Source organism: Paenibacillus sp. 32O-W (assembly GCF_007679495.1).
Lineage (GTDB): Bacteria > Bacillota > Bacilli > Paenibacillales > NBRC-103111 > Paenibacillus_L > Paenibacillus_L residui.
Window position 1 is genome coordinate 1 of the sequence record NZ_VEGP01000037.1, and the last position, 52,329, is coordinate 52,329.

Annotated in this window: 57 protein-coding genes; 55 read left to right on the forward strand and 2 right to left on the reverse strand. The window is 50.4% G+C overall.

Features of this window, described 5'->3' with window-relative positions:
- The 5 genes from FS806_RS15205 to FS806_RS15220 all read left to right on the forward strand — a co-directional run.
- Positions 1-910, forward strand: a 910-nt coding sequence (locus FS806_RS15205) for an IS3 family transposase (RefSeq protein ID WP_144938187.1), incomplete at its 5' end; no start/stop codon positions are given.
- 178 nt (positions 911-1,088) lie between these two features.
- A complete protein-coding gene (locus FS806_RS26215) occupies positions 1,089-1,289 on the forward strand; it encodes a hypothetical protein (protein ID WP_062494053.1) in 201 nt (66 codons plus the stop codon).
- Between the two features lie 124 nt (positions 1,290-1,413).
- Positions 1,414-1,851 carry a hypothetical protein gene (locus FS806_RS15210; protein WP_222126675.1) on the forward strand — a complete coding sequence of 146 codons (438 nt, stop codon included), beginning with the start codon at positions 1,414-1,416 and terminating at the stop codon, positions 1,849-1,851.
- 212 nt (positions 1,852-2,063) lie between these two features.
- The gene (locus tag FS806_RS15215; protein WP_062494049.1) at positions 2,064-2,450 is read left to right on the forward strand and encodes an ArsR/SmtB family transcription factor; all 387 of its coding nucleotides are present in this window, start codon (positions 2,064-2,066) and stop codon (positions 2,448-2,450) included.
- The gene (locus tag FS806_RS15220) at positions 2,431-4,563 is read left to right on the forward strand and encodes a heavy metal translocating P-type ATPase (protein WP_062494047.1); all 2,133 of its coding nucleotides are present in this window, start codon (positions 2,431-2,433) and stop codon (positions 4,561-4,563) included. The genes FS806_RS15215 and FS806_RS15220 overlap by 20 nt, the downstream gene beginning before the upstream one ends.
- A 197-nt stretch (positions 4,564-4,760) precedes the next feature.
- On the opposite strand, the gene FS806_RS15225 is transcribed toward FS806_RS15220, so the two are convergent.
- Positions 4,761-5,090 carry a hypothetical protein gene (locus FS806_RS15225; protein WP_062494045.1) on the reverse strand — a complete coding sequence of 110 codons (330 nt, stop codon included), beginning with the start codon at positions 5,088-5,090 and terminating at the stop codon, positions 4,761-4,763.
- A 190-nt stretch (positions 5,091-5,280) separates the two neighbouring features.
- On the opposite strand from FS806_RS15225, the gene FS806_RS15230 reads away from it, so the two are divergent.
- From FS806_RS15230 to FS806_RS15405, 36 genes are all read left to right on the forward strand, one after another.
- Positions 5,281-5,676 (forward strand): MerR family transcriptional regulator, encoded by a 396-nt coding sequence (locus FS806_RS15230; protein ID WP_062494043.1) that lies wholly within the window; start codon positions 5,281-5,283, stop codon positions 5,674-5,676.
- 3 nt (positions 5,677-5,679) lie between these two features.
- Entirely contained in the window at positions 5,680-6,009 is a 330-nt protein-coding gene (locus tag FS806_RS15235) for a YnfA family protein (RefSeq protein WP_062494041.1), read from the forward strand.
- Positions 6,010-6,245: 236 nt separating this feature from the next.
- Positions 6,246-8,585 carry a type IV secretory system conjugative DNA transfer family protein gene (locus tag FS806_RS15240; RefSeq protein WP_260982106.1) on the forward strand — a complete coding sequence of 780 codons (2,340 nt, stop codon included), beginning with the start codon at positions 6,246-6,248 and terminating at the stop codon, positions 8,583-8,585.
- 183 nt (positions 8,586-8,768) lie between these two features.
- Positions 8,769-9,650 (forward strand): replication-relaxation family protein, encoded by an 882-nt coding sequence (locus FS806_RS15245; RefSeq protein ID WP_144938190.1) that lies wholly within the window; start codon positions 8,769-8,771, stop codon positions 9,648-9,650.
- Positions 9,651-9,655: 5 nt separating this feature from the next.
- Complete coding sequence (locus FS806_RS15250) at positions 9,656-10,474, forward strand: conjugal transfer protein (RefSeq protein WP_144938193.1); 819 nt, start codon at positions 9,656-9,658, stop codon at positions 10,472-10,474.
- Positions 10,475-10,509: 35 nt separating this feature from the next.
- Entirely contained in the window at positions 10,510-10,767 is a 258-nt protein-coding gene (locus FS806_RS15255; protein ID WP_144938195.1) for a hypothetical protein, read from the forward strand.
- A 6-nt stretch (positions 10,768-10,773) separates the two neighbouring features.
- Entirely contained in the window at positions 10,774-11,481 is a 708-nt protein-coding gene (locus FS806_RS15260) for a TcpE family conjugal transfer membrane protein (protein ID WP_144938197.1), read from the forward strand.
- Between the two features lie 58 nt (positions 11,482-11,539).
- The gene (locus tag FS806_RS15265; RefSeq protein ID WP_144938200.1) at positions 11,540-14,032 is read left to right on the forward strand and encodes an ATP-binding protein; all 2,493 of its coding nucleotides are present in this window, start codon (positions 11,540-11,542) and stop codon (positions 14,030-14,032) included.
- Entirely contained in the window at positions 14,029-15,567 is a 1,539-nt protein-coding gene (locus FS806_RS15270) for a hypothetical protein (RefSeq protein ID WP_144938203.1), read from the forward strand. The genes FS806_RS15265 and FS806_RS15270 overlap by 4 nt, the downstream gene beginning before the upstream one ends.
- A gap of 18 nt (positions 15,568-15,585) precedes the next feature.
- Entirely contained in the window at positions 15,586-15,825 is a 240-nt protein-coding gene (locus FS806_RS15275; RefSeq protein ID WP_144938206.1) for a hypothetical protein, read from the forward strand.
- 12 nt (positions 15,826-15,837) lie between these two features.
- Positions 15,838-16,020, forward strand: a complete 183-nt coding sequence (locus FS806_RS15280) for a hypothetical protein (RefSeq protein WP_144938211.1) — start codon at positions 15,838-15,840, stop codon at positions 16,018-16,020.
- Between the two features lie 184 nt (positions 16,021-16,204).
- Positions 16,205-17,149 carry a M23 family metallopeptidase gene (locus tag FS806_RS15285; protein ID WP_144938214.1) on the forward strand — a complete coding sequence of 315 codons (945 nt, stop codon included), beginning with the start codon at positions 16,205-16,207 and terminating at the stop codon, positions 17,147-17,149.
- A gap of 21 nt (positions 17,150-17,170) precedes the next feature.
- On the forward strand, positions 17,171-17,389 hold the full coding sequence (locus FS806_RS15290) for a hypothetical protein (protein WP_019007327.1): 219 nt from the start codon (positions 17,171-17,173) through the stop codon (positions 17,387-17,389).
- Positions 17,390-17,478: 89 nt separating this feature from the next.
- Entirely contained in the window at positions 17,479-17,754 is a 276-nt protein-coding gene (locus FS806_RS15295) for a hypothetical protein (RefSeq protein WP_144938217.1), read from the forward strand.
- Positions 17,755-17,838: 84 nt separating this feature from the next.
- Positions 17,839-19,158 carry a DNA cytosine methyltransferase gene (locus FS806_RS15300; RefSeq protein WP_019007329.1) on the forward strand — a complete coding sequence of 440 codons (1,320 nt, stop codon included), beginning with the start codon at positions 17,839-17,841 and terminating at the stop codon, positions 19,156-19,158.
- Positions 19,151-19,471, forward strand: a complete 321-nt coding sequence (locus tag FS806_RS15305) for a hypothetical protein (protein ID WP_222126676.1) — start codon at positions 19,151-19,153, stop codon at positions 19,469-19,471. The genes FS806_RS15300 and FS806_RS15305 overlap by 8 nt, the downstream gene beginning before the upstream one ends.
- The gene (locus FS806_RS15310; protein ID WP_062494019.1) at positions 19,465-20,292 is read left to right on the forward strand and encodes a DNA adenine methylase; all 828 of its coding nucleotides are present in this window, start codon (positions 19,465-19,467) and stop codon (positions 20,290-20,292) included. Before FS806_RS15305 ends, FS806_RS15310 begins: the two co-directional genes overlap by 7 nt.
- The gene (locus tag FS806_RS15315; RefSeq protein WP_062494017.1) at positions 20,289-20,480 is read left to right on the forward strand and encodes a hypothetical protein; all 192 of its coding nucleotides are present in this window, start codon (positions 20,289-20,291) and stop codon (positions 20,478-20,480) included. Before FS806_RS15310 ends, FS806_RS15315 begins: the two co-directional genes overlap by 4 nt.
- Positions 20,481-20,482: 2 nt before the next feature.
- Positions 20,483-20,677, forward strand: coding sequence for a DUF5049 domain-containing protein (locus FS806_RS15320; protein WP_062494015.1), 195 nt, complete (start codon positions 20,483-20,485; stop codon positions 20,675-20,677).
- A gap of 52 nt (positions 20,678-20,729) precedes the next feature.
- Positions 20,730-22,310 (forward strand): CpaE/TadZ family protein, encoded by a 1,581-nt coding sequence (locus FS806_RS15325; RefSeq protein ID WP_225312655.1) that lies wholly within the window; start codon positions 20,730-20,732, stop codon positions 22,308-22,310.
- A complete protein-coding gene (locus FS806_RS15330; protein ID WP_260982107.1) occupies positions 22,307-22,558 on the forward strand; it encodes a hypothetical protein in 252 nt (83 codons plus the stop codon). Before FS806_RS15325 ends, FS806_RS15330 begins: the two co-directional genes overlap by 4 nt.
- Positions 22,559-22,596: 38 nt before the next feature.
- Complete coding sequence (locus FS806_RS15335; RefSeq protein WP_062494009.1) at positions 22,597-23,715, forward strand: SAF domain-containing protein; 1,119 nt, start codon at positions 22,597-22,599, stop codon at positions 23,713-23,715.
- 15 nt (positions 23,716-23,730) lie between these two features.
- Positions 23,731-24,456 carry a hypothetical protein gene (locus FS806_RS15340; RefSeq protein WP_062494007.1) on the forward strand — a complete coding sequence of 242 codons (726 nt, stop codon included), beginning with the start codon at positions 23,731-23,733 and terminating at the stop codon, positions 24,454-24,456.
- Positions 24,446-25,282 carry a CpaE/TadZ family protein gene (locus FS806_RS15345; protein WP_062494005.1) on the forward strand — a complete coding sequence of 279 codons (837 nt, stop codon included), beginning with the start codon at positions 24,446-24,448 and terminating at the stop codon, positions 25,280-25,282. The genes FS806_RS15340 and FS806_RS15345 overlap by 11 nt, the downstream gene beginning before the upstream one ends.
- A gap of 3 nt (positions 25,283-25,285) precedes the next feature.
- Positions 25,286-27,157 (forward strand): ATPase, T2SS/T4P/T4SS family, encoded by a 1,872-nt coding sequence (locus FS806_RS15350; protein WP_144938219.1) that lies wholly within the window; start codon positions 25,286-25,288, stop codon positions 27,155-27,157.
- Positions 27,147-29,219 (forward strand): hypothetical protein, encoded by a 2,073-nt coding sequence (locus tag FS806_RS15355; protein WP_144938221.1) that lies wholly within the window; start codon positions 27,147-27,149, stop codon positions 29,217-29,219. The genes FS806_RS15350 and FS806_RS15355 overlap by 11 nt, the downstream gene beginning before the upstream one ends.
- Positions 29,220-29,239: 20 nt before the next feature.
- The gene (locus tag FS806_RS15360; RefSeq protein ID WP_019007341.1) at positions 29,240-29,719 is read left to right on the forward strand and encodes a hypothetical protein; all 480 of its coding nucleotides are present in this window, start codon (positions 29,240-29,242) and stop codon (positions 29,717-29,719) included.
- A gap of 72 nt (positions 29,720-29,791) precedes the next feature.
- The gene (locus tag FS806_RS15365) at positions 29,792-30,175 is read left to right on the forward strand and encodes a hypothetical protein (protein WP_144938223.1); all 384 of its coding nucleotides are present in this window, start codon (positions 29,792-29,794) and stop codon (positions 30,173-30,175) included.
- A 12-nt stretch (positions 30,176-30,187) separates the two neighbouring features.
- Positions 30,188-30,736, forward strand: coding sequence for a hypothetical protein (locus FS806_RS15370; RefSeq protein ID WP_019007343.1), 549 nt, complete (start codon positions 30,188-30,190; stop codon positions 30,734-30,736).
- A complete protein-coding gene (locus FS806_RS15375; protein ID WP_144938225.1) occupies positions 30,723-31,697 on the forward strand; it encodes a hypothetical protein in 975 nt (324 codons plus the stop codon). The genes FS806_RS15370 and FS806_RS15375 overlap by 14 nt, the downstream gene beginning before the upstream one ends.
- A gap of 131 nt (positions 31,698-31,828) precedes the next feature.
- A complete protein-coding gene (locus FS806_RS15380; protein ID WP_144938226.1) occupies positions 31,829-32,977 on the forward strand; it encodes a copper amine oxidase N-terminal domain-containing protein in 1,149 nt (382 codons plus the stop codon).
- A 2-nt stretch (positions 32,978-32,979) separates the two neighbouring features.
- A complete protein-coding gene (locus FS806_RS15385) occupies positions 32,980-36,792 on the forward strand; it encodes a DUF5704 domain-containing protein (RefSeq protein WP_225312650.1) in 3,813 nt (1,270 codons plus the stop codon).
- An 85-nt stretch (positions 36,793-36,877) separates the two neighbouring features.
- The gene (locus FS806_RS15390; protein WP_144938228.1) at positions 36,878-37,150 is read left to right on the forward strand and encodes a hypothetical protein; all 273 of its coding nucleotides are present in this window, start codon (positions 36,878-36,880) and stop codon (positions 37,148-37,150) included.
- Between the two features lie 24 nt (positions 37,151-37,174).
- Positions 37,175-37,366, forward strand: coding sequence for a hypothetical protein (locus FS806_RS15395; RefSeq protein WP_144938230.1), 192 nt, complete (start codon positions 37,175-37,177; stop codon positions 37,364-37,366).
- 171 nt (positions 37,367-37,537) lie between these two features.
- Positions 37,538-37,765, forward strand: coding sequence for a hypothetical protein (locus tag FS806_RS15400; RefSeq protein ID WP_144938233.1), 228 nt, complete (start codon positions 37,538-37,540; stop codon positions 37,763-37,765).
- A 66-nt stretch (positions 37,766-37,831) separates the two neighbouring features.
- A complete protein-coding gene (locus FS806_RS15405) occupies positions 37,832-38,038 on the forward strand; it encodes a hypothetical protein (RefSeq protein ID WP_019007435.1) in 207 nt (68 codons plus the stop codon).
- Positions 38,039-38,230: 192 nt separating this feature from the next.
- On the opposite strand, the gene FS806_RS15410 is transcribed toward FS806_RS15405, so the two are convergent.
- Positions 38,231-39,466, reverse strand: coding sequence for an IS110 family RNA-guided transposase (locus FS806_RS15410; RefSeq protein WP_144938236.1), 1,236 nt, complete (start codon positions 39,464-39,466; stop codon positions 38,231-38,233).
- Between the two features lie 761 nt (positions 39,467-40,227).
- Here FS806_RS15410 and FS806_RS25785 point away from each other — a divergent pair.
- The 14 genes from FS806_RS25785 (at position 40,228) to FS806_RS15475 (ending at position 51,884) form a co-directional block, all read left to right on the forward strand.
- Positions 40,228-40,383 carry a hypothetical protein gene (locus FS806_RS25785; protein ID WP_186328380.1) on the forward strand — a complete coding sequence of 52 codons (156 nt, stop codon included), beginning with the start codon at positions 40,228-40,230 and terminating at the stop codon, positions 40,381-40,383.
- Positions 40,384-40,438: 55 nt separating this feature from the next.
- Positions 40,439-40,741 carry a DUF7678 domain-containing protein gene (locus FS806_RS15415; protein ID WP_062493983.1) on the forward strand — a complete coding sequence of 101 codons (303 nt, stop codon included), beginning with the start codon at positions 40,439-40,441 and terminating at the stop codon, positions 40,739-40,741.
- A gap of 89 nt (positions 40,742-40,830) precedes the next feature.
- Positions 40,831-41,157: a DUF6809 family protein gene (locus FS806_RS15420; protein WP_144938238.1), complete on the forward strand. Its 327-nt coding sequence runs from the start codon at positions 40,831-40,833 to the stop codon at positions 41,155-41,157.
- Between the two features lie 49 nt (positions 41,158-41,206).
- Entirely contained in the window at positions 41,207-41,410 is a 204-nt protein-coding gene (locus FS806_RS15425; RefSeq protein WP_186328381.1) for a hypothetical protein, read from the forward strand.
- A gap of 214 nt (positions 41,411-41,624) precedes the next feature.
- Positions 41,625-42,143 (forward strand): DUF6036 family nucleotidyltransferase, encoded by a 519-nt coding sequence (locus FS806_RS15430; RefSeq protein ID WP_225312648.1) that lies wholly within the window; start codon positions 41,625-41,627, stop codon positions 42,141-42,143.
- A gap of 15 nt (positions 42,144-42,158) precedes the next feature.
- On the forward strand, positions 42,159-42,533 hold the full coding sequence (locus FS806_RS15435; RefSeq protein WP_019007441.1) for a hypothetical protein: 375 nt from the start codon (positions 42,159-42,161) through the stop codon (positions 42,531-42,533).
- Between the two features lie 439 nt (positions 42,534-42,972).
- A complete protein-coding gene (locus FS806_RS15440; RefSeq protein WP_144938243.1) occupies positions 42,973-43,185 on the forward strand; it encodes a hypothetical protein in 213 nt (70 codons plus the stop codon).
- Between the two features lie 326 nt (positions 43,186-43,511).
- Positions 43,512-44,531 (forward strand): tyrosine-type recombinase/integrase, encoded by a 1,020-nt coding sequence (locus FS806_RS15445; RefSeq protein WP_144938246.1) that lies wholly within the window; start codon positions 43,512-43,514, stop codon positions 44,529-44,531.
- Between the two features lie 197 nt (positions 44,532-44,728).
- On the forward strand, positions 44,729-45,820 hold the full coding sequence (locus tag FS806_RS15450) for an ABC-three component system protein (protein ID WP_144938249.1): 1,092 nt from the start codon (positions 44,729-44,731) through the stop codon (positions 45,818-45,820).
- Positions 45,805-46,320, forward strand: coding sequence for an ABC-three component system middle component 2 (locus tag FS806_RS15455; RefSeq protein WP_144938252.1), 516 nt, complete (start codon positions 45,805-45,807; stop codon positions 46,318-46,320). Before FS806_RS15450 ends, FS806_RS15455 begins: the two co-directional genes overlap by 16 nt.
- On the forward strand, positions 46,320-48,206 hold the full coding sequence (locus FS806_RS15460) for an AAA family ATPase (protein ID WP_144938255.1): 1,887 nt from the start codon (positions 46,320-46,322) through the stop codon (positions 48,204-48,206). The genes FS806_RS15455 and FS806_RS15460 overlap by 1 nt, the downstream gene beginning before the upstream one ends.
- A gap of 104 nt (positions 48,207-48,310) precedes the next feature.
- Positions 48,311-49,036 (forward strand): TIGR02391 family protein, encoded by a 726-nt coding sequence (locus tag FS806_RS15465; RefSeq protein ID WP_144938257.1) that lies wholly within the window; start codon positions 48,311-48,313, stop codon positions 49,034-49,036.
- Positions 49,037-49,178: 142 nt separating this feature from the next.
- The gene (locus FS806_RS15470) at positions 49,179-51,167 is read left to right on the forward strand and encodes an FRG domain-containing protein (protein WP_186328382.1); all 1,989 of its coding nucleotides are present in this window, start codon (positions 49,179-49,181) and stop codon (positions 51,165-51,167) included.
- Between the two features lie 108 nt (positions 51,168-51,275).
- A complete protein-coding gene (locus FS806_RS15475; protein ID WP_144938263.1) occupies positions 51,276-51,884 on the forward strand; it encodes a transposase in 609 nt (202 codons plus the stop codon).
- The last annotated feature ends 445 nt before the right edge of the window (positions 51,885-52,329 follow it).

The window sequence follows — 52,329 nt, forward strand, 5'->3', positions numbered from 1 at the left end:
AGATTCTAAAAAAAGCGATGCACATCTTCGCAAAAGACCGGAACTGATCTTTTCGTTTATTCACAAGCACCGCTCCATGTATCCGGTGTCGGAGATGTGCAGGATTTTGAATGTATCCCGGAGCGGTTATTATCAATGGACCCGGCGCAAGGAAAGTGAACGGAAAAAACGCCGCGCACAGTTGAAACAGCAAATTAGCCGCATCTTCCTGGAATCGCGCCGTCTGTATGGCAGTCCGAAGATCGCTCAAGTCTTGCGCCAGCAAGGCGAGCGAGTTTCCGAGAAAACCGTCGCCCGCATCATGCAGGAGTTGGGGCTTAAGTCGCGCACCGTCCGAAAATACAAGGCGACGACGAACTCGAGGCACAACCTGCCGGTGCATGACAATGTGCTGAACCAGCAGTTCACAGCGCAAGCTCCCAACCAAGTCTGGATGGCGGACATCACGTACGTTCCGACAGACGAAGGATGGCTCTATGTCGCGAGCATCATGGACTTGTACACACGCAAAATCGTAGGCTGGTACGCTGATGAGCGGATGACCAAGGAACTGGTCTTGCAAGCTCTGGACCAGGCTTACAGCCGTCAGCGGCCCAAAGGTAAGGTTCTTCATCATTCCGATCGGGGCAGCCAATACGCTTCCCATGAGTACCAACAACGGCTGCTAAAATACGGGATGAAGGGCAGCATGAGCCGCAAGGGCAACTGCTACGACAACGCCTGCATCGAATCGTTCCACAGCGTACTCAAAAAAGAACTCGTTTATCTGGAAAAGTTCAAGACCCGCAAGGAAGCGCAAAGTAAGATTTTTGAATATATCGAGTTTTTCTACAATCGCAAACGAGTCCATTCGGCGATCGGGTATCTCACACCCACTCAATGCGAACAAATGTACGATTGTGTTGCGTAATTTTCTCGATTCCATGTGTCCAATCTATTGACAGAGGTCCAAAACAACCAGAGTCTTTAATGGTTACAGGGGGGGATGAGATCCCTCCTTTTGTATCTGGATTCATGTCACAATGAACGAATTCTCGATTCCGTTTTGGATGGGGCGATAGCCAGAAGGAATCGTTTGATGAAAAAACATGGCATCAACGATTTACTCCATGAGGGTTAAGAGAATCTGGTCGAAAGTAAATAATGAAAAAGCGCTCGACTTTCCTGTTATGGAGAGTTGGGCCTTTTTTATTGGATTTAAAAAAGTTCTATATGAAATAGAACCTTCGCGGAAAAAGGTTCTACTAAAAGTTCCAACTTATCCCACCATGGCGCCGGAAGTACAATGAAATTGCAAAGGCACTCACCGGTGAGCCTGTTGTCAAAATGAAAATAAAGGATGGATGACAGGTGAAAGATTGCCAAAACGGAAAAATGGATGATAGGAAGAAAAAGCGGACGCCATACGGAAAAGTGGAAAGATGGTTGACGAAATATCCGTCCTGGAAAACGCGAATCGAAACGTTGAAGGCTCAGCTGGAGCATATACCGGGATTGGCGCAGCGATTGGACCTTGTGCCGATTTACGGAAAAGGACAGCCCAATGAAAGCATACCGAACGAGATCATACGCCGGTTTCAGATCAGGGAAAAGGAGCTTCCGCGATTGGAGTTGCGGGTTAAGCTTATCGATATTGCCTATTCCGGGTTGCGTGCCGAGGAGAAGGAGTTCGTCAGGCTCAAATATTTTGAGGAAGTTTTGAACCCTTCGATCATGGCGGAACTCAGCTGGTCGCCCCGGACGTTTTATCGCAGGCGAATTGAAGTGCTCAATAAAATATATGATTCGTTGGGACGTGAAGATGCTCACTACTGGTTTGAGGGAGTGGAGGATGAGTCCGCGGCGGATTAATGTTAGATGACAAAGCTTAAACAGAAAAATAAGAACGAGGCTAAGTGGCCTTTATAAGTTCATTAGTGGAGATATCGGCATGCGATTGAATCGTCTAATTTGCATGCTGTTATTATTTTCTAAGACACTCAAATTAACATTTGACTGAATAAAAAAATGGGAGTATGATGATCATATACTCAAATGGTTGTTTGATTGATGGGGGTCCTTGAATGACTCAAAAAGATACATGTGAACTGTATTGTTTTGATGAAGTTAAGGTGCAACGCGTTCAGAACACGCTAATGGAGCATGATATTTCAGGCATGGCGAATATGTTTAAAGCGCTCGCCGATGAAACGAGAATGAAAGTGGCATTTGCTCTGTGCCAAGAAGATGAGCTCTGTGTCTGCGATGTGGCCAATATCATTGGTTCTTCGCTCGCGACGGCTTCGCATCATCTGCGAACGTTAAAAAAATTGAACCTTGTCAAATACCGCAAAGAAGGAAAGCTGGCGTTTTATTCTCTGGAAGATGACCATGTGCGTCAGCTCATCAAGCTCGCTTCTGCACATCGTGAGGAGATGATGACCGTTGAAAATGAATACGCCAAACCATAATGAAAATAAAAATGTGTACCGGGTTCACGGTTTTACTTGTACCAATTGCGCAGCCATTTTTGAAAAGAACGTAAAAAATCTCCCTGGCGTTCAGGATGCGCAAGTAAACTTCGGAGCATCCAAAATAACCGTTTATGGTAACACGACGGCAGAGGAATTGGAAAAGGCAGGAGCGTTCGAGAACCTAAAGGTAACACCTGAAAAAGAGCGAGTCATGGAAAAGAAAGAGCCATTTTGGAAAGAAAACTGGCACGTACTCGTTTCTGCTTTGCTTCTGACCGCCGGGTATTTTTTTGGTGAGCGGTATTGGGAAGAAAGTCTGCTTTCATCTTTAACCTATGGCGCATCCATTCTGATCGGTGGTTATGAATTGTTTAAAAAAGGCATCAAGAACCTTTTCCGCATTCAGTTTGATATGAACACGTTAATGACCGTAGCTATTTTAGGGGCTGTTGCCATCGGCGAATGGGGCGAAGGAGCGACGGTCGTTATTTTGTTTGCCATAAGCGAAGTATTAGAGCGGTATTCAATGGAAAAAGCCCGGCAATCGATTCGCTCGCTGATGGATATTGCGCCGAAAGAAGCGTTGATTCGCCGCGGCAGCGCCGAGCTCACGGTAAACGTCGAGGATATCCGTGTCGGAGACATTATGATCGTGAAGCCCGGTCAAAAGCTTGCGATGGATGGAGTCGTCATCAAAGGATCGTCTGCCGTCAATCAGGCAGCCATTACCGGCGAATCGATTCCTGTCGCAAAAAGCGTTGATGATGAAGTGTTTGCAGGCACGCTTAATGAAGAAGGGCTGCTGGAAGTCAAAGTAACCAGAACGGTCGAAGATACGACCATTTCCAAAATCATTCACCTGGTGGAAGAAGCGCAAGCCGAGCGGGCTTCATCACAAGCATTCGTTGACCGGTTCGCGAAATATTACACGCCGGCGATTATGATTGCGGCAGTGCTGGTTGCCGTCATTCCGCCTCTGATCGTTGGCGGCAGCTGGGGAGAATGGATTTATAGAGGATTGGCGCTTCTTGTTGTAGGCTGTCCTTGTGCTCTTGTGATCTCCACGCCGGTGTCGATCGTGACGGCGATCGGCAATGCGGCGAAACGAGGCGTGCTCATTAAAGGCGGCATACATCTGGAGGAAGCGGGACGAATATCCGCTGTTGCCTTCGATAAAACCGGAACGCTGACAAAAGGCGTGCCGCAAGTGACGGAAATAATCACGTTTGGAGAGAATGACCATGATATTTTGAAAATCGCTGCCATTCTTGAAAAAGGCTCGCAGCATCCGCTTGCTTCTGCGATTTTAAGAAAAGCAGAACAAGCAAATGTTGATTTCAGCTCGGATGCTGAAGAATTCATCTCCATCACTGGTAAAGGGGTAAAAGGGAAGGTTGGCGGACAGCTTTATTACATCGGCAGCCCAAAACTTTTCACTGAGCTGCACTCATCAATGGATAAAGAAGCTCTAAAACAAATCGATGAGCTGCAAAACCAAGGGAAAACGGTCATGGTGCTGGGTACAGAAGAAACAATTCAGGCTCTTATCGCGGTCGCCGATGAAGTGCGGGATTCCAGCAAAAATGTTCTTCAAAAGTTGCATGATCTTGGCATCAAGAAAACCATCATGCTCACCGGCGATAACAAAGCAACCGCCGATGCCATCGGCAAGCGATTGGGCATTGCAGAAGTCAAAGCGGAACTGTTGCCGCAGGATAAACTAGAGTATATTAAAACGCTTCGCACCCAGTACGGCAATGTCGCCATGGTTGGTGATGGAGTAAACGATGCTCCTGCCCTTGCCGCTTCCACTGTCGGTATTGCGATGGGAGGCGCCGGTACGGATACAGCTTTGGAAACAGCGGATATTGTCCTGATGGGTGATGATTTAAGCAAACTGCCGTACACCATGAGCCTCAGTAGAAAAACACTTTCGGTCATCAAGCAAAACATTTCGTTCTCGCTTGGAATTAAAGTTTTGGCAATGCTATTAATAGTTCCTGGATGGCTTACGCTGTGGATGGCGATTTTCGCCGATATGGGAGCAACCTTAATTGTTACACTTAACAGTTTACGATTGTTGCAAGTCAAAGACGGTAGCAAAAGCTGAGCTAAAGAGAGGCAAATGGTACAAGCGGCCGCTAAGGCGGTCTGCTCAGTAGGGAATGGATGATCAGTCCACGGCGGATTAGTTGTTAGCGGAGAAGCTATATACAGAAAAAATAATGACTGAATACAGGCCGAAAGGCCTATTTTTGTTGACCTTTTCGACCGAAATGTTGAGAAAAGAATAAGACCCTGAATTCATCAAAAATTGTTTTGATGTAATTGAAGTTCATGCAATAGAAAGTCCTTGATTCCCATAGGTCCTGATAATTCTAACCTCACATTATCGTCATGATTAACCGCAATCGCGATCTTTAAAAAGGGGCAACATTTCAATTCGAAGGGAATCCATTTCCCCAGATACTGCAGGAGCTGACCTTCTGCATTGGGGAATATAAAGGAATATCCATCCGCTTGCTCATCAATTTTGATTAAATGTTTAAAGATGCTTTCCCTCAATTGTTCATACTCCGACATTTCCTCTTCTGAAAAAGATAGCCTGTGACATGCAATATCGCACTGATCAGACATATTCAACACCCTCCGATTTCTTTTTTTACAATTGAAGTTCCCATAAGTAATGCAAGCATCTTTTTGTGTATGAGTTTGTCATCTTACCCAGCGTCTTCAATCCATCTTTTCATTGCTGGATCACCTCCTTGTCGTATATATTGAGTATCATAAAACTTAAAGTTAACTTTAAGTAAAGGGGTTGGATTTTATGCTGTCTATTGGCGAAATCGCCAGGTTGAGTGATGTTCCGGCTTCGACTTTGCGTTATTATGAAAATGTAGGATTGATTCCCAAAGTAAGTCGCAGAAGCGGGCAAAGAAGATATTCATCAGATATCCTGCAACGCATCCGTGTCATTAAGACGGCACAACAAGCAGGGTTTCATGTGCAGGAAATTTTCGTGTTGCTTGAGGGCTTCGATTCGAATGTTCCCCCGTCGGAACGCTGGCGATCCATGGCTCAGAAGAAAAGACTTGAATTGGAAGAGAAGGAGAGGCAAATCAAGATGATGCAACAAGTATTGGAAAATGGGTTGAAATGTTTTTGTTTATCTTGGGATGAGTGCTTTGTAAATGTTGACTTGGACGGAAATGGAAGGAGATGAGACATGGCAGCGGCTATACTTCTGTTTGTTTTGGCCGGATTAGCTGAAATTGGCGGCGGATATCTTGTCTGGCTTTGGTTAAGAGAATCCAAACCGATAGGGTACGGCATAGCGGGAAGCATCGTGCTGATCTTATACGGGATTATACCAACATTTCAAAGTTTCCCGAATTTCGGACGCGTGTATGCTGCGTACGGCGGTGTTTTCGTGGTGCTTGCGGTTTTGTGGGGATGGTTAATCGATAGGAAAACGCCAGATCTCTATGACTGGATCGGAGCAGTCATATGCATTGCAGGGGTTTCTGTAATGTTATGGGCCCCTCGCCCCCAATAGAGTCCAGGGCCGTAATTGATCGTAAATTGGCGCAATTTTTTCAGCAATAGAGGAGCACAACGAAAGCAGACTGCAAAAAAATAGGCATAACATTGGCAAAACAAAGGCACTGCAGCGGCACCACAATTCAGGATTTTTCTGGTATGATGCTATCATCGGGAGAAAAGGGACAAGCCGGAAACGGTCGTTGTTCCTTTTTCTGCTTTGAGGAAGGGAGTTGATCGAACACTTTTGATTTGCATAAGGAAAATCGAATACGTTTACGGAGGGAGGGGGTAGCGATGCTCTCTTTTTTGTTTTCGCGCTGGTGTGAGCCGGGGCGCGGCAAGCACAAGCTGACCCTATGGTTCGAAGCGATGCCCTCCTTCGACGCCGCGCCGATCGACTTCGCCAAGGCGGTGCGTTTTGCCAGGCATATCAGCCAGCTCGGCCATCCCCGATTCAAGCGTCTTCGGTACGGACAGATCTATTTTCGTTTCTTGATCCAGTGTGCAGGACCTGCTGGACGAGTACGAATCTACTTTTCTGTCCCCGACATTCGCTGGATGGGGTTTCGTACGGGCTTTCATACGCAGGTGTCCGGGATCTATTTGCTCCCGGTGGAAGCGCCTGTGTTTGCCGCTGATTCGGGCAAAAACGTGATCGTTGCCGAAGGACGTCCGGCGTACAAGGGAGCGCTGTCAGTCGCTGCCATTCATCCGGCGGGCAAAGACCCGGTTAACGAGATGATCGCGGCGATGGGAGCGGGAGAGCTCAAAGCGGGCGAGGAGGTATGGCTGGAGCTGGCGTTTGCGCCGGCTGGCAAGCGCCTCCTGCAACGCCGTGTCCGCAAAGCGGAAGCGTGGCTGCGCTCCCCGGCGAACGAGCCGGTGTCGCTGAAAGCGATCTGGCGGGAAATGAACACGAACCAGAAGGAGAAACGAGGGCCGCGAGAACTGACCGCCCATCAGCAGAACGTCATGCGTTCGCTTCAGAGCAAGCAGGACGAGGACGAAATCGGGCTGTGGACGGGATTTCGCGTGCTCATTCGATCGCATGCGGCCAAAGCGAGGCTGCACACGATGAACGACATGCTGCAGTCGATGAGAAGCGGTAACGGCATTGTGTTGCGTCCCGTTCGGGGAAAAAAAGCGATGCTTGCGCCTGGCGTGCCGTCGAAGAAGCTGCTGTTTACCTCGGAGGAGCTCGGCTGCTGGCTTCGCATACCCGCCTTTGGCGATCCGGCTGCCGCGCATATGGAGAAGATGCATGCCAAAATCGTACCTGCGCCTGTAGGCTTAAACCACGGGCTATTTATTGGAAAAAGCAACGTGCCAGGCGCGGATCAAGAGATCCGCATGCCGGTGAACCAGATGCTGAAGCACGCTTTCCTTGCCGGAACGACCGGATCGGGGAAAACGTCGACACTGCTCTCCATTATGACGAATATGGTGGAAGACTTGGAGCGTTCGCCGGACCGAGCACCGGGCTTTACGTTTCTCGATCCGCACGGAGGGGCGATCGAAACATTGCTGAGCTATATTCCGAAAAGTTTGTACCCGAAACTGCACATTGTTCCGCTGGGACACACCGACCGGCCGCGCGGCTTCAACTTGTTTCAAGAGGCGCATGCGGATATGCGGGAAAGCCTGACCGGGGAATTTGTCACGACGCTGCAGCAGCTTTTTCCCGGCTCCCGGCCGCGGGCGGAGCATTATCTCCGCAACGCCGTGCTCAGCTTGTTATCCGTGCCGCCGCAAACGGTGCTCGGCATAATCGACATCTTTTTTAACGAGACATACCGTAAAAAAATACTGCCGGATCTGGACGTGCATTTGCGGCATTTTTGGCTGGAGGAATTTGCGCAAATCAAAAACGTGGGCGAGCATCTCGGCCCGATCCTGAACAAGCTAGGTGCCTTGACGACGTACCCAACGTCGCGGCGGATGCTCGGCCAGCTTCACAGCAGCATCAACACTCGACAAGTCATGGACGAAGGCAGGATCGTGCTGATTGATGGATCCGGCTGCGTGCCGGATTTGCTGAAGATTTTGGCCAGCCTGTTTTTCATCGACTACCACTTTACCTGCCGCAAGCGGCCGCAGCATCAATCGAGGGCGCACTTCTTTTTTGCCGATGAAATGCACCTGTTTGCGACGGACATTTTGACCAAAATACTGGCCGAGGACCGCAAGTTCGGCTTGTCGTTGTTTCTGGCCACGCAGTATTTGTCTCAACTGTCCGATCGCATTCTGGAGGCGATTCTCGGCAACGTAGGCACGCTCATGCTGCTGCAGCTCGGCGGGCCGGACGCGGACAAGCTGTCGCGCTGGCTCAAGCCGCAAGTCACGAACGCCGATTTGATGAACCTGGCCGAGCTTCACGCCATCGTGCGCACGAAAGGCCGCGAAGGACGGATCGAGCTGTTCACGGTCAAAAACGATGTTGTCCCGATCCGGAATGAAGCCTTGATCAATGAGGCATGGGCACATTCGGACGAGCAGGACGGACGCGCTGTGGAAGCGGTCGAGCAGGAAATGAAGCGCTCGGGTCTCTCCGGTATGCCGGAGGCGGTCGATTTTCCGATTTTTGGTTGACATCGCGCCTGGAATGTTGGAGAGCGTCTTGGAGAGAAAGTTTAAGGGAAGCAAGGAGAGAAAGTTCGAGGGAAAACTGCCGCTTCCGCATAAGGCAAATTTGCGCGGTGCGGCGCACGAGCCGGGCGAAACCCTGATCCCGACTAACTCACCACATGCCCCGATGGAAAGGAGACTCCGCATTTGTACTACGAAGCAAAAAAAGAAACGCAGGTGATGCTGTACCGGCACACGTTGCTGACGGCGGAGCAATTGGCGCTCAGCCTGAACTACAAACCGAAGACGATCTACAATATCGTCTGTGAAATGAAAGAAACCGGAGTGATCCGGCCCATCCGCCTTCCTTTTCTGAAACGAAACCATGTCGGATATACCTTAACGGCCAAGGGGGCAAGAGGGGTAGCCGGTCTGGTCGGGGATGAAACGGTGTATCGGGCGAAAGCGTGGGAAACCGGACCGGTGCAGATCGAGCATTTTTATGGAACGAACGCTTTTTTCACGGATTTGATCCGCCATAGCCTTTCCCGAGCAGAAGAGGGGATGATCGAATGGCTGGACCCGAGGTCGGCTGCCGAACGGTACGTGCAGACAAAACCGTCGGGAAAAGCAGCCGCTCCGGTCAAACCTGACGGGTTCGGCATGTACCGCTTTCCGGACCATGGAAGGCTGGCCTTTCATCTGGAGTACGATACGGGCACCGAAACGCTGTGGCGCTTAAAAGACAAGATGGTTCACTACGGAACGCTGCTCCCGAAAATATGGCCGAAGGTGGAAGCGGTGCACGTGCTGTTCGTGACCAAAATCGAGAGCCGTCCGAAAACGCTGATCGATATTTGGGATGCATTGCGAAAGGGAACGTTCAGCCATGACCGTTTGCCGAACGTATGGACCATCAGTGAAAGCGAGTGGAAACATAACGGACCGGGGGCGGCGAAGTGGCTGGGCAGCGGAGGACAACGCCGGAGCTTGGAGGAAATGCCGCTTTTGCCTATCCAGACAGACCATGCCGGTCTGCTGCTCGGCAAACAGCCCAGAGAGCAACCCCCCATCATCAACAGGAGGTGAGGCGGATGGATGTTCGTTTGCTGCCCAAGCTGCTGCTGTGGGTGATGCTGATCGTTTCCAGTCTGGGCGCGATTTCCACGCTCTTGCGAACGGAACCCGACCCGGCGCCAGCCATCCTCAAGAAGACAATGGAGCAGCAAATGGCGGTCCATACGGCGCTCAGCTTTGCTCGCGAGTGGATGCGCTGGGACGGCGAGGAACTGCCGGAAGCGCGCATGCAGCGGCTCAAGCCGTACGTCAATCCGGATGCTCTCGCACGCGTTGCTGCTCTTCAGGCGGAACAAAAAACGAAACGGCAGGAAGTGATCGCGGCGGAGTTCGTGTCCTCGTCCGCCAGCGGGGGATCGCACTATGCGGTTCTTGTGAGGGTCATCGCGGCGAATCCCGAACGGGTCGTATGGGAAGTCGAGGTGCCCGTATGGGCGCAGACGGGCAAGGGCGCTGTGGTGGCTGCGCAGCCGCTCTTCCGCCCGCCGCAGGAGCCGCCCGCCGTTCCGGATACGGGAAGCGGAGAACCGGCTGCATCTGCGGATGTTAAACAGCGGATGCGTCCGGCAATCGAAAGCTTTCTAAAGGCGATGTGCGAAGGCAAGGATGCGGACAGCCTGTTCAATTACGTCACGACCGGCGCAAACTTGAAGCCGCTCGAAGGCCGGATTCGCTTTATCGCGCTGGAGCGGTTGGAGGTTGCCGGAACCGGACCCTACAAGGTCACGGTTACGTTTACTGCGCAGGATGCGGCAACGGATTTTCGTGTGACTCAAGTGTGGAAGCTGGCGGTGACGGAGGAGAACCGGAAGTTTTTTGTAGGGAGCGTAGAGTAAAACGGCTTATCCAGTTCATTGAGGGGGTGGGAAATGTGGAAGGGGATTTCGTCAATACCGGTCTGCTCGTCATCAAACGGCTGCTGCAAGCCATTTTCCTCACGATTGCGATATACCGGGGCGTGAAAATGTATGCGAGCGGTGAAACGAACCGGCTTTGGTCGCACATTATGCTGTCGGTCATTCTGGGCATTTTCGTTTTTGCTCCCGGCATTGCCAAGTACCTGGCGCTTTATGTGCTGAAGACGCTCGGCATTTCCGTGGAAGGGCTGACGGACACGACCGGAGGGTGAGAACAATTGGACGAGCATGAGAAAACGGAGTCATACCGCGCCCTGTACCGGGTTCGCCCGCTCATTTACCATATCGGCGACATTCGCTTGTGGATGCCGATCCGGCAGGATGGCGTTGTGCTCTGGTTTGTGTATATCGGCGTGTTTTTCATCTTTTGCTACGTGTTTCCGGTGCTGACATGGCTGCTTCCTGTCGATCGCACGATCACGATGGTGGTCGGGCCGATTGCCGCCGCATACTACACGGTCAAACTGGATCCGGCGGGGAAATCGGTGCCGCGCTATGTTCGGGACATCCTGCATTTCTTGGTGCGGCCGAAATGGTTTGTCCGCTGGCAGGCGATCCGTCAACCCGGAGGGAAACACAGGATCCGGTTTGTTGGCCGGTGCCGGCCGTATGAACGGATCTCGTTGCCAAAAGGCGGCGAGGCATGGAGCGGCAGCAGCGGACAACTACACGGGACGGTCGAGGGATTGCAGACGCTTTGCCTTCCCGCAAACGTGCGCATCCGCTGGCGCGGGCGAAGCGGAAAACTTCATGTCACGCCGCTGATACGGCCGTCCAAACGGGCGGTCGTTCCGCCAGTGGTGCTGGAAGGAAAATCGCGGCGGTCGATGTCATGGATGACATCCGCTCCGGTGCAAGTTGAAAGAGAGAATAGAGATAAACATTTGGAGATATGGAAGGTTCGAAAACGGAGCGACATTCATTGATATGCCGCCGCCACATCCGGATCCGATGAAAACAGTTTTTGAAGGGGGGTGAGACGCATTGAAGTTTCCGGTTTTGTATTGGGAACAAAACCTCCTGTTTGACACGCTGCTGAAACCGTGGGCGGTGTACCGCATACCGCTGAAACCGTATGCGTACCAGTCGCCGGAGAAAAAGCGCGGCGCCGTGAGCCAGATGCAGCAGTTTTTGCACAGCTACCATGGCAGCGGCCAATTGTTATCCGTCACCCGGATGATGGACGCTGGCGTGTGGCAACAGCGGCGAATGGGGCAGGGCGCGGAATACGAACGGTATGTGAAAGCGGTCATGCAGCGGTTTGCCGAGCGGCGGCCGTGGCAGCGATCGCTTTATTTGATTTTGCAGCTATCCGCCGTGCACAAGCAGTTTCCGGAAGTGGATTTGTCGGGTTTGCGCAAGACGGGCGAAACACTGCGCGAATGGGCCGGCGCGTTCGGCCGCAACATCCAGGAACAGTTCTGGTACCGCCAGCGCGGGGAACTGGAGATCGAGCGACTGAACATCGCGAAGTCTGCAGAAAGCTTGCAGTTCAATCAGGTAAACCATCATTTGGGCGGCGAGCGGTGCGGACCGCAGGAAATCGAGTGGCTGATCAGGCGCGGCTTCTTTCGTGGATTGGCCGTGGAGCCGGAGCTGACGCTGACGCCGGAGACGATGCGCGAGGTGCGGGTGAAGGGCGAGAAGGTGCTGCTGCGCCCGAAAAAATCATTGCCGGTACTGCTTGCCGCCGACCTTGTCGGCGAAGAAAAAATGAAGACGTGGATCGTGCATCATGACGATGGGGAGGAAGACAGCCGGAAAAGCTTTCAAGCGTTTTTCTCGGTCGTCGATGTGCCGGAGGAGATTTCAACCATCGGGGACGAGTGGCTGTATGCGCTCGAAGACCTGCCTTTTCCCGCCGAGGTCAGCATTCACTTTCAGGTGCAGACGCCGCATGAAGCGGCGGGCGGCTTGCAGCGCAACCGCAAAGTGTTGAAAGACCAGCGCCGCGAATACAAGGAAGCGTCCGAGGAAACGCCGATCACGCTGGAATGGGCTGGCAAGCGCGGAAGGGTGCTGGAGAACAAGCTGCAAAAAGGAATGCCGCTTGTGTGGGCGTCGACGTGGCTCAACGTATCCGCCTCTTCCCGCAAGGAGCTGGAGGAACGTGCGGCGCAGCTGTTGCAATTGTATGCGACCAAGCAAATCCGCGCCGTTCGCTCCCCGGCGGATCAGGTGCTGGCATTCCGGCTTTTTTTGCCCGGTTCCCCGATGGACAAGCAAAACCGGATCCCGATGGATCCGAAGTTTCTGGCTGCAGCCATGCTGCACGGTTCAAGAGAAATCGGCGATCCGGACGGGGATTACATCGGGCGGACGCTGCACCGCATCCCGGTGCTGCTCGATTTGAAGCGGCCGATGTCCAAGGAACTGAACCGTTCCGGGGCGATCGTCATCGTCGGTACGCTCGGATCGGGGAAGTCTGTGCTGAAAAAGACGCTGTTCTACCATGGCTACAACCAGGGCGGCATCGTGTTCTCGATCGATCCCAAGGATGAGGACAGCTGCTTTGCGCTCATCCCGGACATCCGTCAAAACATGGTGCGTCTGAACTTTTCGGCGGATTCGGCGACGAAGTTCAATCCGTTCCGGATGTCCGAAAGCGAGGACCGAGCGCACGGCATTGTGCTGGATTTCCTCAGCTTGCTGCTGGAGGGGACCCGCAATGACGAGCGGGCTGACGCGATCATGGAAGCCGTCGAGCGGACGTTCGAGCAGAAACAGCGCGATCTGTACACCTTTATGCAGGAGCTGGAGCGGGTTTCGGCGGATTCGCCGGTGGAAGCGATCCGGGTGGAAGCCCGCCGCTGCATGAACCGGCTGCAGTCGTACTCGCGCAGCCCGTTCGGAAAGTTTATTTTCGCCCGAGACGGGGAAGAAAACGCGAACTTGAGCGGCGCGCGGTTTATCGTCATTACGCTGGCGGGGTTGCCGCTGCCGAAGAAGCGAAGCGAACGGCTGCATACGGCGCTGACGCCGAACGAGCGGTTCGGTCTCGGCATCATGTATCTGGTCGCCGCGCTCGGACGGGAGTACATGTTTTACAGCCCGCACGATCAGCTCAAAATGTTCGGCATCGATGAAAGCTGGATGCTGAAAGCTTTTCCCGAGGGCGCGCTGCTCATTGATGAGATTATCCGGATGGGCCGTTCCTTTCAGGTCGTCCCGCTGCTGGCGACCCAAAATCCGGGGGATGTGGCTGACGAGGAGACGAGAAACAATCTCGGCTCCATTTTTTGTTTCCGGACGGAAGACCCTCGGGCGATTGCGGACAACCTGACGCTGCTCGGACTCGATCCCGACGATGAGGACATGATCCAGGCGTTCCGTGAGCTGAAAGCGGGGGACTGCTACATGAAAGACATTACCGGCCGGATCGGGCGGGTGCATATCGAGCCGACGCCGGACGATCTGCTCTCCGTGTTCAATACGACGCCGGATCGCATGACGGCGGAAAGGAGGGAAACGATTTGAGACGACGATGCCGCTGCGGGCTTTTGCTGATGGTGTTTATCGCATGCTTCATGGCTTTGGCAAATCCGGATGCCGTTTTTGCGGAAGCGCCCAAAGATATGCTCGACCAGCTGCTGCCGGGCGAAAGCGAGATGGGCATCGAGCCCGGCGACCGGACGCTCGATTACCGCCAGTATCCGACGGATCACTACACCTGGGATTTGGGCTACGACCTTGTGGAGTGGTCCGGATGGAAGCCGAAGCTGAACAACCCGTTTCCGATCATTCTGAACTGGGTCGCCAACGTCGTGTTTATGCTCAGCGCCTTCATCACCCGCCTTTGCATTTTTCTGATGCAGCTCGGCTTTCACACCGATCTGGTCAACGAACAACTGTCGCTCATTCTCCCCATTATGGACGGGCTGCGAACGAGCATCTTCACCAAGTTTTTGCCGTGGGCGCTGGTGCTGCTCGCCGCATGGATGGTCAAGGTCGGGTACTGGAACAACCAGACGACGCGGCTGATGTCCGGCGTGATCGGCTCGATTGTCGTGCTCGTCGGCAGCTATTGGTTTTTCGCGCATTCGGGGCAGAGCATCCGCGCGGTGTCGCAGGCGATGGACAAGCTGACGCAAATAACGATGGGTTCCCTGGCCGCGCCGTACCAGCGCGTGACGGGCGAACAATGGGGGGAGGGACTGGCGAATGCGGCGGATCAGCAGCTTATGGCGACGTCCAACCGGCTGTGGAAGCTGTTTGTCGACCGGCCGTGGCTGATTGGCCAGTTCAACCGTCAGGACGCAGGCGCGGTGCGCATGACGGCGGAGGAAGTCGAAGCGATTCTGGACCGGGCGGAGGACGAGGAGGTAACCATCGGCGTTCAGGCCGGGGATGCGTGGTCGCACTGGATGCGGCAGTATGCGCCCGGCATGACGCAGCGGGATATTTTGCGCAAGGTGCTGGGCGATGCGAAAATCGGCCACGGCGATCATGCGGACGTCCCGTACTTGTTCGCCGGCGGTTCGGCGGGCATCCGCTGTCTGGTGGCGCTGCTGTCGCTGATCGCCACGTTGACGCTGTTGCTCTACGTCGGGACGATATCGCTTATTTTGATTCTGGCGCAGGAGATGGCGCTGGCGATCATTATCCTCGCGCCGGTCGTACTGCTGCTCGGCTTGTTTCCGGAGCGAGGTTTCGTATTTGTGCGCCGCTGGGTCGGCTGGCTGATCGGCGTGCTCGGCACGAAGGTCATTTACGGCTTTTACCTGGGCTTTACGCTGCTCGTCGCCGACATCGTGGCGCGCGGCTCCGGCATCCTGATGCTGCAGCAAATTTTTGTGGCGCTGCTGTTCTTCTGCGCGTTTTTGTTCCGCAAAAAGATTTTGAAGCAGTTGCTCGGCATCTTTCAAGCTCCGTCGCCGCACGAGATGTACGAAACATCCAAAAAAGAGGTTGTGTATCACGTGGGCGAAGCGAAGCAGTCGTGGCACAACGCGAAGGAGCGATCGAAGAAAGCGAAGGACGCCGCGAAGAAGATCATTTCCAAGTTGAAGTAAAAAACGGGAGGAGAGGACATGGTTCGGATCGCGGAATGGCTGCAAAATGAATTTCTGGCGCAGACCGTCATCTTTGCGGAGATTCGGGAGCGCGGGTTGTTTTTCCGGGGAAGGAACCGGTTCAAGGACGTCGAGTTTCTCGTATCCGCGTCGCGGCATGTATGGGTGAGGGAAGCGGGTTGCCGGGAATGGAAACCGACAGGCGTTTACGTGCCGGCAGACGTCATGCCGGAAACGGCAAATCATTCGGCAAGGTAGGAGGGCAGAGACATGCGTTCGATTTCATTTGATCCGAACAAGATGGAACGTCTTGTTCGACGCGATGCGTTCCTCCGGTTTGCGGTCGACGATCTCGTTTCGAAATCCCATTCGAGAAAGAAGGCGCTGGAAATCGTTTTTAACAGCTATGTGCTGGAGGATTCGGTCATGGAAGACAAATACGAGAAGGCATAATCGGGCGGCAAGCCTGCCGGTGAGGGAATGACGATGGATGTTGTAAAGGATTGGGAAGCGCTCGTGTCCGACTTGAGGCGGCGAATACAAAACGGCGACGAATCGTGCCGGCCGCTTTTGACCAAAGCGGAGGCCGCGCTGAAAGAGGCGCGGGAAAAGGACTCGCCGCAGGCAAGGGATCCTCATGGACGTTAGCGGCCTGGTCAAGAAAAAGGTGTTTTGGTGGGTAGTCGGAAGCCTGGGGGCTGCCGGCATTGCGATCGCGCTTTTAGCGATGCTGCTCGTTTTTGCGCTGCTCGGCGTGCTGGTCAGTTCGTCGGATTCTTCTTCCATGGAAGGGATTCCGGTGCCGGAAAATCAGACCTTCGATATTCCCGCTCCGCTGCTGCCGATATATCTCCGGGCCGAAAACGAACAGGCTTCCTGGGCGCGCCTGGCGGCGATTCACAAGATCACGACCGATTTCGGAGCCGAACAAGCGAAACGAATCGATACGACCGGCGTTTTGGGCTTTCCCCGGCTCTTGTGGGAAGCGTACAAGACGGACGGCGACGGTGACGGCAAGATCGATCCGGACAATCCGTTTGACGCGATCTTTTCGCTCGCCGACTATTTGCGGTTGTCCACCCTTGATCCGGATGCGGCGCTGGAAGCGTGGTTTTTAAACCCCAACGATGCGGCGCTCGTTCGGGCAAAGGAAGCGGAGTACGCCGCCATGCTGGTCATGCCGCGAAACTGGCTGTGGCCGGTCATTGGCTATAAAGCTATTTCCAGTCCGTACGGCATACGGACCGACCCGGTGTCGGGCGAACCCGGCGCGTTTCATGACGGGATCGACATCCCCGCGCCGCGCGGCACGCCGGTCGTTGCGACCCAAAACGGGATTGTCATTCAGGTGGTCAAGAGCAACTCCGGGTACGGTAATCTCGTCCGTTTGCAGCATGACGGAGGCGTTCAAAGCTTATACGCCCATTTGTCGGTCATCGGCGTCCGCCGCAGTCAGCAGGTGCTGCGCGGCGAGGTGATCGGCTGGGTGGGAAGCACGGGGAAATCGACGGGACCGCATCTTCATTTTGGCATGTCGCAAAATGGACAATCGGAGGACCCGCAAAACTATTGGAATGATTAAACCGAAGGAGAGTGAACGCAGATGTTGGAGCAACTGCTCCGCTTTCGCGAATGCGAGCATCGGGGCGATTTGGACGCCTATGCCCGCGACGTGTCCCGCTGCGGCGGAAATATTATCGGACGGGAACTGGATGCTGCCGCTGAAAAGGGGTATTTGACCGTAACGTTCTCAAGTGAGGCAGATCGTGAAGCGTTCTGGGAGAGGTTTAAACAAACGGATTCGGCGCCCTTCTGTTCCTAAGCAGCAGTAACAATCAGATCATTTCCATGGCTCTCGAATAGGAGGGCTATTTTTCGTTTCAAAAAACAACCAAAGGAGTTGTGCAGAGCATGGGAAAACCAACTGAAAAAGTAATGACGCGCGGGGTGCAACATTTGAATTTGCCGCCGATCGTCATGAATTTGTTCTTCCGGAAAGCGGAGTCGTTTTTGCCCAAGCATGATTTTCTCGTTTTTGAACCTCAAGGAGACCGCGTTGTTGTCAGCGACGGAAATGGCAAGAAGCTTGACGAGCTGCAAATGAAGCTGCCGGAGAAAGTTTGGGTGAAGTCGGATGATTACGGCAATCATTGGGTCATTACGGCGCTGCTGCCCCGGGAGTATTGAAGCATACAAGTTCAGATAACGGCTGTCCCGTTCGCGGCGCAGACGTTTTTTTGCGCCCGTTTACGCACTCGGGAGGTGACTGTAATGCAGCTTTGGGGACCGTGCATCGATTTGTTTTGCGGCGCGGGAGGGTTATCCTGCGGCTTTGCGCAAGCGGGGTTCGATATCCGTGTCGGCATTGATGTGGATGCGTCCGCGCTGCTTACGTTTGAGCGCAACCATCCGCAGGCGCTGGCCATCAAGGAAGACGTCGCCCGTTTGACGGGAGACAAGCTCCGCGAGCTGGCGGGAAGCGAGACGGTGCTGGGCATGATCGGCGGACCTCCCTGCCAGGGGTTTTCGCTGGCCGGAAACCACGATCCGGACGATGTCCGCAACCTGCTGCCGTATGAATACGCCCGGCTGCTCAAGGAAGCGCAGCCCGCATTTTTTCTGATGGAAAACGTGAAAGGGCTGCTGAGCAAAAAGCAGCGCATTCATTTTGACGCCATACGCGACCTATTTTCGGCGGCGGGCTACAGGCTGGAATGGAAACTGCTCAACGCGTGGGATTACGGCGTGGCGCAGACGCGGGAGCGGGTGTTTATCGTCGGGTTCCGGTCGGATCTGGAGGTCGCTTTTGAATGGCCTCCGCCCGATCCTTCGCGTCCGGTGCTTCGCGATGCTATCGGCGACTTGCCGGATCCGGCGGAGGACGAAACGGCGCTGATGAATCATACGCTGTCCAATCCCCGTCCGGTATCGATGGAGAACCGGCTTCGCAATGCCGGGAAAGGCGTGGCGATGTTCGACTGCAAGGTGCAGGACTGGGAGAAGCCGTGCAAAACGGTAACCGCGCATTTGTCGAAGGATGTCGATCTCGCCCATCCGGGGATGCTGCCGAACCATGCCGGTCATCTTTTTCCCAATGTGCGGGAAGAGAGCCGCTATGATCAGACGAACCGCAGGGCGGGATGGGACGATCCTTCCTTTACGATTACCGCGCACAGCCGTTCGGCGGGGCTGCATCCGAATCACGGGCCGGTGCCGGCGGATCCGGCGCACATTCTGCATCTGGTTTCGCTGGCGGATGCGGACGGGGTTATCCCGCTGGAGGCGCTGGAAGCGGCCATGCCGACAAGGATCCGGGGGCTCAAAGGACGCCAAAAAGTCGGTTCGTGGCAAAAACCGAATCCGACCATTACGGCGAATGCCGGTTTTTATGCCGGGGCGCATTATCATCCGGAGCTGACCCGTCCCCGGCGTTTTACGGTGCGCGAGTGCGCCCGGATACAATCTTTCCCGGACACATTCGTGTTTTACGGCAGCTTGAGCGCACAGTACCGCCAGGTCGGCAACGCCGTGCCGCCCAAGCTGGCTCATGCGCTGGCGCGGCAAATCGCCAACGCTTTATCCATTGTGTAAAACGATTTGTATTAAAACGAATTTGCAATCCGTGAAGAGGTGGGTGAACGTGCGGCAGTTGCAATTGTATGTCAAAGAGATCCGGGGGGCGTATCAGGTCATTGGCGTCGAGCCGGGGAAGGACGTGTACGCATTGGGCAGCCGGGAGAACGCGCGGGAAGCGGTGCGCCATGCGTTGGGATACGCCCGCTTGCTCGGCGTGCCCGAGGATGAGGTTTACTATTGCGGGCATTCGATTCCGCAGCTTGCGGCGCTCGGAGCCGGATCGATAGAGCCCGACACAAAAAACGAAGGAGAGGATCGCCATTGCTGAAAAGTCCGATTCGCTGGCAAGGCGGCAAGTCGCGGTTGCGCGAGGACATTATCCGCCGTTTCCCGCCGCATGTGCTGTATGCTGAAGTGTTCGGCGGCGGGGGCTGGGTGCTGTTCGGAAAAGAACGGTCGAAGGTGGAAGTGTATTCAGACATCAACGCGGAGCTTGTCAATTTTTTCAGAGTCATTCAGGAAGATTGGGAGGCGCTCGCCAAAAGGTTCGAGTGGGCGCTGTATGCCCGCGATGAGTTTGTGCGCATCCTGAACCGGCGGGACGAGGAGCGCGATCCCGTTACCCGCGCCTACGATTTCTATTACCGGGTTTATTCCCATTTCGGCGGAAAATACAACGACTGTGACGATTGGGGGTACACCCGCACCAAACCGGCTTACGACCTGAGCAAGGTCAAGGAAAAGTTCAAACTGGCGCATGAGCGGCTGATCGGCGTGTACATCGAAAACCGGTCGTTCGAAGAAGTTATCCCGCGATACGATTCGCCGGATAGCTTTTTTTATTGCGATCCGCCGTATCTCGGACTTTCCGGTTACCTGTACAAGTTCGATGAAACGCATCACCGGAAATTGCGCGAGTTGCTCGGCGGCATCAAGGGCAAGTTTTTACTCAGCATCAACGACCACCCGCTCATCCGGGAATGGTACGCGCCATACGTGATTGAGGAAGTGGAAACGCGCTACACCATCGCCAAACAACTGAAAGGGCGGCAGCCGGCAAAGGAACTGCTCATTTCCAATTATCCGCCCGCTGCAGAGATGCCGATCGATCATAAGCCGGGGGTTAAAGAAAGGAAGGACAAGGGATGAATAATCAGGTTCGCATCGAGCCGAAAGGCGGAAAGTTTGCCGTTGTGCTGGAGCATGATGGATCAACGCAGGAAATGGATGTGCGGGATACGTACCAGGAAGCGGAAAAGTATGCGTTTTATGTGGCGAGCCGCGTCAAACTGGATGTCTATTACCGGGGACTAAAATTGGATGAAAGGAAGGGTTGACCATGGTGACAGTCCCGAAAAAGGTGCTGGAAGGACTGGAGGCGGTGCGCAGGCTTGGGGCGGTCAACATGCTCGATCGTCCGGGAGTCATTCATTGGGCTGACAAGCTTGGGTATCCCGAAACGGCCCAGTGGATCCGGGAAAATCCGAAAAAGTATTCGGAAGGCGTGTTTACCGGATTCGAGGCAGAATCATAAAAAACAACTTTGAAATCACCGGCCGGTTGGAGAGGAGGTGTTTGATTTGCAGGTGGTGTTGTTTCGTCCTCACCAGCGTCGTCGGCAAGCGTGGGCCGAGCGGCTGCGAAGATCGGGCTATGACATCAAATTCGTTCATGATCCGGAGCGGATATCCGGGGAGACGAAGCTTGTCGTCATTGATACGGCGGTCGGAAGATGGAAGGAATATGTCCGGCTGATGCAAAAGCAAGGGCTGCCCATTGTATTGTTGACAGACGGCGATTTGCAGTTGACGGAGGAGGAACTCGCATCGCTCGGCGCAGCCGGAACAGTGACGCAGGAAGAGGCAACAGACCGGGTCCTTGCCAAGTTCCTTCGCTTGAATGAAAATCATCCGACGGATCGGACAGAAACAGAAGCGCAAGCTTCGTTTCCGCAGTACGTAAGAGGGTTAAAACTGATGGCTGAAGAGTCTGGTGCGCAGGAATCGGAACAGGCCGATTCGATCCAGGATGAGGACAGTGAGTTGGAATCAACGGTTGCCGAATCGGAAACCGAACAGGCGATCCAGAGGAATATGGTCACAAGCAGTACGCTGTCACAGCGAAAAGCGGCTCGGCAGAGATCGGCGGAACATCCTTCCACGAAGACCATTCCTGCTATTGGTCAAGCTCCTGCCTTGGCTTCGGATGAAGTGCTTATGCGGGACTTAAAGCCGCCTCTAACGGAAGACGAAGAACAAGAGCCGCCCTCCAGTCCGGCGAAGGGACCAACAACGATAACGGACGAGAAAATACAGACTTGGCCGGATGACCCGTTTGCGCAGGTCGCGGCTCAGACGCCGCTTCTTCCTCCCTCTGCGAAAAGCCGGGATCTCCCTTCGATCGCGGCGGTCTATGCGTCCAAAGGGGGCGTGGGCAAAACGACGTTTCTTTTACATCTGGCTGCGATTTTGGCAAAAGAAGGACGACGGGTTTGCGTCCTCGATCTGGATCTGATGCACGGTACGGTAGCTTCGATGTTGCAAATACAACCGAATAAAACGATCGTCGATCTGGTTCGTCGGATCGATGATCCGAAAGCGTGCAGAGCCTGTCTTCTCCAAACGAAGATGGGCTTTTCCATTGTCGCCGCGCCTTCGCAGCCATGTACGTTTCGGATGCAGCGTGAACAGCTATTAGCAGTCCTTCGGTTCTTGAATGAGGAAACGGATATCGTGCTGATCGATACGCCTGTCCATTTCGACAGCCTGATCAAGTTGGCTTTGGAGCAGGCCGAGCAGCTATTCCTAGTGGCAACCGATGAGCCGGCCAGTATGAAAAGCCTTGCACGAATGAAGCCGCTGCTCAACAACCTTCGTCCGACGCCAGAGCTTTACATGATATGGAACCGGCTTATGGAACAGGCACCCAAGGAGCAGTGGCGCGAGAACCTGCCGTGGCCGGTGATGTTAGAATTGCCGGAAGATCCTACGGTCAGCAAGGCGGTTCGAATCGGTCAGTGGATCGCAAGTTCGCCTTGCAGTCCGTATCGTCTGCGGGTGAAACAGCTTGCGGACCGTTGGCTGGGGGTGGAGCCGGAGCGTCCAGGGGACAAGCGGAACCTGCTCAGGCGTTTGCTGTCCAACCGGAACTATATGAAAACAACGTGAGAGGCGGTGAAAGAGACATGAAAGTGCTCGAAGCGGAAGTAGTCCATCCCATCAATGCCAGAGGCGGCCTGTATGTTCTGATCGAAGGAACGCAAGCGGAAGTTTATAAGGGGGCGTCGGATCGTCTGGCCGTGGAGACCGCGAACCGTCTTGGATGGAAGGGTGACGGTCAAGCGACCACCGGCATCCCGACACGGGAAGGCGTCGATCTGTACACGCGCGCGTACTGGTTTCACGAAAAGCGATAACCCCGCGTTTCGAAAAAAAGAAAGGAGAATGACAAGCCATGAACAGCCGACAACAAAAACGAGTCATCATTGCATCCATCGCAGGAGGATTGGTGCTGCTCCTTTTTGCGCTGGCCCTTGTGTTCTATTTTCAGGCGAAACAAGCCAGCTTTGAGGAGCAGCTTCAGTCCGAATACGATACGAAGATCAAGGAATGGGAGTCGAGGGAACAGGCGGCGATAACAAGGGTGTTGGCGGCCAGCCGCAGCATTCCGGCTGGAACCACTCTACAAGCGGGAGATGTCAAAGCGGTGGAGGTGCCCGCCGTTCAGGCGGCAACCGGGAGCCTCAAGGAGCCAAGCGAGGCTGTCGGCAAAATCACCAAGATCGATTTGCAGCCGAACACGCAGCTCGTCGTTTCGATGCTGTTTGAAGACAAGCCGATTCCGAGGGATTTAAGGGTGCAAGAATTTAATGTCATCCAGTTGCCGACGAATCTGCAAAAAGGGCAGTTTGTCGATGTGCGGATCAACTTCCCGACCGGCGAGGATTTTATCGTCCTCAGCAAAAAGAAAGTCCGGGAACTGTCCGGCACGATCGTTTGGTACGAAATGAACGAAACTGAAATCCTGATGGTTTCCAGCGCCATCATCGACGCCTATCTGCAAGGGGCCAAGCTGTACGCGCTCACCTATGTCGATCCGGGCATGCAGGAAGCGGCAGTTGCCAACTACCCGTCCAACCCGAAGGTGCTCGACCTGATGGAACGCGATCCGAACATTTTGGAAGAAGCGAAAACCGCGCTCGCTCGCCAACTTCGCACGAAGCTTGATAACAACCTGAAAGCAATGAGCGATACGGACAAAATGAGGGTGATCAGCGGCAGCGTCACTGTTCAGCAGCAACTGCAAAATGAGCGCATTACGACGCAGCAAAACAATGAATTCCGGCAGAGCATTCAGCAGCAGGTTCCAGCATCAACCGGCAGACAAAATAATCAAGCGGAACAAACAACATCGAATCCAAAGGAGCCTGCAACACCGTCAAGTGTGCTGCCTTCGTCCGAACCAGCAAAGGAAACGCCGGCATCGACCCAGACACCGGACCATGTCAACAATTCGCCCAAGACGGATCGGCTCGAAGATGTGTTTGATCAGCCTAAGACCGGCGGCTCATAAAGGAAGGAGGCCGACATGAAACAAGTTGTTTTTTTCGGTGCGCCGGATAAAAGCCATTTGCTGCTTGTGCTGGGCAAGCTGCTGGCAGCTGCCGGGCAGCGGGTGCTGCTTGTCGATTCGACGGTCGCGCAGTCGGTACAAGGGTATCTCCCGCCGTCGGATGAGCGTCCGGGCGCTTTTGTGACCGAGTATGAAGGACTGGACGTCGCTGGAGGGTTTATTACGTACGGCCAGCTGGATCGCTATTTGAAGCAAACAGAAGGCAAGTGGCCGCATTACGACGTGATGCTGCTTGATACGGATCATGCCGAATTTGTCAAAGGGCTGGAGTTGCAGGCGTTTGCTCATCGCGTCTGGTGCAGCAGCTTCGAAAAATTGTCGCTCAAGAAAAACGCAGAATTGATGCAGCGGCTGTGTCTGGCGAAATCCGCCACGCAGCCGCTGAAGCTTTTCAAGCTGATTTACCCATACGTGCAGTCCACGATAACCGAGGCGTATATTCATTCGCACTACGATGCTGATCTTGTCCTGTGGCAGGATCCGGTATTCCGCATTCCGCTCGATGACAGGGATGTTTCGGCCAAAATCGATAATCAGCATCACGCCCGGATCGATGTGAGAAAGCTGTCCAGAGCGTATGTCCGGACGGTGCTGTCCCTATCGAAGACGCTGTTCGAAATGAACGGGCGAACTGTCAAAACGGCTTGGAAACGGGTAAGGAGGAATCGCCGTGGGAGTTAGCGTCGTCTTCTGGAGTCCGGTGCCGGGACAAACGGGCAACACTACGAACCTGATCGCCGTCGCCGCGCTGCTTGGTCTCGAATATTCCGCCCGAATGCTTTTGCTCGGCCATTTGCAAAGCCGGCGCGCTGTCATCGAACAGGCGTTTCTGAAGTGGCGATCACAGGCGGGGGGCGAACCCGCTTTTACTGCGGACTCCGGCATTGATGCCTTAGCGCGGCTGGCTCAAAACCGCAAGATGACATCGGAGATGATTCGGGACTACACATTGCCGCTGCTGAAGGACCGTCTCGACCTGCTACCGGGTTCGAACAAGGCCGACAAAACGTTTATTCCCGGCATGAAAGAAGTGCTTCTGCCGCTGCTGGATACGGCGAGGCGCTACTACGACCTGACGCTAATCGACGGCGGCAGCGGCTTGGGATCCGGATGGACGCAGGCGCTGCTGGAAAACGCCGATCTGGTGGTGGTCAGCCTGAACCAGAACCACTTCGTGTTGGAGCGGTATTTTCAGCAGCAAGAGGAATTTTTGCTTGGAAAAAAGCTGGTTCTTGTTGTGGGGCAGTACGATCGGTACTCCCAACACACAGCCAAAAATACCGCCAGGAAGCATAAGGTAAGCGTTCCGCTTTATCCGGTTCCGCATCATGCTGGGTTCATGGATGCATCGCAGGATGGCCGTGCAATTGACTTCATGTTTCGAAACCGCAGCGTGCCGGGTGACCATGAGAATCATTTTTTCATGCAGTGTGTCCGGATGCTGGCGCAGGCGGTCATCGAACGAGCCGGATTCAACAAGCCGTTTTTCGGCGGGAAGGGGGAGTAGCAGATGCTTGGGCTATTGAACGGATTGCTCATCCTCATGCTTCTCCTGCTCTCGGCCGCGCTGCTGTACTTCCGCATGAGCGGACGCAAGCTGGAGAAGCTGCCGGAGGAACGGGTCTACTCCGTTGACGCGATGACTGCGTACGTGAAACAGGCGCTGCATGACCTGACGAGCAGCAACCTGTATGATCTCGGTTTATCCGAAGAGGAATTCCGGCGCCGGAAAAACAAAAGGGCCGAACTGAAGAAGGCGCTGCGCGGCTGCACATCCGGGGATTTGCGGGACAAGGCGTATGTAAAGCAGTTTTTATACGATCTTCTTTTGCAGACGTATCAACTGGACGAGGGGAACATCAACCGGATCATCCCGTTCGACGATCCGTACGAGCTTACGCCGCAGGACCAGTTCGAGATACTGCTGCATCAGTACAAGAAACGGTACCGTTTCGATGCGCTCGGCGAACTCATTCGCAAATACGGGCTGGACCGGCCCAAGCTCGGGATAGAGGACGGGCAAACCGAATCGTACCGGATCACTGCCGAGGAAATCCACGACATTTATAAAAAGGAAGCCAGGCGGCTGCATTTCGAGGACAAGCTGCGAATCGTGGTGCAGCGTATTTACCAGCAATACAAAGGCTTCAGCGTCGTGGATGAAATCCGGGATATGAAAATCGACGGCGTGTCGGCCGGTGTGTCCGGTTTGCCGCCTTCCGTATGGGAGGGGGAATGGGAGTTTCAGGCAGATGCGCTGCTGCGTGAAGTACCGAAGTCCCACGACAGCGTCTGGATTTTTTACAAAGGGAAATCCATTCATCTCAGCTTCCTCTCCTTCGGCTCGGAGCAAGAACTAAAGCGCGTCTGCCAGAACATCTACAAGCACAATTATCCAGGACAATTGTCGGAAGCGAACGGCTTCAAAGTGAATGAGATGGCCGACGGCTCCCGCGTCGTTGTGCTGCGCCCCCGATTTTCGGAATCGTGGGCGTTTTTTGTTCGCAAATTCGATGTGCAGAGCGCCACGCTGGAGCAGCTCATCCGGAACGACAATGCCCAACTCCCTGTTGGGCTGATTGCCTTTCTGGTTAAAGGTGCACGGATTACTGCTATTACTGGTGCACAGGGGAGCGGGAAAACGACGCTGCTGATGGCAATGGTCAAGTTCATTTCCGCGACCTTTACGATTCGGGTGCAGGAAATGAGCTTCGAGCTTCACTTGCGGAAAATCTACAAGGACCGCAATATCCTCAGTTTCCGCGAGACGGAAACCATTTCTGGGCAGGACGGGCTGGACATCCAGAAAAAGACGGACGGCACCGTGAACATTCTCGGCGAGGTGGCGACAGATCCGGTCGCGGCGTGGATGATCCAGATGGCGCAGGTCGCCTCGCTGTTCACGCTTTTTACCCACCATGCCAAAACATTCCGCGACCTCGTCTATTCGCTTAGGAACTCGCTGCTGAAGACCGGCGTGTTTACGAACGAAAAGGTCGCCGAGCAGCAGGTGATCAGCGTCATCAATTTCGACATTCATCTGAAACGCGATGTGAACGGGCACCGCTACATTGAGCGGATTACCGAATGCGTCCCGCTAGACCAGGAGACGGATTATCCCGTTCCATACCGGCAGATGGACAAGCTCGAAGACAAGATGGCCGCGTTTATGGATACGGCTGTCGAATATTTCCATCGTTCCACCGACCGAAAGCTGTACGAAGCACGGAATGTGATCGAATTCCGGGATGGGAAGTATGTAGCGGTGCATCCGATATCGGACCTGAACGTGAAAGAGATGCGGGAGCACATGCCGGAACCGGATCGCGCGGCATTCGCAGCGTTCCTGGCGGCGAATTGGGGTGAGCGCAATGGAGCTTAAATCGTTGCTGTCCTTTGGGCTTGGCGGTGCGGTCGTGTTTTTTCTTGCCGCTGTCCTGCTGTTCCAATGGCTGTCCCGCAAAAATACGGGCGCGGGTTCGATCCGGGAATATGAGGAATTGCGGCTGCCCGGCAAATCGACCCGCAAGCATGCCGCGCACAGCCTGTTGCAGCGCATTTATGCAGCGTGCGAACGGATTCCTCTCTTGCGCGCCTATCTGACGACGATCCGCAAGCGGCTGTCGGCGCTGCAACCTTACGACGAATGGAAGCTGCGGCTGGAGACGATCAAGATCGCGCTTGCGGCATGGGGTGTCCTGTTGGCCGCCGCCATTCCGCTGGTCTTGTTTATTCGAGACCCGATGACGCTGCTCATGATCGCAACCGGCATATGGGCGCTTCACGGGATGATCACGGACGTGTTCGTTCACCGTTTGGAAAATCGGCTGCTCCGCCAGCTGCGCCACTTTATGGCCGATGTACGGCATCACTACCACCGGCACGGCATGGTGGAGGAAGCGATTTACGACGCAGCGGAAGCCTCTCCGTACGAGATGGCTTTGCACGGGCAGGAAGTGTATGTGGTCCTGACTGCCAGCCATCCGGAACAAAAATTGGAGCAGTACTATGAAGTCGCTCCGAACCGCTTTCTGAAGGGACTGGCCGGCATATCGCATCTGGTCAAGGAATACGGGGACAAAACGTTGCAAAACGGATCGTTGTACTTGAAGGCGCTCGGGAAGCTGACGACCGAACTGAATCTGGACATTTTGCGGCGGGAGAAGCTCAGTTACTTGCTGCAAGGACTGACGGTGATCGCGCTCATCCCGATTTTGTTCACCAAGCCGATCGAAAGTTGGGCGCGAAAATACTTCCCGGCGATGGACGATTTTTACGCCGGCAAGCTCGGCTGGATCACGAAAATGGTCATCTTGCTCATCATTCTCTGCTCGTATGTGCTGCTTCGCAACATGCGGGAATTGGATGGTGAACACAAAGCAAGGCGGCGCAAGCCGTGGGAACAGCGTGCTTACGATCTTCCGTGGGTACGCCGGGTCATCGACCGGATTTCTCCCGAACCTGGCACTCGCGAAGTCGCCCGCTGCGTCATGCTGCTTAAAGAAACAAAATCGCCGCTCCGCTTGGAGTGGTTTTTTGTGCAGAGAGTGACGATAAGCGCTCTCGCTTTTCTGCTTGTGCTCGGTTTGTTTGTAACGCTGCATGCGGTGACGAAACACCAGCTGCTTTATGCGTCCGTGAAGCCGGAAACGATGTTCGGCCGCCTTTCGCCGGAGGAAGAGGCGAAAGCCAGGCAGACAGCGGCGTTTGACCGCCGGATCATGGCAGATGTGAAGGGGGTGAAAACCAAGCTCTCGGAAGCGATTTTCGACGAGCTGCGCAAAGACCCGCAGTTTGCGCGGGAGGAGGCGCAGCTTCGTGCCGCCTCGCAGCGCATCCTGAACAAAATGGAGGCGGTAGACGGCGAGTACCTGAAGTGGTGGGAGGTGATGCTCGCCCTGTTGATCGGCTGGGGCGGCTACTTTGCGCCGGTCGGCATCCTGTTGTTCCAGCGGCAAATGCGGCATATGGAGATGAAGCACGAGGTGGACCAGTTCCATTCGGTGATTGCCATGCTGTCGGAGATGGACCGGATGTCGGTGGAGCACCTGCTGGAGTGGATGGAGCGGTTCGCCTTGATTTTCAAGGAACCGATCCAGCACTGCCTCTTGCATTATGAGCATGGCGCGGAACAGGCGCTTGAGGAACTAAAGGAACAAGCGCCGTTTCTTCCGTTTGTCCGCACGGTGGAGAAGCTGCAACTGGCGGTGGAAAAGATTCCGATCCGGCAGGCATTCGATGATTTGGAATCCGAGCAAGCCTTCGCCCAGGAGCAGCGCAAGCAGGATTACGAGCGGTTGATTGAAACGAAAGCGGGATGGGGGAAAATGATCGGCTTCGCGCCGATGATGTCCCTCATTTTCGGTTATCTGGTATTCCCGCTCGTCTATGTCAGCCTCAGTCAAATGTCGGTGTATTACGAGCAGATTCAAAAAATCCAATAAGCAAAGGAGTTTGATGCACGATGAGTAATGCGCAAAAAGCGCTTGTGATGGCGGCAGGCATTTTCCTCGCCATTGCCCTTATTACGCTGGCTGTCGTTCTGTTTATTTCCGCGCAGGAATCGACCAAAGCGGCGCAAAGCAATTTCAGCAACATCCAGACGGAGCTGTCGCAGACGGCGTTTACCGTCTATGACAATACGCTCGTTTCCGGAAGCCAGGTTGTGAACGCGCTGCGCAAGTTCAGCGACCAGGATCAATTCGGCATTCAGATCGTGACGGGGAAAAACCCGGCCGGCCAATGGTACGGCAAGGTGCTCAATACGGGCGTTCCGATGGACAGCATTACGTACGGTTCTGTGGTGGGTCCTGCTCCCGGCCGGCTCGATCATACGGTAGACGAGGCGGACAGCAACTACGTGAACCCGAGTGGCAAGTTTCGGGCCCAGCTTGTCAAAGACAGCAGCAACGTCATTCGCGGCATCGTGTTCCGGCAGCAATAAAGAGACGGCGCCAATCCGCCGGTCTCATCTTGAAGCGCGGCGGGTTGGCTGTTTAGAAAGGAGGGTGCGCCGATGAGTCATTCCGTGCGCACGATGATCGACATGAGCTTCGCATGTCTCATCTTTGTCATGGCGGCCACTGCCGGACTGCTGCTGTTCCAAAGCGGCGCTGCTGCGCTGGATACGGCTTATGTATCAGGAAAAGCGCAGGATCGCAACGTAATGCCGACCCCGATTACCGGAGACGGCAGCGTGTCCGGTGCGGAAGTGCTGCAAACGATCGCCCAAATCGGAGAAATAGGAATGGAGGTCGTGGTAGACGGTACACGGTATGCCCCATCGCTGGAGCGGGAAGATATCGCTGTTTCAGCCATTCGTCTGAATGGCCGATATGCTCCTTCCTATGAGCGCGGGCCAGATGGACAGCTTAAGCAAATCGTATTCGTGTCGCGGTGAAAGGGGTGTGTGATGAACAGTATTTTGAAAGTGTTCGCGGTGATCATCGCGATTCTTCTATTATATATTTTTCCGATCTCGGCCGCGTTTGACCAGCAAGACGACGTGTCGGAGCTGGTTGTCCTGCGGGCCACGACTTCGTTTGTCGATGCGGTCAGGGACAAAGGATTCATCTCCCCGTCCATGTATAACGATTTCTTGCAGGCGATACATGCAACGGGAAACACATTCGATGTGCAGATGGAGCACGGGCAAAAGCGATACATTCCGGTTTACGACGATCCGGCGCGTCCGGAGACGTTCCGGAACGAATACGAGGTTCACTTTGACCGGTTCTACAACGCGCAAATTCTCCATGTGCTGTTTCCGGACAGCGCGGCGGGCAAGGACGATCCGTCGCGCCGTTACAAGCTGCATGTCGGGGATATGTTTTATGTGGTGGTAAAGAACACGAACCGGACGAATGGCACGATCCTGCACGATTTTCTGAACAACGCCAGCAGCCCGCATGAAAAAATCTTCATTCCCTACGGCGGGGCGGTGCGAAATGAAGATTATTAATTGGGCGATCGTCGGGGTATTGATTCTGCTTCCTTTCTATGTGATCAATCGGGCCGATACCGCAACGCAGCGCCGGATGATGATTACGGAGCTGCGATATGATGCCGCGCTGGATACGGCGGTGGACGATGCGGCGCGGGCGCTGCTGATCAACGTCAACGAACAGCAGGAAGCCCGGTATGAATCGGCTAAACGGGTGCGGGTGAATAAGGAGGAAGCGATTGATACGTTTTACCGGACGCTGTACATGAACTTTGGCGTTGCAGAAGACCCAATCGCACAGGGGGTTCTGAACCGCTACATTCCGGCTGTGATCGTCATTGGCTATGACGGTTTTTGGGTGTACGCCGAAGAAGAGTTTACGAACGCAGCCGGTGAAACGGAAATGCGTCCCGTATGGGGACCAAAGAAGCCATACGCATATGCCGATGCGCAGGGAAACAGCTTATCCTTCACGCTGGACGATTACGTAATTGCATACGAAGCCGGGAGCCGGACATGGCAGGAGGGCTTTCGCTCGGAAATCCAATCCTCGATTCCGTTGCTGCACAATGCGGAGTTGTTCGAGCAAGTGCGGCGCAGCAGGATTGTAAATGCGATTCAAAACGAACTGGCGTACCGGATTAACCGGCATAACCAGTATGCTTCACGCAACGGCATTTCCTATACGTTTACGCTTCCGACGATCAGCGAAGAGGAATGGAACAATACGGTGAACGATATCGGCGTCATGGCTTTTGTTCAGGGCATTCCGATGGGGCGGAAAACGTATAACAACTACGCGCTTGGCGGGAGCCGGGTGTTGAAAAAGCCGATTATTCTGGGGGCGGTTAAAGACGGCAGAAAGGTGTATTACCGCAATACCTGTGCGTTCCCGTACCTGGTGGAAGAAACGTTTGCCAGCGAAAAAGCGGCCGCGCAAAAAGGGTATATGCCGCTGTCATGTAGCAACCATCCATGAGCGATCGGCTCAAATCGGAATTCAAGCGCTACGGGGTGGACAGGTCGGCACAGGGATTATATGATGGAGGCACAACGTCGATTTTTTTCCTGATATTCTCAATTATTCTCGAAAAAAGGAGTGAATCGAGCGTGAAAAAATGGGTTAGCTCAAGCTTGGCCGTAATGATGGCGTTTGGTCTTATGACCGGAATATCCAACGCGGCAGCGAAAGCCCCGGCGTTTGTGAGCGTCGTCATGGACGGACAAAAAATCTGGTTTCCCGATGCGCAGGCTTTCATCGATGAAAACAACCGGACGCTCGTGCCGGTGCGCTTTGTGGCTGAAAAAATGAATGCCAAAGTAGGCTGGGAGCCGGATACGATGTCGGTTCCAATCGAACGGGGCGATCAGCGCATTCGGCTTACTATCGGCGAAAACAAAGCACTCGTCAACGAAAAAGAAGTTGCTTTTGACACAAAGGCGATCATGAGCGGGGGCAGAACGTTCGTCCCGCTGCGGTTTGTGATCGAAGTGCTGGGCGCGGAAGTCAAGTGGGACGAAGCTACCGCAACCGTGCACATCAAAACAAAGGAAGATGCCGAGGGAAAGTACGATCAGTGGGGACGCCTGATTCGCACCACCAACCTTCCGAAAAATGCGAAGGACTATCCGTACATTTTGGCTGATGTTCCGAATGAAATGTACGAGATGAAGTACCCGTTTTCCCATCCCGATGTCAAGGAAAGGTCCGTATCGGCGGAGATGTACGCCAGTTGGCCCGAATTCAAGAAAGAAAACATTGACATCTGGATGGATCGGTTAAAAGCATTCGGAGCATTATGGCTCAATGTCGACTACAGGACGATTGATGACACATGGGCTGAGAAGGTGGCTGAGGTGCAGTCGGACGGCAATGTTGGGAAACTGAAAGCAGCTCGGGAATATGTCGATTGGGTAAAGGATAATCAAATTGTGATTGAGGGTTACCTTGATCCGGAACCTTCCATGATATATCAGGATGGATTCGGAGGGTATAACGTTCGGTCAAAGTTCAGGATCAAGTTTAATCATTTCAAACAGCACAAAACACTTGTTTATGATACCTGGTTTCCCGGTGACATGAAATTGGAGAATGATACATGGGTTCCTAACGACACTCCATTTGAAAAGGGAGTTTGGTACGAGGGATATTCGGATATTGTAATGGATACGAACGTCGGAGGAAATTGGGGAAAAACCTTAAAAGTGAGTCCGGGAGCGAGCCTGTTTTTTAATAGTATCATCCGAAAGGTTGATTAAAAATGAATAAAAGAATCAAATTGGGATTGTGCATGCTGCTGGCATGCACTTTTTTGTTGTCCTTTTTTTCCTATAGAATTTACGCGGAAGTTCCTAAAGTTCGAATTACTGGCGGGAAAATAACATTTAACATCACAAGTACGGCCGCTTCGTCAGGGATTCGATACAAAACGGTCGGTTGGACTGTGCGCAGGGAAGATGCGTCCATATGTACGTATGATTCCAAAGGCAAACACTGCGATCCGACCGGGCCAGGCTCCGCATCAATCGAAGGTCTGGAACAAGTGGATCAATATCCCCAAAATCCGGCGCCAGGAACACCGGTCACCACGTTCTTTGAAGTACCGGAGACGAGAGTAACGAAGGCTTTAACAGACAATGGATTGGAAGGCATCAAGCAGAATGATCAACTTTATCTATATGCCATCATGATTGTCACGCAAAACGGAAACAAAATCGGAGGGCCTTACTATACGCTGGACGGAATCAAGAAGGCGCAGCCATGGGCGCATCCTGACGATCTGGACGATTATTATGGCGTTCCGGTGACGTATGACAGTCCGGATTTTCCGGTCGATATCGTCTGTAAAACCGAAACGGGCGCCGTTATTCCGGATCCGGCGTGCACATTCCATAAAGGCGACTATAAAGCCGGGGAAGAGATCGAGCATACGTTCGAGGAAACATTCGAGTCAGGCGGCAAGTCGTATGAAATCGTCAGGTCGTATTTCGTATCCAAAAACAATCCGGGGAATAAAAAGTTCGTTCGGGAAAAGGGACAGGAAAATCTGCTCGACCGGCACATCAGTGTGTATTTAAGCGGAGCCGACATCATCGCCGAATACAAGGAACAGGACAATCCGGTCAAAGCCATTTACCAGAAGGAAGACGGCACTAAGCTGAAGGAAACGGACAAGGGTAAGTACGCGACCGGGGCGGAGGCCACCCATACCTTTGAACAGCAAATCACCGATAACGGCCAAACCTACGAAATTATCCGGTCGTATATTATCAACAACGATAAACCGGACACGAAGCAATTTATTCAGGAAAAAGGGGACCCGAAGCTTCGGGAACGATCGATCACCGTAGCGGCAGGCGGCTCCAACTTTGTCGGCATCTATAAAATCCCCTCCTCGGTGAATGTCACCTCCCGGATTGAAGCGCCGGATACGGTGGACAAGACGGTTGCCGAAGTGGACGGGGATTTTGTTTTTGAAGCCGAAGCGCTAAAAAATCTGAAATCGTACGAAATCACGGATATCCGAAATGCTGCGCTTGCACAAGACAGCGACAAAACCGGACCGCTCACCGGCACATCAGCCAGCAAAACGATCCCCATCAAAATCCCGTTTTCTTCCGGTTCCAGTGTGACGGTGCAAATGACTGTCGTCGTCAAAGATGTGGACGGGAATACCGGCGACTCCACAACGGATCATACGGTACGCAAATCGGATGGCGGGGATACGACTCCAGGCGATTCCAGGCAGGCAGAAGTCATGGATCCGGGCGCAACGGGTGTCATCCGGGCGGATCAGCGCGGCACAGAGAAATTCGATGTGCTGAAAGGAATCCCGACCTCCGAAAGCCTGTATGTGAATGCCTTGTCGAAAGCGTATTTGTACCGGAATGAGTTTGTCGAAATATCCGGCACGCAGCAGTATCCGATTCAAGTGAGCAAAACGTACACGCTGACCTGGACGGAAACCCGCTCCGGTCCTCCGGATGCGGATGGCAATCCGACGACGATTACCGTGCCGCGCTCGGAAACGCAGACGGTGACGAAAAGTTACACAATCGAACGCAAATACAGCTATTGGGTCATCAACCGCCTGGAAGTGTACGGCATTCAAAAAGCGACATTTGCCAACTATGCGCTGCCATCGGGAACGGTAACCGTTCAGCCGAACGGTTACACCCCGCCGAATGTATCTGCGGCCCACGATGCTTCGCTGGATGCGCATATTACCCATCCGATCTACTCGAATGTGACGCTTCCGGGTCAGACCATTTCCGGAGGTTCCAGCCGTCCATCCGTTCCGAACAAGGATTGGAAAAGCGAGGCCGAGAAGGCGATTGGCAAGATCAAGGTGAAAAACGATTCGCTCGTCTTCAATGGAACGACGGTGATGGATAACCGGACGGTAGAGGAACAGGCTCCGGCGCCGGGAGCGATTCCGGCCCCGCCGATGATCGGACAGGATGTGCTGTACGAAAAAGGCTACGTGATCGATTCCGGCAAGGTAAACAAAGCCAACCAGCCAAGCTCGGGCACGATATTCTATTCACTCGTCAAAGGCATTAACGGCGGGGAGAATAAAACTTTTCCGATCAACGGGATCAACACCGTTACCGTGCATACACCGGTAGTCAACTATGCCTCCGTTTCGGACGACAAGGCGCATAACCAAAAGACGCAACCGACTGCCGGGCGATCGGCGCTCATTTTGGACCGGCCGTTTACCGTAACGGTGCCAACCAGCGGACAGCACCGGGACATTCCAGGCTATGGCAACCGGGACTATGCGAAGTACACGAAAGACAAGCAGGTCTGGTTCCCGTTTGATGTATACAACGCCGACAAATCGATGTTCATTCCGAAAGAAACGTGGACGTCCATTCCGGTCGGGCAGCTTCAGATGTCGTTCTTCTTGCCCGTATGGGTCGATGAAGGCAACTATGACGTATTGTTCCGCACCTTTGCAGAAAACAGCCCGCCGTCTTCTTTTGGCACACAGATGAACGCCAATCTGGAGGTGGCCAATCATGTTGCCACGCAGGTTGTTCCGGTGGAGGTCATTGGCCGTCTCTATGATTTCCGCATCACCGACATCGCAGATTACAATTGGGAAACGGTATTCCGGACGCAAAAGGACAGCGCAGCGCCAACCGGAAATGCCTATTGGGTCGGTACGAAGGGGATTGACGGCGCGGCGCGGGGCAACCAGCCTCCGTTCGTGCTGCCGGTTCGTCAGGGCAGCCACCCGGAAGCCGGGAAGAAAAACGTGGCCGTGAAAACGGGGTATCATTTCAAGTTTGACGTCAAAACGAAAGGGAATATGTTCGGCTCGGGCGACGGCATTCGTATTACACCGACCTTCTATTTTGTGGACAGCAAGGGCAAGAACCGGCAGGAAGTTGATCTCTACTACAACTCCGGGAAAAAGAAGTTTATCCGGATCGGGTCGAGCGACGATGCGGAGCGGCGCAATATTACGCTGGATGCACGGCTGAGAAATGTGCCGCAGCAGGAGCTGATCAACACGGCAAACTCGCTGTGGAGTTTGAACGGCGGTTCCGGCACGAAGCAGGCGTATATTAACCAGTACCTGAAAGACGTCAATAAACCGACCTACGTCGGAGGATATGACATTATGCTGCTGCCGCCCCAGCTCCGGACGTTCTTAGGCAGCATGAACGTCCCGTCCGGCGTCGATGCGGCGCGCGCCAACGCTTCGGTGCAGAAGTGGTACGGAGAATACAGTCTGCCCGCCGCGCCGTATGTCGTGCCGAAAGGATTCAACCTGGCTGAGTACGGGCGCACGAACCGGCTGGATGATAGTTCGCCCATTTTCCTGAAGGACGGATTTATCATTGTCAACTTCAACATCGAGACGATCCGAAACCGGGATTTGAACAACCCGCATTTGCAGTACATCTATGGACCGCTGGACAATCAGTGGCAAATGGAAGGATTCCAGCGCAGCTTCACTGATCCGTACGGCGTGACGTTTCAGTTGAAGGACGGCGATATCGTTTTTTACCATGCCAACCTGTCCTCGTATGATGACTTCGGTACGGGTGGAACGCATTAGATCGGGTTTATTTTTCTCTTAATCACTTTACACGAAAAGGACTCCTGTACGCAGGGGTTCTTTTCGTGTCTATGGAGGAATGCGCATGTACGACATCCCGTCCGGCGGCGGATGCTTTTGTCCGGTCCAGCCGCCTGTTTGCTATGGAACGGGCTTGACGGAGGAGGGGGAATGGATGCCGTCACTGGAGGTCATATCCAAAGAGAAGAACGGTTTTGGCGATACGTTTTACTACATCCGGGATCAAAACGGCGTGACAATCCAGGTCTACGAAGGAGACCTGGAGGCGTTTATGAAAAAGAAAGGCGTTTTGGAGCTCAAGGAAGGTGTCTCGTTCCTGTATCCCAAGAAGAAATGATAAACCCCAGAAAGGAGCAGTTGCATGAGCTATGACCATTTCAAACGAAAAGTGCAAAAAGCGTATCCGGACGCTGCCCTCTCGTTTTCCTCCAATGGCGCCCAGCACATGGCGAAGGTGGAAGGGCATTTGATCCTTTACACGAACGCCGACAGCGATGCCATTTACGGTATGATGAACGGCGTTCCCATTGGCCGGGCGATCGGAATCGAATAACGAGCCAAAAAAACAAGATCGCCGGGTAGTCAATGAGTTTGGTAGCTACCGAAGCGTTTTTTGCAAAATGATAAGACGGAAAGATTCACTCCATATCGGGTAGAGTGAGCTTGAGAAGGATCTAATTCGGATTTCTCCATTGTGTTTTTAAGGGAACGGGGAGGTGACTCGATGAGCCAGTCCCAATTTCTATTCTTCATCGAAACGATGCCAATCAGTCAGAATGTCGTTCAATTGCATACCAAAGATAAATACGGCAACCCGGTTACCATTTATGTGCGCCGTGATCGATTTAACCAGTGGCAATGGCAATTTGAAACGCGTGCCGGAAAAAGTCTATGGCATAGCGGGGAACTGGATGAAATCCGAAATTATTGGCGGATTTTTTCTCTGCAATAAAGCCATGAAAGAAATGCAGGCTTTGAAGTTTTACCAATAAACATTGACCAGAAATGGAGGCGGGCGATGAAGAACCCAATTTCTTTGCCGAAGGATTGGATCACCGTGCTGGTCGTGTCTCATTGTGTTTCAGATGTAAATTTCCGTCGGGATCTTGCCGCTTTTGCGAGGGACAAAGGATACAATCCGCAATCCATCATGGATGCCACGGACAGGCAATTGGAACGGGCATTGCGCGGGGTGTTGAATGGCCAAGATTTCCGGATGGAATGACAGAGAAGCTTGAAACAGCCTAGCGGTGGAATGTCAAGGGGATGATCGATGAAAATTGGAAAAAATCTCGAGAAAAATCATTCTGGAGTGGAAAAATGGCAATACCAAACTAAGCCCTACCATTAGTCAAAATTTTCAGACGACTTGGAAGGGTGGGCTAGGTGGAAGTGGAGTAAAAATCAGGGAATTGGTTCAATTCCTCCTCTCCGGTGGTGTGTACAGCTTGTTGGTCTTTAGTAGCATAAAGACCAGCCGTACCAATTTGCGTGCGGTAAGGACGAGAGCGCGTTTATGTTGATGCTTCGAGACTTCGTTAAATTTCTTTTGGTAGAATGCGCCGTATTCTGAGTCGTATTTGCGAATTTTATCGGCAGCTTCCACCAAGTAGTAGCGTAAGTACTTGTTGCCGGTCATCACGCGGTCAGTATCCTCGGCTTCAAATTCTCCGGATTGGTACTTACTCCATACCAAGCCGGCAAATTTGGCTAATGCGTTATGGTCATTGAATCGGCCAATATCACCGATTTCAGCTAAGATCCCGGCAGCATATACCAGACCGATGCCTTTGACAGAAGTCAGCGTTTGCTGAAGGCCTTTCATGATCTTTTCGATCTCTTTGTCCAGTTTCTTGACCTCGGCCTCCATATGTTTAATGACGCTGAGCGTAACGGCTAAAGAGATATTCACAGGATCGCTCATAGATTTATCCAGCCGGTATGAAGACCGGGCCAGCTTCTTGAGCAATTCAGCGATTTCCTGTGGGTTAGCAAAGCGATTCTTACCTTTATCTTGAAGAAATTCGATGAGTTCTTCCATGGGCATCTCTGCGACACTTTCGGGATCCAGTTCTTGAATGACAGCCAGACTGGTTGTGCCAAAGGTGTCGGAGAACGGATTGTCGATGCGCATGCCGCTAAATTTAAGAAAGACCTGGTTTAGGAAATACGCCTTTTCACGTTTGATGCTTTGTACCAAGTGAAAGCGTGTGCGGGTCAGACGCTGCAAGGCTTGGTACTGAATCATTTCCGCCATGTCATGAGGCAGTCGTCCGAAACGCAGATGGTCTGCAATCACCCAGGCATCGATACGGTCGGTCTTGGGAAGGGTATCATACCCTTTCTTAAACCGAGCCACTTTACGAGCATTTAAGACGTAAATCTGAGCTTGGATTTTAGGCTCATAGGGAGCAAGCTGGTCTTTTAAATAATGGGCGAGGTGCCATCCCAGATTGGATGTAGCCTCCATCCCGATGCGAAGCGTCTGGCACTTAGCTTCAGCCGCCGTGTCCAACATCCGGCGAATTAGGGTGTCGGCCCCGCCGCGATCGTTGGTGACAGAGAAGGAGGCCAGCTTCTGACCGTCCCCGGCCATGAATTGTACATGGTGGGAACGCAGGCTTACGTCTATACCGATCAGCATTTGGGACATGGTAGTCACCTCCTTGGTGCTATGCGAAATCAAGCTAGACTCGGACCTGGGTGCCCGTGGAAACCACCTGCTTCAGCCTCGTCATCAGCACTCATCCCTTGGGGAAGACAATTACAGGGTGCTACTCCCTCTTCCCACAAGGAGGCGCAACTAGCGGTCAGAACCTAAGCGGTGGATCCGGGTAGCAGGCTTTTGGAGCAGTACCTCGCGGTCCGCACGGAGGGGAAGAAGTCTCCCGAGATCAAGCTTGTCGATCCCATTGTTCCACAGGCAAGTCCGAGTTGTAAAGCGGCGTCCGCTTGCCATGCGACCTCTCGCATCCGGACTTCGCTGGTTATTCAGTTGTGGATAAAAGCGCATGGCAAAGAAACAGCAATGGCATAGACCATTCTGAGCTATGAGTACACATGTGGATAATAACGTTACAAACATTCCCGGCTTCCCCATCCGAAGAGGGGTAAAACGGGGTGAAGCATTAAGAAGGTGGATGAGGAAGCCAGGGGCTTTCTCATAAGAGATGGGGTCTCTCCGGTTCGTCCGGATCGAACCGAGAGAATTGAGGGAAAATTCGGTCTCCCCGACTTCCGTTCCTCGCCCTTCGGGCTGCGGTACGGGTTCGGCTACGTCCACCTCCCCAAGTAATATCCACCATCTCTTATAAAATTGGAAATTCGATTAAGCTCTTTTCAACTGTCCGGATCAGCTGGAAATTCGCTTAAAAAGAACTTCTAAACTGATTATACGAGGAGGAGGTGAGTGGTGTGTTCAAATGTACCTGCGGCGGGATTTTTATGGTCATCAAAGTGGAGGAGTATCCGAAGCATTTGAGCGGAATGGAACGGCTGAATTATCCTCGTTCGTGCTCGGTAAAGTGCGACAAGTGCGGCATCATCAAAGAAAACCAGCCTTACGATTAAGAGGGACAGGATCGGTACAAACGGTCGTGTCCTTTTCATTTGGGGAGGGATGAACATGTCATTTCAAGAGAAGGGTCCATGGTTCATGGGCCGGTTGTTCGAAGGGGAAGTGGACGGATATTTTGTTCAGGCCCAAGTATTTTCAGAACCGTCCAAATACGGGATTGCCGAAGGGCGAATCAGCCGCCTGACTGTGTATCCGGATCGGTCTGCCGGATTCAACCGTAATCTGGCCAACTACGACCGGGGATGGGACGGCGGCCCGCCGAACAACATCCGAATCCGCGCGGTGGTGGAGAAAACGGTACGCCATTTTGACGGTAAGAGCGTCGACTGGTCGTTCGAAACACGGCGATAAAAGAAGTCGGTAATCGGGAAAAACGACTTGCTACACCGGGCGCAGCAGAGGTAAGATCGACACACCTTCCGAGGAAAGGAGAAATGGGTGTGGATGGTGTACCTCCATGGTTGATCGCGGCTTTCCGGAAACGAATTGATGTGCTCGGCCAGCGCATGCGTATGCATCCAAGACATAGTACGGCATGGAAAGAAGTGTCCGAGTTGTTTGAAAAGCTCAAGGAAACGTTCTCCGAAGAACAGCACCGCCAGTTTGTGGAATGGGAGGACCGTTTTAGTTTTCAAGAGTCCATAGAAAAAGAGGAGATGTACGTACGCGGGTTTCTGGACGGGTTTCACATGTATGCCAGTCTAGATGAATTGATCCGCCAGATTCCTGTCAATGAAAGGTTCGGTAATGCGGATCCACCCCAATGATCGGGATTTACCTCATATGGGTTTTGCACTTAAAAAGGGGGGATTCAGGGTGTTGACAAAGCTTCAAAAACGGACCGAACAACTGACATTGGAAGTGAGGCGAAAACTGATTGGCTGGCAGAAAGCCTTACAGCAAGGCGATACGGAACACAGCCAGCGATCGAAGCGGATATTTTTCGATCTGGTCCAAAACAGCGGACTTCGGCAGGTGGTTGGAATTGTTATCTCAACTGGCCTCAAAGGATTAAGGTAAGATGTCTGCGGTTGAACAAATGGAAACATACAAATTGTTCTTGCAAAATGCCCGCCAATTGGCGGGCATTTTGCATGGTCAGCATCTTTTCCCGACATGAATACCTGCACCGCGTACAGGGGCAACGTTGGCCGCGACGTGCGGCAAATGTCGGGAACCGTTTCTCGCTTTTGAAATAAGTGCAATCGACTTATAATGAAAGGAGAAGATCATTTTGTTAAGTAGGTCGGCGATCATGAATTATTTGGAAGTGGTAAACGAGAGACTGAAACAGAAAGGATTGCATGGGGAGCTGTGCCTGTTCGGAGGCGCGGTCATGTGCCTTGTATTCCATAGCCGGGAAGTCACCAAAGATATAGACGCCGTATTTGCGCCAACAAGTGAAATGTATACCATTATCAAAAATATTGCGGACGAATACAATCTGGAGCCGGATTGGTTGAATCCCGCAGTCAAGGGATACGTCTCCCGCAATCATGACGTCCGGTTGTTTAAGCGTATGTCCAATCTGGCGATCTACGCGGCTACAGCGGAGTATATGTTTGCCATGAAATGTTTGGCCGCGCGGGGGTTTGAAAGCAAGGATCGGGAGGACATTCAATTTTTGGCGAGGTACTTGGGCATCCGGACGATGAACGAGGCGCTGGCAGTACTTGAGAAATTTTATCCGCAAAATCGGATGCCGCCGAGATCGCAGTATGTGCTGGAAGAACTTTTCGGCAACGGATTATAAAAGGATGGGGTAATTATGGAGTTGCGTGATATCGCGCATCTGACCAGTCAGAATGCAGGAAGCTTCGAAATTCATACCGGTAATTTTTTGGATGAATTTTATCGCAGCGACAATGAGAAAAGAAAACAAATGGTGGAACAGGAACCTGCCTTTTATCCGAACCTGGCTCCCCATATCCTGCCTTTTTTGGCGGGTATGGCAGAAAAGCTGTGCAACGATTACAATTTGGAGTGCCCGGCATGGGTTTATCGCCCGCAGTATTATTTGAAAGAGCCGGTGTTTTGGATGGAAGCTAAGGGCAATCTTCGACTGGTGTTGTTGGTGGAAAGCCCGATCGAGTTCAGACTCCGGAATATCTTCACCTCTGCGAATTCGTTAACACGGGTCTGAAGTTCTTTTGAGGGATGAATGCATGCCAGTTTTAATCACTTAACGGTCGCGCAAGCGAAGAAGGAAGCGGAGCATTATTTGGAAACAGCGCTTCCTGCTGCACGGCGATTTGGTTTACACCCAATCAAAGATCAAGGAATTCGTGGTACAATATAAGCAGTGGCACGATGATGATGGGTAGCTTGTGACATCGGAAATCGGCCAAACTCTACTTTCACTGAATCGATAATTGTTCAAAAACAAATATGTTCAAACGTGCAAACGAAAGCCGTCCCGCTGGGGCGGTTTTATTGTTTCACGGCACAGGAGGCGAGCTGTTTGTTGAACCGTATTTTTTTCACATGCAGTTGTTGCGGGAAAACAATTACGGTCGACCCGAGGATTTATGATCAGGTATACAAAGGACAGGACTTGTGTCTTTCTTGCAGGAACAAATCGGATGGAAAGGGATGATCAGGTGGACCGGCAGTTTGAATGTGGGTTAGTAGCGGACGGTTACCGGATTCGGATTACGGTTTTCACGTCAGACCGATCGAAAGTAGAAGCACTGGCGCGGCAACGGGCATCGGAACGAATGAAGCAGGCATATGGCATCGAAAAAGCGCCGGCAGAATTCGTTGTTTTCGAGATTACTGAAAAGATCCTTCATTAACAAAGATGAGGCATACGCTTAATGCTTTCCATTGTCCAATCGGGGAGGCGATATCGATGGTGAAGACCCTTGTTTTCGTCGAATGCAACCATGAAGGGGATTTGGATACGTATGTATGGGAAGTGGCAAACAGCGGTGGTCGGATTGTTGAAAAAAGATGGAACCACAAGCAACGGTCCGGCATCGTTGAAATTCACATGAACCATGAAGAAGAATGGAAGGTATTCATGGACTGTTTCAAACACAAAAATTCCAGCTTCTTTTTACGAAATGTGCGATAAGCAAATCAATCAGGAAAATAACCAAAACGGACGGAGGGATGAGCCATGGGCGGAAATGTAATACGGATGTTTCGGCAAAACGACACTGCACACAAACGGCGCAGCAATGAACTGTACGATTCCGGCGCGTTTTCCGGGGCCGGTTACCGGTTGACTTGGGAAGAAGCCGTAAAATTGTTTATCCAGGCCCGCCGAGCGGAAACATCAAGCGATCATACAGTGAAGTTCGAACAAAACAGCCTGGAATGCTACCGCCGAATCTTGCAGGAACAGGAGATTGAGGCAGGTGTTTATGACGTTACGACAGATTTCCTGCGTAACAAGTTTATTATGACCATGGTTGAGAAAAAAGGCTACAAGCTCAACACCATCAACAATCGAATCAAGGCGATCAAGCGCTTCTTTTTATTTCTTCATGAGGAAGGATGGATCCCGGACAACCCGGCGGCACACCTGAAAACAAGGAAAGGCCATCACCCGACTATTCCATCTTTTACAGAGGAGCAGGTCGTCGCTTTGCTAAAACAGCCGGACCAGAATACGTTCACAGGTTTCCGGGATTATACCATGCTGTCCTTGATTCTCGATACGGGCCTGCGTATCGGGGAAATGACTAAGCTGAAAATGAGCCAGGTCGACGTGAAGGAAAGCCAGATACTCGGCGTAATCGGAAAAAGCAAAAAGCCGCGCGACATTCCGTTTTGCGATGAGGTGCGCAAAATTTTGATCCGATACATCAAGGCAAGGGGCGATGTGAAATCGCAACACTTTTTTGTTACACTTGATGGCCGACCGCTCGGCGTCCGGTCGTTCCAGGAAGCTCTGCGCCAGTATGGGAAAGACGCCGGTATCACCAACGTGCGGGTCAGTCCGCATACCTTGCGGCACACCTTCGCCAAAATGTACATCATGCATGACGGAGATCCGTACAGCCTGCAGGACATCCTTGGTCACACGTCCCAGGACATGGTTAAAAAATACGTGAACCTGTGGAGGCCGGAAATGAGAGAGAAGCACACAAAATCATCGCCGATGCGGCATTTGTATCGGGATCGGCTAGTTTAACAAACAATTTATTTAGTGCAGGGGCTAGTAGGAGGTGGTTCTTATTTCACGCGAATAAACTCATTCATGCCAGCCCCTGATCATTATTCCTCATTGAAAATAGGTATATTTACTCATGACATATCGTAAATAGGAGGAAATTCAAGGAAAATGTAGAAGCATTAAATCAGAATCTTTTATTATAAGCAGGTGACACCATGGGCCATTTGGTAGAAGATTTGATAGAAATAAGAAAGCCAAAAATTCCTGATAATTACGATATTTTATTTGGTGTGCCTATTCCTCCTATAGATCGATTGCGAACTTTTTCTGCGGATCAATTTGAAGATATGATATGTGAATGGGTAGATGGATATTTAAATGCACAGTACGCATTAGTTTATCGTTGTGGGTCAGCAGGTGACAAAGGCAGAGATATTGTTGCTTTATTGCAAGATGACAAAAATGGTGAATGGGATAATTATCAATGTAAACATTACGATCATCCTTTATATCCAGGCGATATTTGGTTGGAATTAGGAAAGCTATGTTATTACACATTCATTAACGCATATTCAGTTCCGAGGAAGTATTACTTTATATCTTCATGCGGCATAGGAAATTCTCTAGCTGAGTTAATCGAAAATCCTATTCGTTTAAAGGAAGGATTAATCTTAGCATGGAACGATAAATGTAAAAAGAAGATAACAGGGGTTTCTGAAATAGAATTAACAGGAGAATTACTGAGTTATGTAGAACAATTCGATTTTTCAATAATAACTCATTGTCCTCCGCAAAAGCTTATTGATCAGTATAGTACGACACATTTTTATAAATACAGATTTGGTGGAGGATTGAACAAACAAAGACCTCAACCAGAAAAACCAAAGAATAGCATTCAACCTGACGAAGTTAGATATGTATCCCAATTGTATGAAGCTTATTCAGATCATATAGGCGAAAGTATACATGATATCGAAAAATTAAAACAATATGATAAATTGTTCCAACATTTTAATAGACAGAGAGAGGACTTTTACAAAGCCGAGTCTTTAAGAAGGTTTGCTAGAGACGAACTTCCCTATGATGAGCCATTTGAAAAACTTCAGGAAGAAATTTACAGAGGTGTTATTGATGTAGTTGAAGATGATCATCCTGATGGATTTGTTTGTGTGAAAGAAACAATTAAAGAAGCAAGAAGACTAGCGATTACAAGCAATGTATTAATAAAGTATGTTGATGGCAGTGACAGAAGTGGGATTTGTCATCAATTGGCAAATAAAGATAAGCTTATATGGGTGAAAAAATGAATAATTCTATTCTTAGTAGAGAGACCTATTTATTCAATACTCCATTAGAAGTTGGACTTCGATGCTTGGTAATATTGAATGAATTGGAAGGTAAAGCAATTGATTTACAAAGAATTATATATCTAGACTATCTTCTGGTTCATTACGGTGATATTGACTCTAATTATGAAAGTTTGCATCCTGCAACACCCTATAGATCAGGTGAGATACTGATAAAAAGAGATTTAGTGAATCAAGGTTTGCTTTTAATGCTAAGAAAAAAATTGGTTGAAGTTGAATATGGACACAATGGAATCCTGTACAAAACCCCTCCGTACTGCGAGGTATTTCTTAATCACTTTGAATCAAAATATATGTCTCAACTGAGAGCAATGAGTAAAGTTTTATTGGAGAGATTTTCTAGTTATTCTGATGAAGAATTGAAAGAATTTATGATGGATCATATTGATCGTTGGGGTGGAGAGTTTACTAGAGAGTCATTAGTTAGGGGAGATAAATAATGGCTGCAGAGGGTTTTTATATAACTGAGTTAAGGCTTACAGGCAGAAATAAAATAAATGCAAGTGTTATTTTTAGAAAAGGGCTCAATGTAATTTCAGGTGCATCCGACACTGGCAAATCATATATTTTTCAGTGTATTAATTATGTGTTCGGCAGTTCCGATGAGCCAAAAGAAATTGATGAGAGTATGGGATACTCTACAATTTATCTTGAGATCGAGAGCTATTTAGGAGAAACAAAAACGCTTAAGCGAGATATTGGCGAGCCTAAAATACAAGTTTATGACTGCAAAATTGATGAAATCACTCCATTGCAAGATTTTATTGATTTGAAGGGATCACATGATCCAAAAGACGATAACAACATTTCAACCTTTTTGCTTTCATTTAACAATATTGAATCCATGAAGTTGCGAAAGAACCAACGTGGAGAAAAGGTTGCTTTTTCCTTCAGAAATTTCGTAAGAATGATCATGATAAATGAAGAGAAAATAATTTCGGAAATTTCTCCAATATTATCAGGAATCCCCACTAATAAAACAGCTGAACTATCAGCATTTAAAGCGGTGCTTACAGGTGTTGACGACAGTGGAGGTCCAGAATTAGAAGACCCGAAAATATATAAGACACGACTAGAAGCTAAATTAGAGATTATAAATAATTTAATTCAAAAGTTAAGAAAAGAAATAGAAGAGAAGAAAGAACTAGTAATTGATCTTGACTCAAACAATCTAGATTTACAAATTGAGCAAGTGTCTGAACGAATTGCTGATAATAGTAAAATAATAAACGAAAACATGGAGGAAAGGAAGAGAATTTGGGAAGAAGAGCAAGAAATCAAATCTCGAATATTAATGCTTGAAGAATTGGTAGGAAGATTTGATTTGCTAAAGAAAAGCTATTTATCTGATTTGGATCGACTACAATTTATTATTGAAGGCGATCATTTTATATCACAACTTTATGATTCAAACTGTCCTATATGTAACAATACGATTAATCAAGAAGCATTTAATTTTCTTGAACACAACCATGCTATACAAGTAGAAAATCTTCAAATAGCGTGTGAAGAAGAGAGCGACAAATTGAGAAGTCAATTGCTTGATCTAAATGATACGGTTAGTACATTGAAAAGTGAGCTGGAAGAAAAGAGGGCATCAGCTAGAGAACTAAATCAGAAAATAGCTCAGATCGATCAATTCATTCAAAAAGAACTAAAACCTATTTCTGTTATTGCGATGGAACATCTAAAGTTTTTGCTTAATACAAAAAAGCTTTTTCATGAAATTGAGATAAATGAAAAACGAATACTTGAATATCAGATAACTCAGCGGGATATTATGCACGAGTTGAGCAAGAAAAATGTAAAAATTCAGTATGTTAACGAAATAAGTGAAGAAATCTACAAGGACTTTTCTAATGAGATTAAAACCTTGTTAGAGAATTGGAATTATCCCGATTTAACAAGTGTATCTTTTGATCATGAAACGCATGATCTAGTTGTTTCTGGAAAAAAGAGAAAAAATCACGGTAAGGGCTATCGGGCAATATTGAATGCAGCATTTACAATTGGATTGATGAAATATACTAGAAAACTGGGACTGAAACACCCGGGCATGGTAATTCTGGACTCACCATTGACTACTTATAAAGAAAAAAGCAGAGAAAACATTTTTCTGGAAGAAAGCGATGACATTCCTTTGGACATGAAACAAGCGTTCTTCAATAATTTATCTACAATAAAAGGTGATTATCAAATCATCATTTTAGAAAACGTTGAACCCAATAGAAATGTTCAATCAAAAATAAATTATATACATTTTACTAAAGATCCTAGCGTAGGTAGATATGGCTTTATTCCACTTGATACAGAAACGCTTAAATAAAGTAAGGATGTTTAGGTCAGAATTCATGATACGCGTCAGAACTGGTAAGTGAAAACAAAAACAATGAAATATGCGCCCCGGCGCATATAACTGGAGGATAGGGATTGAATTATAAATTGATAGCCATTCAAATAGGAGAAATAATAAAATGGAATACGTCAAAAAATGAAATTAATAGAATTGCAGAAGCAACCTTTTCCTTTAAAAGACGCAGTTTTCCTCACGATTCTATTACAGCCGAAAGGGCCCAATTATTATATGATTGGATAATGTCACTAGCCACGGAAAAAATGAACAATGATGATCGAAGTAAGCTTTTGATTCAATTCTGCAAAGAAATCGCTGGTAAAACTAATATCGATGCAGTAATTGACATATTATCAAAAAATGGACTGCCATATAACCTAGTTTATAAAGATGAACTTGATGTGTTTCTTGGTAGAGAGTTCCATAGTGAAGTTAATAAACATTGTAGGGAACTGTTTTTGCAAGGTAATTATTTTCATGCAGTTTTTGAAGCTGCCAAGGCTTATAATTATTCGGTTAAAGAAAAAGCACAGAGTGAAAAAGACGGTTTCAACTTAATGATGGACGTATTAAGCGTTAATAATGGTGTATTGAAAATAACAAAATGTATTACTGAGACGGACAAAAATGTGCAGGATGGAATAAAGTTTTTGTCATCTGGTTTAATGCAAGCTATTAGAAATCCTACAGCTCATGAACCCGCAAATACTTGGCCGATCAGTAAGCAAGATTGTTTAGATATTCTGAGCTTTATTTCTTTTTTGTTTAGACAATTAGACAATGCTCAATACTTTAAAATATAATTTTATTCCAATTGCAACAAGAAACTATTGTTTTACTTCCGGAGAATAAATCGAATCCTGAACCGTTTATTGTTGTAAAATAAGGATTGGTCCTTTGTTGGCTTACTCTTCGATTGCAGTTGTTATGAGGTGGGGGACAATTGTGCAACAAGCAAATAGTATTGCTCAGTTTTTTGAAATTCTTAAACGATACAAAAATTACTCAGAGATTTTCTACAGAGGGCAATCTTCTCAATATGAAAGTATAACTTCAAGTATCACGAGAGATTCAGGGTACTTGGCAAATGAACATATTATTTATTCCGAATCCATTGGCATGAAAGAGGATGAATTTCAATTATTGAAATCCCCCTTTGAGCGGTTATCAAAATTGCAACACTACGGAATTCCTACAAGGTTGATTGATGTCACTCTAGACCCGCTTGTGGCCTTGTTTTTCGCTGTTCAGAATACTAATTCAGAATACGCAGGACTTGTTTATGTATATATTCAATCTAGTAGGGCTATGACTAGCAAACATGTTCGCCTTCTTGCTTTATTAGCTACTCTAAGGGACTACGACTTTTCCACGATTCAACAAGCCTATCAAAGCGAGTATGATGAATTTATTTCCAAGACCGAAGTACTGACAATGGCACAAGAAATTACTTTTGTTGAGTACTCAGAAGAATTAAAGCGTTCTAATATTCGATTGTACAATCAAAAAGGGACATTTGCTCTTTGTGGCAATGAGATCTACGATGGTGTTATTCAACGCAAGTTAAAATCTCTTGATAGTATAAAACCAGCATTGATCATACGCATTCCATACGAGTATAAGATGTCAGTGAAGCGAGAATTAGATGAGCAATTCGCAATAAATGAGTTAAAGATATATCCTGAACTTCCATCTGTAGCGGACTATATCAAAGAAAAATATAAATCAGTGAAATTTTCTATTGATGGAACTTATAGCATCATGGAAGAACAGGACATTTCCACGCGGAGAGCCAAAAGGATCTCGTTAACTATTGTGTTAAAAAAACTATTGAACATCGACCAAATACAGCAAGTGTCCAAAAATATTATTAAACAATATGAATCAAAATATGATGTAGTGTGGATTTATATTGCAAACGATGGCGATAGTTACATTATGCGTAATTGGATTCTTCGAGGACAGTGGATAAGTCCTAATTTGGACGAGGAATTTCGACCTGTGCCTATTAGTGCACCTGATAGTGAAGGATACTATTGGGCAAAAGGTGAGGAATATAGTACGTTGGCAGATTACTATGCAAATCATGTGTTCGATGATGATAAGTACTTATATATTTATTATGAAAAAATATTTGAAGAAATTCGCTTAATATCCGGACAATTATTCAGTATATTTCAAAAAAATTATGACGAGTTTGAGGTTGAACTTTATAAAAAAATAGAAGAAATAAAATATGGATTCCAGATGTTTAGTGAATTTGGTCGTTCCAGAAATAAAGAGTTTGATGATTTTCTATACAACTATATAGAGGCTGCGTCTTCACTTGATAACATACACCATTGGGTCAATAGGGGGGACTTAAATCACAAACAAAAATATTATCAGATTTCATTGTGCTTTCGTGATGTACACAAATATATTGAAATCATAGATGGTGGGAACAAAGTATGGAGCACAAAACTTGGTGTCACTCAATCAGATTATGAGCGGATTGATCCATATAATAGACCGGAACACAAGCATCAATATGAACAGACTATACAAATAAATCCCAACGCACTTGAAATTGAATTTGATGTGCAAATTTTGATAAATCCCGACAAAACCTTCAAGATTACTGGAGAAACAAATCTCTTTGATAAGGCTAATCTTATTGTATCTGTTAAGAAAAAAACAGGTCAATTGCATGGGCAAGGCAATTCAGAAGTCGTTGATGGTAAGTTTGATTTTGGAATATTCAGTAATAAAGGTAAAGGTTATGAGGCTGGTCATTATATAGCAGAAATATCACTTTCTATACCAGCCGTACAACCAGAAGAATTTATACAGAAGTCGGGTGTTGAATATGAAAATTTAACAGGACCGTACGTTGACAGAACAGGTATCGGGCCAACATTAAGATATTGGTTGGACTTTGTAATTGAACAGTAGTCTATCGTATATTGGCTAATTTGAAGAGGGAATGCTAAAAGCATCCTCGAGAGCGTAAAAAATTCTGTGTAAATGGTCATAATTACCAATATAAGGAGATGACCGTTTATGCAAAACCAAGACGCAAAAGCACAACTGATCAAGGAACTTGCAAAAGAATGCCGGACCGTGGAAGATATCCAGGAAAAGTTGAAGGAACTGTTTCGGGACACCATTCAAGGCTTGTTGGAAGCGGAAATGGACCATCATTTGGGTTATGCCAAACATAGTAGCGAGGGCGATCATTCCGGAAATAGTCGAAACGGCTACAGCACGAAGACCATCGCCGACTTAAAGAAAATCTATCAAGCCGCAACATTGGAAGAGGCGGAGCAAGCGTTTAGCGCTTTTAAAGACAAATGGGGGAAGAAGCACCCGATCATCACTCGCTCGTGGGAAAACAATTGGCTGGAGCTAACTGCCTACTTTAGCTATCCTCCGGCCATTCGCAAGCTCATCTACACGACGAATATTATCGAGGGTTATCATCGCCAGCTCCGAAAGGTGACAAAAACCAAGACCGCCTACCCGTCAGACGACGCCTTGAGAAAAATCATCTACTTGCCTACCATGGAGATCTCGAAGAAGTGGACGATGCCGTTACGTGAATGGAAAGACTGTATCTCGCAGCTCGTGATCTATTTTGGAGATCGGCTTCAGGCGGAACTATCCGCCTAATTTGAAAAGTTTCAGCCGGCTTGACATGGAGCCTCTGCGGGCATGATTTCTCGCGATCAGGCGACGCCAGGACCCCGCGCATCGCGAGGCTAACCAGCCTATCATGTCCGCCACTCCATGTAAAGCCTTAAACGTCCCTTTTGTTTAGAAAAACCATTTACACAAATTTTTGGACACTCCCGCATCCTCAGGCTGTCGAGAAACCCACTGTTTGTTGGAGGGGGCTGAAATTGTCCACTTTCAGTTGCAAAAACTTGGCTCTCAGATCGTTTTAAATTGATTTTTCATTAGTGAGGTGAGACTTACCCAAATAAAAATAAAGTGCCGAAAAAGTCCTCTGGACTTTCTCGACACTCTAGGGATGCTTAAACATGAAATCGGAAAGTACCGTTGTCAAAAGGTGAAAGAGCCGCGTCGTGACAGTTTTTTTCAGTCACAGAAAGCT

Coding starts and splice junctions, on each gene's coding strand:
- FS806_RS15410 (WP_144938236.1), bottom strand. CDS start 39,466: ATGTCCCAAATGCTGATCGGTATAGACGTAAGCCTGCGTTCCCACCAT.
- FS806_RS15370 (WP_019007343.1), top strand. CDS start 30,188: ATGAACAGTATTTTGAAAGTGTTCGCGGTGATCATCGCGATTCTTCTA.
- FS806_RS15315 (WP_062494017.1), top strand. CDS start 20,289: ATGAATAATCAGGTTCGCATCGAGCCGAAAGGCGGAAAGTTTGCCGTT.
- FS806_RS15335 (WP_062494009.1), top strand. CDS start 22,597: ATGAACAGCCGACAACAAAAACGAGTCATCATTGCATCCATCGCAGGA.
- FS806_RS15285 (WP_144938214.1), top strand. CDS start 16,205: ATGGACGTTAGCGGCCTGGTCAAGAAAAAGGTGTTTTGGTGGGTAGTC.
- FS806_RS15395 (WP_144938230.1), top strand. CDS start 37,175: ATGAGCTATGACCATTTCAAACGAAAAGTGCAAAAAGCGTATCCGGAC.
- FS806_RS15415 (WP_062493983.1), top strand. CDS start 40,439: ATGTCATTTCAAGAGAAGGGTCCATGGTTCATGGGCCGGTTGTTCGAA.
- FS806_RS15405 (WP_019007435.1), top strand. CDS start 37,832: ATGAAGAACCCAATTTCTTTGCCGAAGGATTGGATCACCGTGCTGGTC.
- FS806_RS15340 (WP_062494007.1), top strand. CDS start 23,731: ATGAAACAAGTTGTTTTTTTCGGTGCGCCGGATAAAAGCCATTTGCTG.
- FS806_RS15435 (WP_019007441.1), top strand. CDS start 42,159: ATGGAGTTGCGTGATATCGCGCATCTGACCAGTCAGAATGCAGGAAGC.
- FS806_RS26215 (WP_062494053.1), top strand. CDS start 1,089: ATGGCATCAACGATTTACTCCATGAGGGTTAAGAGAATCTGGTCGAAA.
- FS806_RS15290 (WP_019007327.1), top strand. CDS start 17,171: ATGTTGGAGCAACTGCTCCGCTTTCGCGAATGCGAGCATCGGGGCGAT.
- FS806_RS15275 (WP_144938206.1), top strand. CDS start 15,586: ATGGTTCGGATCGCGGAATGGCTGCAAAATGAATTTCTGGCGCAGACC.
- FS806_RS15280 (WP_144938211.1), top strand. CDS start 15,838: ATGCGTTCGATTTCATTTGATCCGAACAAGATGGAACGTCTTGTTCGA.
- FS806_RS15460 (WP_144938255.1), top strand. CDS start 46,320: ATGGCTGCAGAGGGTTTTTATATAACTGAGTTAAGGCTTACAGGCAGA.
- FS806_RS15250 (WP_144938193.1), top strand. CDS start 9,656: ATGGATGTTCGTTTGCTGCCCAAGCTGCTGCTGTGGGTGATGCTGATC.
- FS806_RS15365 (WP_144938223.1), top strand. CDS start 29,792: ATGAGTCATTCCGTGCGCACGATGATCGACATGAGCTTCGCATGTCTC.
- FS806_RS15230 (WP_062494043.1), top strand. CDS start 5,281: ATGCTGTCTATTGGCGAAATCGCCAGGTTGAGTGATGTTCCGGCTTCG.
- FS806_RS15440 (WP_144938243.1), top strand. CDS start 42,973: ATGGAAAGGGATGATCAGGTGGACCGGCAGTTTGAATGTGGGTTAGTA.
- FS806_RS15235 (WP_062494041.1), top strand. CDS start 5,680: ATGGCAGCGGCTATACTTCTGTTTGTTTTGGCCGGATTAGCTGAAATT.
- FS806_RS15350 (WP_144938219.1), top strand. CDS start 25,286: ATGCTTGGGCTATTGAACGGATTGCTCATCCTCATGCTTCTCCTGCTC.
- FS806_RS15475 (WP_144938263.1), top strand. CDS start 51,276: ATGCAAAACCAAGACGCAAAAGCACAACTGATCAAGGAACTTGCAAAA.
- FS806_RS15220 (WP_062494047.1), top strand. CDS start 2,431: ATGAATACGCCAAACCATAATGAAAATAAAAATGTGTACCGGGTTCAC.
- FS806_RS15385 (WP_225312650.1), top strand. CDS start 32,980: ATGAATAAAAGAATCAAATTGGGATTGTGCATGCTGCTGGCATGCACT.
- FS806_RS15450 (WP_144938249.1), top strand. CDS start 44,729: ATGGGCCATTTGGTAGAAGATTTGATAGAAATAAGAAAGCCAAAAATT.
- FS806_RS15445 (WP_144938246.1), top strand. CDS start 43,512: ATGGGCGGAAATGTAATACGGATGTTTCGGCAAAACGACACTGCACAC.
- FS806_RS15400 (WP_144938233.1), top strand. CDS start 37,538: ATGAGCCAGTCCCAATTTCTATTCTTCATCGAAACGATGCCAATCAGT.
- FS806_RS15375 (WP_144938225.1), top strand. CDS start 30,723: ATGAAGATTATTAATTGGGCGATCGTCGGGGTATTGATTCTGCTTCCT.
- FS806_RS15455 (WP_144938252.1), top strand. CDS start 45,805: ATGGGTGAAAAAATGAATAATTCTATTCTTAGTAGAGAGACCTATTTA.
- FS806_RS15355 (WP_144938221.1), top strand. CDS start 27,147: ATGGAGCTTAAATCGTTGCTGTCCTTTGGGCTTGGCGGTGCGGTCGTG.
- FS806_RS15360 (WP_019007341.1), top strand. CDS start 29,240: ATGAGTAATGCGCAAAAAGCGCTTGTGATGGCGGCAGGCATTTTCCTC.
- FS806_RS15225 (WP_062494045.1), bottom strand. CDS start 5,090: ATGTCTGATCAGTGCGATATTGCATGTCACAGGCTATCTTTTTCAGAA.
- FS806_RS15390 (WP_144938228.1), top strand. CDS start 36,878: ATGTACGACATCCCGTCCGGCGGCGGATGCTTTTGTCCGGTCCAGCCG.
- FS806_RS15300 (WP_019007329.1), top strand. CDS start 17,839: ATGCAGCTTTGGGGACCGTGCATCGATTTGTTTTGCGGCGCGGGAGGG.
- FS806_RS15215 (WP_062494049.1), top strand. CDS start 2,064: ATGACTCAAAAAGATACATGTGAACTGTATTGTTTTGATGAAGTTAAG.
- FS806_RS15295 (WP_144938217.1), top strand. CDS start 17,479: ATGGGAAAACCAACTGAAAAAGTAATGACGCGCGGGGTGCAACATTTG.
- FS806_RS15320 (WP_062494015.1), top strand. CDS start 20,483: ATGGTGACAGTCCCGAAAAAGGTGCTGGAAGGACTGGAGGCGGTGCGC.